This window comes from Bacillus sp. F56 (genome assembly GCF_001748205.1).
GTDB lineage: Bacteria > Bacillota > Bacilli > Bacillales > Bacillaceae > Bacillus > Bacillus stercoris.
This window is the reverse complement of the sequence record NZ_BDFC01000009.1, coordinates 288356-330303: the sequence shown is the minus strand read 5'-3', so window position 1 is coordinate 330303 and position 41948 is coordinate 288356. Positions and strand designations below refer to the sequence as shown.

Annotated in this window: 38 protein-coding genes, 2 tRNA genes, 1 rRNA gene and 1 pseudogene (1 of these 42 cut by a window edge); 30 read left to right on the top strand and 12 right to left on the bottom strand. The window is 42.5% G+C overall.

Annotated features, from left to right (window positions below):
- The first annotated feature begins 76 nt into the window (after positions 1–76).
- The 8 genes from rrf (at position 77) to tsaD (ending at position 4195) form a co-directional block, all read left to right on the top strand.
- Positions 77–192: ribosomal RNA gene (gene rrf, locus BFW96_RS16985) — 5S ribosomal RNA — on the top strand.
- A gap of 21 nt (positions 193–213) precedes the next feature.
- A tRNA-Met gene (locus tag BFW96_RS16980) sits at positions 214–290 on the top strand.
- A gap of 11 nt (positions 291–301) precedes the next feature.
- Positions 302–378 (top strand) — tRNA-Asp (locus BFW96_RS16975).
- A 180-nt stretch (positions 379–558) separates the two neighbouring features.
- Positions 559–1536: a thiamine-phosphate kinase gene (gene thiL, locus BFW96_RS16970; protein WP_069840095.1), complete on the top strand. Its 978-nt coding sequence runs from the start codon at positions 559–561 to the stop codon at positions 1534–1536.
- 14 nt (positions 1537–1550) lie between these two features.
- Positions 1551–2027: a tRNA (adenosine(37)-N6)-threonylcarbamoyltransferase complex ATPase subunit type 1 TsaE gene (gene tsaE, locus BFW96_RS16965; protein WP_014663005.1), complete on the top strand. Its 477-nt coding sequence runs from the start codon at positions 1551–1553 to the stop codon at positions 2025–2027.
- Positions 2008–2697, top strand: coding sequence for a tRNA (adenosine(37)-N6)-threonylcarbamoyltransferase complex dimerization subunit type 1 TsaB (gene tsaB / locus BFW96_RS16960; RefSeq protein WP_069840094.1), 690 nt, complete (start codon positions 2008–2010; stop codon positions 2695–2697). The genes tsaE and tsaB overlap by 20 nt, the downstream gene beginning before the upstream one ends.
- Positions 2698–2706: 9 nt before the next feature.
- Positions 2707–3162 carry a ribosomal protein S18-alanine N-acetyltransferase gene (gene rimI, locus BFW96_RS16955; protein ID WP_003243019.1) on the top strand — a complete coding sequence of 152 codons (456 nt, stop codon included), beginning with the start codon at positions 2707–2709 and terminating at the stop codon, positions 3160–3162.
- On the top strand, positions 3155–4195 hold the full coding sequence (gene tsaD, locus BFW96_RS16950; RefSeq protein ID WP_069840093.1) for a tRNA (adenosine(37)-N6)-threonylcarbamoyltransferase complex transferase subunit TsaD: 1041 nt from the start codon (positions 3155–3157) through the stop codon (positions 4193–4195). The genes rimI and tsaD overlap by 8 nt, the downstream gene beginning before the upstream one ends.
- 225 nt (positions 4196–4420) lie before the next feature.
- On the opposite strand, the gene BFW96_RS16945 is transcribed toward tsaD, so the two are convergent.
- Positions 4421–6349 (bottom strand): ABC-F family ATP-binding cassette domain-containing protein, encoded by a 1929-nt coding sequence (locus BFW96_RS16945; protein WP_069840092.1) that lies wholly within the window; start codon positions 6347–6349, stop codon positions 4421–4423.
- Positions 6350–6474: 125 nt separating this feature from the next.
- Here BFW96_RS16945 and moaC point away from each other — a divergent pair, with 125 nt between their 5' ends.
- The 4 genes from moaC to tatC are packed head-to-tail and all read left to right on the top strand — an operon-like array spanning position 6475 to position 8591.
- Positions 6475–6987 (top strand): cyclic pyranopterin monophosphate synthase MoaC, encoded by a 513-nt coding sequence (moaC, locus tag BFW96_RS16940; RefSeq protein ID WP_003243499.1) that lies wholly within the window; start codon positions 6475–6477, stop codon positions 6985–6987.
- Positions 6984–7631, top strand: a complete 648-nt coding sequence (locus BFW96_RS16935; protein WP_003234073.1) for a redox-sensing transcriptional repressor Rex — start codon at positions 6984–6986, stop codon at positions 7629–7631. Before moaC ends, BFW96_RS16935 begins: the two co-directional genes overlap by 4 nt.
- Positions 7632–7652: 21 nt before the next feature.
- A complete protein-coding gene (gene tatAY / locus BFW96_RS16930) occupies positions 7653–7826 on the top strand; it encodes a sec-independent protein translocase protein TatAY (RefSeq protein WP_003234072.1) in 174 nt (57 codons plus the stop codon).
- Between the two features lie 6 nt (positions 7827–7832).
- Positions 7833–8591, top strand: a complete 759-nt coding sequence (gene tatC, locus BFW96_RS16925; protein WP_083252915.1) for a twin-arginine translocase subunit TatC — start codon at positions 7833–7835, stop codon at positions 8589–8591.
- A gap of 45 nt (positions 8592–8636) precedes the next feature.
- Here the strand turns inward: tatC and BFW96_RS16920 are convergent, their stop codons facing one another.
- Together BFW96_RS16920 and BFW96_RS16915 are read right to left on the bottom strand one after the other, a co-directional pair.
- Complete coding sequence (locus BFW96_RS16920) at positions 8637–8828, bottom strand: YdiK family protein (RefSeq protein WP_003225680.1); 192 nt, start codon at positions 8826–8828, stop codon at positions 8637–8639.
- Complete coding sequence (locus BFW96_RS16915; protein WP_014663011.1) at positions 8825–9559, bottom strand: CPBP family intramembrane glutamic endopeptidase; 735 nt, start codon at positions 9557–9559, stop codon at positions 8825–8827. Before BFW96_RS16915 ends, BFW96_RS16920 begins: the two co-directional genes overlap by 4 nt.
- Before the next feature lie 238 nt (positions 9560–9797).
- On the opposite strand from BFW96_RS16915, the gene groES reads away from it, so the two are divergent.
- The 4 genes from groES to BFW96_RS16890 all read left to right on the top strand — a co-directional run bounded on the left by groES (position 9798) and on the right by BFW96_RS16890 (position 16374).
- Positions 9798–10082 carry a co-chaperone GroES gene (gene groES, locus BFW96_RS16910; RefSeq protein WP_003155970.1) on the top strand — a complete coding sequence of 95 codons (285 nt, stop codon included), beginning with the start codon at positions 9798–9800 and terminating at the stop codon, positions 10080–10082.
- 44 nt (positions 10083–10126) lie between these two features.
- The gene (gene groL, locus BFW96_RS16905) at positions 10127–11761 is read left to right on the top strand and encodes a chaperonin GroEL (RefSeq protein ID WP_069840090.1); all 1635 of its coding nucleotides are present in this window, start codon (positions 10127–10129) and stop codon (positions 11759–11761) included.
- A gap of 276 nt (positions 11762–12037) precedes the next feature.
- On the top strand, positions 12038–14353 hold the full coding sequence (locus BFW96_RS16900) for a glycoside hydrolase domain-containing protein (protein WP_069840089.1): 2316 nt from the start codon (positions 12038–12040) through the stop codon (positions 14351–14353).
- A 1631-nt stretch (positions 14354–15984) separates the two neighbouring features.
- Positions 15985–16374 carry a hypothetical protein gene (locus BFW96_RS16890; protein WP_040083983.1) on the top strand — a complete coding sequence of 130 codons (390 nt, stop codon included), beginning with the start codon at positions 15985–15987 and terminating at the stop codon, positions 16372–16374.
- A 197-nt stretch (positions 16375–16571) separates the two neighbouring features.
- Here BFW96_RS16890 and BFW96_RS16885 read toward each other — a convergent pair whose 3' ends face one another.
- The gene (locus BFW96_RS16885) at positions 16572–19049 is read right to left on the bottom strand and encodes a tetratricopeptide repeat protein (protein WP_069840088.1); all 2478 of its coding nucleotides are present in this window, start codon (positions 19047–19049) and stop codon (positions 16572–16574) included.
- A 201-nt stretch (positions 19050–19250) separates the two neighbouring features.
- Here BFW96_RS16885 and gutB point away from each other — a divergent pair, with 201 nt between their 5' ends.
- From gutB to BFW96_RS16850, 7 genes are all read left to right on the top strand, one after another.
- A complete protein-coding gene (gene gutB, locus BFW96_RS16880; protein WP_069840103.1) occupies positions 19251–20312 on the top strand; it encodes a sorbitol dehydrogenase in 1062 nt (353 codons plus the stop codon).
- Between the two features lie 73 nt (positions 20313–20385).
- On the top strand, positions 20386–21777 hold the full coding sequence (locus tag BFW96_RS16875) for an MFS transporter (protein ID WP_069840087.1): 1392 nt from the start codon (positions 20386–20388) through the stop codon (positions 21775–21777).
- Between the two features lie 94 nt (positions 21778–21871).
- Positions 21872–22834 carry a carbohydrate kinase family protein gene (locus BFW96_RS16870; RefSeq protein ID WP_069840086.1) on the top strand — a complete coding sequence of 321 codons (963 nt, stop codon included), beginning with the start codon at positions 21872–21874 and terminating at the stop codon, positions 22832–22834.
- A 194-nt stretch (positions 22835–23028) separates the two neighbouring features.
- The gene (locus BFW96_RS16865; protein ID WP_069840085.1) at positions 23029–23712 is read left to right on the top strand and encodes a PspA/IM30 family protein; all 684 of its coding nucleotides are present in this window, start codon (positions 23029–23031) and stop codon (positions 23710–23712) included.
- A gap of 65 nt (positions 23713–23777) precedes the next feature.
- Entirely contained in the window at positions 23778–24803 is a 1026-nt protein-coding gene (locus BFW96_RS16860) for a TFIIB-type zinc ribbon-containing protein (RefSeq protein WP_069840084.1), read from the top strand.
- The gene (locus BFW96_RS16855; RefSeq protein ID WP_069840083.1) at positions 24803–25570 is read left to right on the top strand and encodes a TPM domain-containing protein; all 768 of its coding nucleotides are present in this window, start codon (positions 24803–24805) and stop codon (positions 25568–25570) included. Before BFW96_RS16860 ends, BFW96_RS16855 begins: the two co-directional genes overlap by 1 nt.
- Before the next feature lie 30 nt (positions 25571–25600).
- Positions 25601–26572, top strand: coding sequence for an SPFH domain-containing protein (locus BFW96_RS16850; protein ID WP_069840082.1), 972 nt, complete (start codon positions 25601–25603; stop codon positions 26570–26572).
- A 46-nt stretch (positions 26573–26618) separates the two neighbouring features.
- Here the strand turns inward: BFW96_RS16850 and BFW96_RS16845 are convergent, their stop codons facing one another.
- A complete protein-coding gene (locus BFW96_RS16845) occupies positions 26619–27644 on the bottom strand; it encodes a potassium channel family protein (RefSeq protein WP_069840081.1) in 1026 nt (341 codons plus the stop codon).
- 579 nt (positions 27645–28223) lie between these two features.
- On the opposite strand from BFW96_RS16845, the gene iolT reads away from it, so the two are divergent.
- A complete protein-coding gene (gene iolT, locus BFW96_RS16840; RefSeq protein ID WP_069840080.1) occupies positions 28224–29645 on the top strand; it encodes a myo-inositol transporter IolT in 1422 nt (473 codons plus the stop codon).
- 47 nt (positions 29646–29692) lie between these two features.
- Here the strand turns inward: iolT and bdhA are convergent, their stop codons facing one another.
- Entirely contained in the window at positions 29693–30733 is a 1041-nt protein-coding gene (gene bdhA / locus BFW96_RS16835) for a (R,R)-butanediol dehydrogenase (RefSeq protein WP_069149081.1), read from the bottom strand.
- Between the two features lie 437 nt (positions 30734–31170).
- On the opposite strand from bdhA, the gene walM reads away from it, so the two are divergent.
- Both walM and BFW96_RS16825 read left to right on the top strand, forming a co-directional pair.
- Positions 31171–31542 (top strand): cell wall metabolism protein WalM, encoded by a 372-nt coding sequence (gene walM, locus BFW96_RS16830; RefSeq protein WP_004397746.1) that lies wholly within the window; start codon positions 31171–31173, stop codon positions 31540–31542.
- A 65-nt stretch (positions 31543–31607) separates the two neighbouring features.
- A complete protein-coding gene (locus tag BFW96_RS16825; RefSeq protein WP_069840079.1) occupies positions 31608–32654 on the top strand; it encodes a YncE family protein in 1047 nt (348 codons plus the stop codon).
- 32 nt (positions 32655–32686) lie between these two features.
- Here BFW96_RS16825 and BFW96_RS16820 read toward each other — a convergent pair whose 3' ends face one another.
- From BFW96_RS16820 to gabP, 6 genes and pseudogenes are all read right to left on the bottom strand, one after another.
- Positions 32687–32845: a hypothetical protein gene (locus BFW96_RS16820; RefSeq protein ID WP_040083974.1), complete on the bottom strand. Its 159-nt coding sequence runs from the start codon at positions 32843–32845 to the stop codon at positions 32687–32689.
- A 184-nt stretch (positions 32846–33029) separates the two neighbouring features.
- Positions 33030–33239 (bottom strand): cold-shock protein, encoded by a 210-nt coding sequence (locus BFW96_RS16815; RefSeq protein ID WP_003234008.1) that lies wholly within the window; start codon positions 33237–33239, stop codon positions 33030–33032.
- An 82-nt stretch (positions 33240–33321) separates the two neighbouring features.
- The gene (locus tag BFW96_RS16810) at positions 33322–34137 is read right to left on the bottom strand and encodes an alpha/beta fold hydrolase (protein WP_069840078.1); all 816 of its coding nucleotides are present in this window, start codon (positions 34135–34137) and stop codon (positions 33322–33324) included.
- A gap of 43 nt (positions 34138–34180) precedes the next feature.
- Positions 34181–34438 (bottom strand): annotated as a pseudogene (locus BFW96_RS21285) (DUF4003 family protein); the annotation flags it as partial.
- 161 nt (positions 34439–34599) lie between these two features.
- Positions 34600–36141 carry an outer spore coat copper-dependent laccase CotA gene (cotA, locus tag BFW96_RS16800; protein ID WP_069840076.1) on the bottom strand — a complete coding sequence of 514 codons (1542 nt, stop codon included), beginning with the start codon at positions 36139–36141 and terminating at the stop codon, positions 34600–34602.
- Between the two features lie 151 nt (positions 36142–36292).
- The gene (gene gabP, locus BFW96_RS16795) at positions 36293–37702 is read right to left on the bottom strand and encodes a GABA permease (protein ID WP_069840075.1); all 1410 of its coding nucleotides are present in this window, start codon (positions 37700–37702) and stop codon (positions 36293–36295) included.
- Positions 37703–38100: 398 nt separating this feature from the next.
- On the opposite strand from gabP, the gene mneS reads away from it, so the two are divergent.
- The 4 genes from mneS to BFW96_RS16770 all read left to right on the top strand — a co-directional run.
- A complete protein-coding gene (gene mneS, locus BFW96_RS16785; RefSeq protein WP_069840074.1) occupies positions 38101–38973 on the top strand; it encodes a manganese transporter MneS in 873 nt (290 codons plus the stop codon).
- Between the two features lie 151 nt (positions 38974–39124).
- Positions 39125–40087 carry an AAA family ATPase gene (locus tag BFW96_RS16780; protein WP_040083971.1) on the top strand — a complete coding sequence of 321 codons (963 nt, stop codon included), beginning with the start codon at positions 39125–39127 and terminating at the stop codon, positions 40085–40087.
- The gene (locus BFW96_RS16775; RefSeq protein WP_069840073.1) at positions 40087–41283 is read left to right on the top strand and encodes a DUF58 domain-containing protein; all 1197 of its coding nucleotides are present in this window, start codon (positions 40087–40089) and stop codon (positions 41281–41283) included. The genes BFW96_RS16780 and BFW96_RS16775 overlap by 1 nt, the downstream gene beginning before the upstream one ends.
- Before the next feature lie 21 nt (positions 41284–41304).
- A protein-coding gene (locus BFW96_RS16770; RefSeq protein ID WP_069840072.1) for a transglutaminase TgpA family protein crosses the window boundary here: on the top strand, positions 41305–41948 show its 5' end (the start). It continues 1570 nt past the right edge of the window; 644 of the gene's 2214 nt are visible here — the first part of the coding sequence; it begins with the start codon at positions 41305–41307; its stop codon lies beyond the right edge, outside the window.

Here is a 41948-nt window from a genome sequence, read left to right as displayed (position 1 = left end):
AAAAAGTAAGGAAACTCCGCTAAGGGCTCTCACATCCTGTGAGAAACGCCCAGTACCTTCATCCTGAAGGCATTTGTTTGGTGGCGATAGCGAAGAGGTCACACCCGTTCCCATACCGAACACGGAAGTTAAGCTCTTCAGCGCCGATGGTAGTCGGGGGTTTCCCCCTGTGAGAGTAGGACGCCGCCAAGCTTTTATCTTAAATTATATCATCGCGGGGTGGAGCAGTTCGGTAGCTCGTCGGGCTCATAACCCGAAGGTCGCAGGTTCAAATCCTGCCCCCGCAACCAAATTTTAAAATGGTCCGGTAGTTCAGTTGGTTAGAATGCCTGCCTGTCACGCAGGAGGTCGCGGGTTCGAGTCCCGTCCGGACCGCCATTAATGTAAACGAAACGATCATGTTTTCGTTTTTTTTGTGTTTTCTTTTACTGTATTTTCTGCTTGGTGTCTTAGCCAAGCTTTCTTTATATCGGCAACTTCTTGGATATTCTAGCAAAATTCGATAAACTAGGGAGAGCACATATAGGCATAACTAGGGTTGAAAGGAGGTTTTGCTTTATGGATGAATTTGATTTGATACATAGCATTACTCCACGGACCATTCACCATTCTTCCGTTGATGTAGGAATTGGTGATGATGCAGCGCTCTACACTGCGAAACACGGCGTTCAGGAAATTGTTTGTGTTGATACTATGGTAGAAGACGTGCACTTCAAATTACACTATTCCTCACCTGAAGATATCGGGTATAAGGCGTTAGCCGTTAATATAAGTGATATTGCCGCGATGGGCGGCATTCCTAAATATTATTTGGTATCAATTGCGGTACCTTCAAAATGGACTAAAGCTGAAATCAAGGCGATGTATGAAGGAATGAATGAACTGGGGAAACTATATCATATGGATCTGATTGGCGGTGATACAGTCTCTATCTCTGACAAATTAGTCGTAACTGTCACTGTGATCGGTGAAGTAGAAAAGGGAAGGGCCTGTTTACGCAGCTTGGCTAGACCGAATGATATAGTGTTTGTAACGGGTGAAATCGGTTCTTCTGCAGCAGGACTTTCTTTATTGCTGGAAGAGACTAATCTTCAAAACTCATCTGTGGAAACGGATTACTTTATCCACAGGCATAAACGGCCTCAGTCAAGAGTAAGTGTCGGCAGATTGTGCTCAAGTATGAATCGGGCGGCTTTAAATGATATTAGTGACGGATTGGCTAGTGAACTGAACGAGATTGCAGAAGCCAGCTGTGTTTCAATTGAAATTGATGAAAGCATGCTTCCAATTCATTCTGATTTGCCTAAGCTTCATCGTAATTGGAAAGAATGGGCTTTGTTTGGCGGTGAGGATTTTGAACTGACAGGGACGGTTTCAAATGACGAGTGGGAAGTGTTGAAGCAAAAGTGTGAAACGCATCAACTGCCCATTACAAAGATTGGCCATGTCAGAGAAAAAACAGAATCCAACGTGATCCTAAAAACTGATAACGGATTAAGGATCTTAGAGAAAAAAGGATATAATCATTTTAAATAAGACAGGTGACTCGTGTGAAGCAATTAAAGTGGAGAACCGTAAATCCTGAAGAAACAAAAGCAATTGCCAAGCTGGCTGCATCGTTTGCTAAACCGGGAGACGTCCTGACATTAGAGGGCGATTTAGGTGCAGGTAAAACGACTTTTACGAAAGGTTTTGCGGAAGGGCTGGGAATTACACGTGTTGTAAACAGTCCGACTTTTACAATTATAAAAGAATATAACGATGGCTCGCTTCCTCTTTATCATATGGATGTATATAGAATGGAGGATGAAAGTGAAGATTTGGGACTCGATGAATATTTTCACGGACAAGGTGTCTGTCTCGTTGAATGGGCCCATTTAATTGAAGAACAGCTGCCGCAGGAGCGTCTGCAAATTGTCATCAAAAGAGCTGGTGACAGTGAGCGGGAAATCACCTTTACTGCTGTCGGGAATCGGTATGAAATGCTTTGTGAGGAGATAAGTAGACATGACAATATTAGCAATTGATACATCAAATTATACATTGGGCATTGCGCTGCTTCGAGGAGACACCGTTATAGCAGAATACATTACATACTTGAAAAAGAACCATTCTGTAAGAGCGATGCCTGCTGTTCATTCATTGCTGAGTGATTGTGATATGGCACCGCAGGACCTTTCTAAAATTGTCGTTGCAAAAGGCCCTGGTTCATACACAGGAGTAAGAATAGGTGTGACGCTGGCCAAAACACTTGCTTGGTCTTTAGACATTCCAATTACTGCTGTATCAAGTCTTGAGACACTTGCGGCAAATGGCCGGCATTTTGACGGTTTGATTTGCCCAATCTTTGATGCTAGACGGGGACAGGTGTACACAGGTCTGTATGAGTACAAAAATGGGCTTTTAGAGCAAGTTGTTCCAGATCAAAATGTGATGCTGGCAGATTGGCTGGAGATGCTAAAAGAAAAGGACCGTCCTGTTTTGTTTTTAGGTCACGACACTTCTATTCACAAGCAGATGATCGAGGATGTGCTTGGAACAAAAGGGTTCATTGGAACTGCCGCCCAGCATAACCCGCGTCCTTCAGAATTGGCATTTCTCGGGAAGGAAAAGGAAGCAGCTGATGTTCATAGGCTTGTCCCTGATTACTTGCGGCTGGCAGAAGCTGAAGCGAAATGGATTGAAAGTCAAAAGTAGGGTGATAGGATGAAAACAAAAGCAGCGGTCAGAAATATGCGGCTTGAGGATATAGATCACGTATACGAAATCGAAGCATCCTCCTTTACGTCTCCTTGGACGAAGGATTCGTTTTATCATGAGCTGCTGGAAAACCCGTATGCTCATTATCTCGTGATTGAAAAGGACGGCCATCTAGCTGGGTATTGCGGGATTTGGATTGTGATGGACGATGCCCAAATTACAAATATAGCGATAAAACCAGAGTATCGCGGCCAGTCTTTAGGAGAAACGCTTTTTCGCTCAGCTGTTGAACTGTGCAAAGAAAAAGACGCAAGACGGCTTTCGCTTGAAGTGAGGGTTTCGAATCATCCTGCTCAAGGCTTATATAAGAAATTCGGGATGCAGCCCGGCGGAATAAGAAAGAACTATTATACTGATAACGGGGAAGATGCGTTAATTATGTGGGTGACGATAAATGAGTGAGCAAAAAGACATGTACGTATTAGGAATTGAAACAAGCTGTGACGAGACTGCGGCAGCTATTGTGAAAAATGGAAAAGAGATCATTTCAAACGTAGTAGCCTCTCAAATTGAAAGTCATAAGCGTTTTGGAGGCGTCGTTCCGGAAATAGCTTCAAGACATCATGTTGAACAAATCACTTTGGTTATAGAAGAGGCATTTCGCAAAGCTGGCATGACGTATAGGGATATTGATGCGATTGCAGTCACGGAAGGTCCGGGACTGGTGGGAGCGCTTCTTATTGGAGTGAATGCCGCTAAAGCATTGAGCTTTGCACATAACATTCCGTTAGTAGGCGTTCATCATATAGCCGGTCATATATACGCGAACCGTCTTGTAGAAGACATCGTGTTCCCGGCACTGGCATTGGTCGTTTCTGGAGGCCATACAGAACTGGTTTATATGAAGGAACATGGATCATTTGAAGTCATTGGGGAAACCCTTGATGATGCGGCAGGAGAAGCTTACGATAAAGTGGCGCGGACGATGGGTCTGCCATATCCAGGTGGACCGCAAATTGACAAGCTAGCTGAAAAAGGGAATGACAATATTCCGCTTCCTCGCGCATGGCTTGAAGAAGGCTCTTATAACTTCAGCTTTAGCGGATTGAAGTCTGCGGTGATCAATACGCTTCATAATGCGTCTCAAAAAGGGCAAGAGATTGCTCCGGAAGATTTGTCTGCCAGCTTCCAAAATAGTGTGATCGATGTCTTGGTGACCAAAACGGCACGCGCGGCAAAGGAATATGATGTCAAACAGGTTCTTTTAGCCGGCGGAGTAGCTGCAAATAGAGGTCTCAGAGCTGCATTAGAAAAGGAATTTGCCCAGCACGAAGGGGTTTCGCTTGTCATTCCTCCGTTAGCGTTATGCACAGATAATGCTGCGATGATTGCTGCCGCTGGCACAATTGCTTTTGAAAAGGGTATTCGCGGTGCATACGATATGAATGGGCAGCCTGGCCTTGAATTGACTTCTTATCAAAGTCTCACGAGATAATAGCGTGAGACTTTTTATTCGTTATTAACAGATAATTCACAATTTATCCACATATCTGTGAGCAATTATAGAGATATAGATGGATAAAGGGCTGAAGTTACTGTTAATCAAGTGGATAAATTCAGAATATTTTGTGGATAATGTGTATAAAGCGCTTACTTCACTTGTTTATAAGGTTATTTTCTGTGGATAAAAAGCACCTCTAAAAAGAGGTGCTTGACTTTTTTAATCTTCTTCTGTGGATAGTTCTTCCCATTCGGACAAAAGGGATTCCAGCTCCTGATTGAGTTTCTCATTGTCTGCATGGATAGCTTGTACTTTTTCATGATCCTGATAGACTTCAGGATCACATAGCAATTCATCATTGCGGCTGATGTTTTCTTCAATGCTCTGAACAGTGGCTTCAATTTCTTCAATTCGACGAAGTCGTTGGCGCTCTTTCTTTTTCCATTCTTTTTCTTCCTCGTAGGAACGTTTGGAGTCAGACTTCACTGTAGCTGGCGTTGTTTCAGTTTCCTCTTGCTGATTCATTTTCTCCAATTCAAGCTGCTCTGTTTTCTTCTCTGTATAATAATCGTAATCTCCCAGATACTCCTCTATATGGCTTGAAGAAAGCTCCAGCACTCTTGTGGCGATTCTGTTAATAAAATATCTGTCATGTGAGACAAATAACAGTGTACCTGGATAATCAATCAGCGCGTTTTCGAGAACTTCTTTGCTGTCTAAGTCCAGATGGTTTGTCGGTTCATCAAGGATGAGAAAGTTGGCTTTTTGAAGCATCAGCTTAGCTAGAGCCAATCTTGCTTTTTCGCCCCCGCTCAGTGAATGGACGGGTTTCAGCACGTCATCTCCGGAGAATAAGAAATTTCCGAGACACGTTCGGATTTCTTTTTCTGGGAGCCCGGGGTACTCGTCCCACAGCTCATCAAGGACACGTTTAGAGGAAGTCAGTTCAGCCTGTTCCTGATCATAATAGCCGACACTGACATTTGAGCCGAATGAGATCGTTCCTTGATCTGGTTTTAGGGTGTCTATTAATGTTTTCAGCAATGTCGATTTACCAATTCCGTTAGGGCCGACAAGCGCGGCGCTTTCTCCTCTTGTCAGCATGAATGACACTTCTGTTAAAAGCGGCGGCTGGTTTTCATAGCTGATTGTGAGATCCTGAACACGGAGGACTTCATTTCCGCTCTGTTTTGTAATATCAAAATGAAAGTTTGCGGATTTTTCATCGCCAAGCGGTTTTGACATGACTTCCATTCGATCAAGCTGCTTTCTGCGGCTTTGCGCCCTTTTGGTGGTAGAGGCTCTCGCCAGATTTCGGTCTACGAAGTCTTGCAGCTTTGCGATTTCGTCCTGCTGCTTTTCATACAGTCTAAGATCCTTTTCATACTGCGCGGCTTTTTGGTCGAGATAAGCGCTGTAGTTGCCGTGATACTTTTTGCTTTCGGCTCTTGATACCTCGTATACCTGGTTTACCACTTTGTCCAAAAAGTAGCGGTCATGCGAAACGATGAGAATGGCGCCTGAATAGCCTTGTAAATAATGCTCAAGCCAGGTAAGCGTATCAATATCCAGATGGTTTGTCGGCTCATCGAGAATGAGTAAATCAGGCTGTGTTAACAGAAGCTTACCTAAAGCCAGTCTTGTTTTTTGGCCTCCGCTGAGGCTTTGAACCTGTGTAGAATCGTCAAAATGACTGAAGCCGAGGCCATGCAGCACAGATCTGACATCCGCTTCATATTGATAGCCGCCTTTATCTTTGAATTCCTGCTGAAGGCGGTCGTAGGTTTTCATGATGCTTTCTAATTCACCCGGGTCAGCTGCCGCCATTTTTTCTTCTATAGCCCGCATTTCCTTTTCCATTGCTTTTAAGTGGTCAAAAACAGTCAGCAGCTCTTCTTTTATGGTAAGCTTAGAATCCAAGCCAGTATGCTGGGCGAGATATCCCATTGTAATATCTTTCGGTTTAATAATTTCGCCCTTTTCATACGAAAGCTGGCCTGCGATAATTTTAAGGAGCGTAGATTTTCCGGCGCCATTTCTTCCTACAATGGCGATGCGATCACGATTTCTGACTTCCAGCTTTATATTGTTTAAAATAGTATCAGCACCAAACGATTTGGACAGCTGATTAACTTGTAAGATCATCATATTATTTCACCTCTGTTATAATAAGTTAAGTGTAGCTTATGAACCAGAAGTCAGCAAACAATACATTGGCCATATAAGACATAGAGAAGAAAATAGTGTATGATCTGTTTAAGGAGCGTTTTAATATGAATGGATTTTCTCATTTTAATGAACAGGGCAGAGCCCAGATGGTGGATATCAGCGAAAAATCTTCGACTGTCCGTACTGCGGCGGCTGTTTCAAGCGTACACATGAAGAATGAGGTGTACGAGAAAATACAGAGTCACGATATCGGCAAAGGAGATGTACTGGCTGTCGCACAGGTGGCAGGCATAATGGCCGCAAAGCAAACGTCGAATATCATTCCAATGTGCCATCCGCTTTCATTGAGCGGGGTAGATATATCGTTTGACTGGAAAATAAAAGAAGCAGAAGTTATACTTCATATAAAAGCACAGGTCAAAACGAAAGGGAGTACAGGTGTGGAAATGGAAGCGCTCACTTCTGCATCTGTGTGCGCTCTTACCGTTTACGATATGTGCAAGGCCCTTGATAAGGGAATGGTCATCGGCCCTACTTTCTTGCTTGAGAAGACAGGCGGGAAAAACGGTGACTTTAAAAGAGAACTATCCGAGTATAATTTGGAGGACCAAAAATGAATAAGGATCAATCAAAAATTCCGCAGGCGACGGCGAAACGGCTGCCGCTTTACTATCGCTTTTTAAAGAATCTGCATGCGTCAGGAAAACAGCGTGTATCATCCGCTGAACTCAGTGATGCCGTAAAGGTTGATTCTGCCACGATTCGGAGGGATTTTTCCTATTTTGGAGCTCTTGGCAAAAAAGGATACGGATATAATGTGGATTATTTGCTGTCTTTTTTCCGAAAAACGCTTGATCAGGATGAGATGACTGATGTCATTTTGATTGGTGTCGGGAACTTGGGAACGGCATTTCTTCACTATAATTTCACAAAAAATAATAACACAAAAATTTCTATGGCTTTTGATATAAATGAGAGTAAAATAGGAACTGAGGTAGGCGGCGTGCCCGTCTATAACCTTGATGACCTTGAACAACACGTAAAAGATGAATCAGTTGCCATTCTTACAGTGCCAGCAGTTGCCGCTCAATCCATTACAGACAGATTGGTTGCGTTAGGAATCAAGGGAATCCTTAATTTTACGCCGGCCCGTTTGAATGTGCCGGAACACATTCGAATTCATCATATAGATTTAGCAGTTGAGCTTCAGTCACTGGTTTATTTCTTGAAGCATTATTCAGTTTTAGAGGAAATCGAATAGAGGGAAAGGAGGAGCCCAAATATGCCGATCGGTCCTGGAAGCCTTGCTGTTATCGCAATCGTTGCTCTGATTATCTTCGGTCCCAAAAAGCTGCCTGAATTGGGCAAAGCAGCCGGAGACACACTTCGTGAATTCAAAAACGCTACTAAAGGATTAACAAGTGATGAAGAGGAAAAAAAGAAAGAAGATCAGTAAGTTAGGATGACACGAATGAAAGTGAATCAAATGTCGCTGCTGGAGCATATTGCTGAGCTTCGAAAACGGTTGCTGATTGTAGCGCTGGCGTTTGTCGTTTTCTTTATTGCTGGATTTTTTTTAGCGAAGCCGATTATTGTGTATCTGCAAGAAACAGATGAAGCGAAGCAGCTTACGCTTAACGCGTTTAACCTGACAGACCCGCTATATGTGTTTATGCAGTTTGCGTTTATCATCGGCATCGTTCTGACCTCGCCGGTTATTCTTTATCAGCTTTGGGCTTTTGTGAGCCCGGGCCTCTATGAGAAAGAGCGCAAAGTAACGCTCAGCTACATTCCGATCTCTATTTTGCTGTTTTTAGCGGGCTTATCTTTTTCATATTATATTTTATTTCCTTTTGTTGTTGATTTTATGAAGCGGATCTCTCAGGACTTGAATGTCAATCAGGTGATCGGAATTAATGAATATTTTCATTTTCTTCTGCAGCTGACGATTCCGTTTGGACTGCTGTTCCAAATGCCGGTCATCCTCATGTTTTTGACCAGGCTCGGAATTGTGACACCGATGTTCTTAGCGAAAATCAGAAAGTATGCGTATTTTACGCTCTTGGTGATCGCTGCCCTGATTACACCGCCTGAGCTTTTATCTCATATGATGGTGACTGTTCCGCTCTTGATTTTGTATGAAATCAGTATTTTAATATCGAAGGCTTCCTATCGGAAAGCGCAAAAAAGCAGTGCTGCCGATCAGGACATTTCTTCGTAGCTAACATAAAAAATCCATTTCTCGGAGAAGAGAAATGGATTTTCTTTATTTCTGGTTCTTTTTGATTTTAAATGAAAAGGCGAACATCTTAAAAGAAATGCTGATGTTGTAAGCGGCGAACACCATCAGCAGGATGGAGTAAAATGACCACATGCTGCCTGGCGAGCTTGCGGCAAGATAAGTAAAGATGCACCCTACGGCAAAGTAGATCATTCCCCAAACTACCGGGTTTCTCATAAAAATAATCCTCCAATAATCAGTTGCATTTGTGTACTCTGCTGTTCAAGGTATTTCTGAACAGGCTCAAGCTGCATGATGACAACGAATGTATTCATCATTAAATGGGCGAAAATCGGCACCCATATCCGTTTTGTTCTCGCATATAAAAAGGCAAAGGTAAAGCCCATTGCTGTATATAGAAGAAGATGCTTCAAATCGGCGTGAACAATACCGAAAATAACCGAGCTAATCAGTCCGGCGAAGAAGAAATTCGTTTTTTCGTACAGCGCCCCGAAAATGATTTTTCTGAAGATGATTTCTTCCAATATAGGCCCGATGATTGAAGAAACGATAATCATGAGTGGGACTGCCTGAATGACATCCAGAATCGCTTGTGTATTTTCTGATTCTCTTCCGATGCCAAATACATAGTATTCAATAGAGCCTGCAATTCCTTGAGAGAAAAGGGCAATGAAAAAACCGGCAATCGCCCAAAGGATAGAAAGTCCGATTGAGTCCTTCTGTCCGTTTCGCAGCGTTTCTTTCGGAACGGTTCTCAAAATGAGCAGAACAATAACGAGACAGGCGATAAAGCTGATGACGGACCATAATCCTTGTGCATGCAGCATATTTTCATCTGTAGGCTGTCCTCCGGCATAACCGAATTTAAATAACAAGGGAATCGCGATTAATGCGGAAAACTGCATGATGATATATGTCAAAATAATAAACCAATACTGTTTTCTCAAATGGTATGTACTCCTTTGTTAAGTGGGTTTCGTTCATCTACAGCTATTGTAACATAATCGGTACGGGGGTGAAAAAGCTAACGGAAAAGCGAGCGGAAAAGAATGATGTAAGCGTGAAAAATTTTTTATCTTATCACTTGAAATTGGAAGGGAGATTCTTTATTATAAGAATTGTGTTAGCACTCTTTAGTGCTGAGTGCTAAAATTACATATTCATACTATTGAGGAGGTTATTACATTGTTAAAGCCATTAGGTGATCGCGTTGTCATTGAACTCGTAGAATCTGAAGAAAAAACTGCCAGCGGAATTGTGTTGCCGGATTCTGCAAAAGAAAAACCGCAAGAAGGCAAAATCGTGGCAGCTGGTTCAGGTCGCGTGTTAGAAAGCGGAGAGCGCGTTGCTTTAGAAGTAAAAGAGGGCGACCGCATTATCTTCTCAAAATACGCAGGTACTGAAGTGAAATACGAAGGTACTGAATACTTAATCTTACGTGAAAGCGACATTTTAGCTGTTATCGGCTAATTCTTAAATAAAAACATTTAAAAATTCGAGGAGGTCTTGTAAACATGGCAAAAGATATTAAGTTTAGTGAAGAAGCTCGCCGCGCAATGCTTCGCGGTGTCGATGCACTTGCTGATGCTGTAAAAGTAACTTTAGGACCAAAAGGACGCAACGTGGTTCTAGAGAAAAAATTCGGTTCTCCGTTAATCACAAATGACGGTGTAACAATCGCTAAAGAAATCGAACTCGAAGACGCGTTTGAAAACATGGGTGCGAAGCTTGTTGCTGAAGTAGCCAGCAAAACAAACGACGTTGCCGGTGACGGTACAACAACTGCGACAGTTCTTGCGCAAGCAATGATCCGTGAAGGCCTTAAAAACGTAACAGCAGGCGCTAACCCTGTAGGCGTGCGTAAAGGTATGGAACAAGCTGTAGCGGTTGCGATCGAAAACTTAAAAGAAATTTCTAAGCCAATCGAAGGCAAAGAGTCTATCGCTCAGGTTGCTGCGATCTCTGCTGCTGATGAGGAAGTCGGAAGCCTTATCGCTGAAGCAATGGAGCGCGTAGGAAACGACGGCGTTATCACAATCGAAGAGTCTAAAGGCTTCACAACTGAGCTTGAAGTTGTTGAAGGTATGCAATTCGACCGCGGATATGCGTCACCTTACATGGTAACTGACTCTGATAAGATGGAAGCGGTTCTTGACAATCCTTACATCTTAATCACAGACAAAAAAATCACAAACATTCAAGAAATCCTTCCTGTGCTTGAGCAGGTTGTTCAGCAAGGCAAACCATTGCTTCTGATCGCAGAAGACGTTGAAGGCGAAGCACTTGCAACACTTGTTGTGAACAAACTTCGCGGCACATTCAACGCAGTTGCTGTTAAAGCTCCTGGCTTTGGTGACCGCCGTAAAGCAATGCTTGAAGACATCGCTGTCCTTACTGGCGGAGAAGTCATCACAGAAGATCTTGGCCTTGACCTGAAATCTACTCAAATCGCTCAATTGGGACGCGCTTCTAAAGTTGTCGTTACTAAAGAAAACACAACAATCGTTGAAGGCGCTGGCGAAACAGACAAAATTTCTGCCCGCGTGACTCAAATCCGCGCTCAAGTGGAAGAAACAACTTCTGAATTCGACAGAGAAAAATTACAAGAGCGTCTTGCTAAACTTGCTGGCGGCGTAGCTGTCATCAAAGTCGGCGCTGCGACTGAAACTGAGCTGAAAGAGCGTAAACTTCGCATCGAAGACGCCCTGAACTCAACTCGCGCAGCTGTTGAAGAAGGCATCGTATCCGGTGGTGGTACAGCACTTGTAAACGTATATAACAAAGTCGCTGCAGTTGAAGCTGAAGGCGATGCTCAAACAGGTATCAACATCGTGCTTCGCGCGCTTGAAGAGCCAATCCGTCAAATCGCACACAACGCTGGTCTTGAAGGATCTGTCATCGTTGAACGCCTCAAAAACGAAGAAATCGGCGTAGGCTTCAACGCTGCAACTGGCGAATGGGTAAACATGATCGACAAAGGTATCGTTGACCCAACAAAAGTGACACGTTCTGCACTGCAAAACGCTGCGTCTGTAGCGGCTATGTTGTTAACAACTGAAGCCGTTGTCGCTGACAAGCCAGAAGAAAACGCTGGCGGCGCAGGAATGCCTGATATGGGCGGCATGGGCGGTATGGGCGGAATGATGTAATCAAACGGCGAAAACCTTTGATATACCAAGGGTTTGACCGTTTTTCATCACCCGTGCAGCTGAAAAAATAACAAAAAGATAACATTCATTGAGGATGCTTCCAAAAGTCTACTGGACTTTAGAAGAAGCATCCTTTTTCATTTATAAGTATTTTAATGCATAAAAAGCCTATTGATGAAGTTTGCCATATTATGATGAAACCCTTCTCAACTGAGAAGGGTTTTCTTGTCATACGCCTGCCACCTAGACATGAATACTATAAAAGAGGTGACTATAATGGATGAAATGATTCAGAAAGTACAACTATGGGTAAATGCTGCTTACTCTGGAAAGCCTGGCTTCGTTCCAGCCCCTGAAAATGGGAAAACTGGTTGGTCCACGATGTATGCTTTAACTAGGGCTTTGCAAATTGAACTTGGAATCTCTACACCTGCTGATAATTTTGGACCAGGAACTGAAGTAGCGTACAAATCATGGGGAGAAATGGAAATTGGGCGTATTCCTACTGATGACAAAGGAAAAAGAATTGTACTAATTCTTCAAGGAGCAATGTATTGTAAAGGTTACAATCCAACTGGATTTACAGGAACTTTTGGAGAAGGGACTAAAGCTGCAGTAATTAAAATGCAAACTGATGCGGGACTGCCTATTCGTGACGGGAAAGTTTATTCCTATATATTTAAAGCATTTTTAACTATGGATGCTTATGTGCTCACATCTGGTGGTAATTCTAGAATTAGAGAGATGCAAAGAGATCTTAATTCAAAATATTACAAAACATCTGGAGTCCAACCATGTGATGGTTACTACCAAAGAGGGACTAATAAAGCTTTAATTTACGGTATTCAAACAGAAGAGGGAATTGCTCCCTCTCTACAAACGGGATCAATAGGGCCTTCTACGACCAACCTTTTACCAACTCTGAGCATAGGAAGTACTAATGCAAACTTTGTTAAGCTCCTTCAATATGCATTATATGTAAATGATTTCAATCCAGGAGAATTCAATGGACAGTACAGTACACTATTAAAAAATGCAGTTGCTGAATTCCAAAAATTTGTTAAGTTGCCAGCTGATGGAGTTACAGGAAAACAAACTTGGCTTTCTTTGTTGCAGAGTAAAGGAGATCCTAATCGTAAAGGAAAAGCTTGTGATTGTATAACAGAAGTTACGTCTGCTAGAGCTAAAGCTTTAAAAAATGCAGGCTATGAAACTATTGGTCGTTATCTTGTAGATATTCCAGGAGGATTGGAGAAAAAAATAAAACCTGGCGAATTAAAAACTATTTTTAATGCTGGTTTAACTGTTTTTCCTATATATCAAACTTATGGGAATAATTCAAGACATTTCAGTGAGGCTCAAGGAAAAAGAGATGCTCAAGATGCTTTTACAGCTGCCAAAAATTATGGATTTAAAAATGGAACAACAATATATTTTGCCGTGGATTTTGACGCTTTAGGAGATGATATAACTAACAAAATTCTTCCACACTTTAAGGGCATTAATGAACAAATGAAATATCTGGGGAATCGTTATAAAGTTGGAATATATGGTGCCCGGAATGTTTGCAGTCAAGTATCGCAGAAAGGCTGGGCAACAACCAGTTTTGTAAGTGATATGTCCACGGGATTTAGTGCAAATTTAGGCTATCCATTGCCAAAAAATTGGGCATTCGATCAAATTTCAACTATTAGTGTTGGTTCAGGAGACAGTAAAATTGAAATAGACAATAATATTAAGTCGGGACTTGATAACGGGGCTTCAGGTCTTGATTTCTCAACTGATCTCAATCAAGAGCTATACAAGCAATTATATGAAATTCAACTTTTAGGCCTTCAATATACAAACAATGATATCAATGAAGCGAATAAGCTTACAACCAACTATTATCGTCGCAAAAGATATGAATCATTAATATGGACATTAACTTCTGGACAATTTGATAAAGGGTTTGAGGAATATGTTATTAGTGCTGTAGGAGAAAATAGTTTTGTCTATGCAACTGATCCCGTTTCAAAAACTGAAGTTATTGATTTTCCTCATCTTATGGCTACATTATCTGCTCTATTGTATGCGAATCTTCCGTTAGTTGGAACTACACAGCAAGATTTAGCAGGGTGGGGTGGTGATTTATTTACTGTGGCTGCAGATGTATATAAAAATAGAGATAAGTATAGTGGCGACAATGAAACAAGAACATATAAAGCTGCTTACGACTTGATCGGTACAAAAACATCGGCTGGCAACTTTGATAATTCGGATTTCCTTGGAGATATCGATGCTATTAACATCGCACAGATCTTATTAAATAATAAAACTAAGCCAATTTTAAATGCAGTTCAAGAGTATTATAATAGTCTTGTTTTCTCAAGATATAAGCTATTTTATAAAAATAAATTTAATAGTAATGAAAATAATTTGAGACTAAATGCGAGTAATATTATGATTGGAGATAATCCTGATATTACAGCGGCAAGGGTAGCCCTAAGGGGTTCAATGCAAATGGAAGTCCCTTATTATACGGAAGAAGAGGGAGAAATTATTGCAAATGCTTTTGCTGATAAAATACTAGACCTTGTAGCAAGTGAATAGATAATTTAGAGTGGAGTACCATACATTTCGAAAAATATGGTACTCTATATTTTAAGATCTTAAGAATATACAACAAATTATAAGTTCAATTTTCTTTTTGATTTAATGGAAGGAAAGAAAGGGGAAGACATGAGGAAATATTTAGGGATAGTGTCACTTATCATGCTGTTATTCACATTGTGTTTTCTACCCTATATCCATTGGGCGCTTGGAATTCTAGGGATAGTTTTGGGGGGGATTATAGCATTTAAAGCACCTAAAGGGATTGCTAAGTATCTTTCTATTTTTATCCTAGCACTCTGTATTCTTTTACTCTTATTATTGATCGTAGCAGGCCTTTTGATGGCGGGTTTAGTCGGGAAGTAACGATTATGTATAACCATACTACATTTGGTCAAAACTAAAATTTAAGAAGTATGCTATAAAAGATTACTAAAAGTAAGACTAAGCTTTCAAAAATTCAAAAGCCCTTTTATTTCTCAATGGAATATCCATTTTGAAAATAGTAGACTTCAAAGGCCGGTTTCTTTTTTACAAGAAATTCTTTTCGGCATAAGCAGAATTTGATTTGCCTAAGCGAATCGTACAAAGAGGTTCACTGTTTTAAAAAATTGATTAATACATAAATCTTTTTCATCATAAATAAGTTAAACCCTAATATGGTGAAATGAAGGAATCTGCTGATTTCATTAAATGATATTCACGGATATCTTCATGGTATCCGTTTAGATAGACAGTTCTAAAGATAAATTTATTATAATAGGGCGTAACAGATGGTTTCTTGGATTGAATATCAACGATAAAATATTCTGCATCACTCACTATAAACTGGAAGAAATGCACTAGCTTTATGAAAATACAACCAACTTACAAATTCTCCTCACATCCGCCTACTAGAATGTAAAGAAGATTACTCACATTCCCTAAACAAGCAGAGCTAGGTATATGGGAGCTCTTTTCTGTTTCTAAAAGCTGAATATAATAATTAAAGGAATCTTAATAAAACAAAAAGGCTTGTGGAGAAATTGTTCTATACAAGTTGGGTTTACTAAAGATGGGATTTTATTGTTTTAAGTTCCATTTAATTGAATGACTCTAGATATATCGAAAGTATGGCTGTTGATTTCCTCCGAATGCTAAGAGACATTTATGCATGATATTTTGATACGTTCCGGGAATTCTTCGCAACTATTTTTTAACAGGTATTTGCAATTTTATTTTGAAAGCAGGTATAAATATATTATTACAACTCAGAAAACACTCTATATTAGGTTCATGTAATATAAGAACTTATAAATTTTAATTTTGACTTGGGGAGAAATGAGAGAAAATTAAAATTTTTTTAAAATTGTATTTGTCTAGCACTTTGTAATCTTTTATTCGTGTATATGGTTTTATTAGACACCTTGGCAGAGGTTTTATAGATGATACTTCAAATTTTAAGCTTCATTTCAAATAGATTAAAACAAGAAATTTTTCAAAAGAATCTTAATTTGCATTAATATTATTAAATTTCTATCATACTTATTCATTTTTCAGAAGGAATATATGGAAAAATCCCTATTTTTTAGGCAAATATGTTATTATAATTGAGGATTTAAAATATTAAAAAGAAAAGAGGAATTCTAAAGATGAAAAAGTTAGTAATGACCATGTTTACAGCAGTACTTTTGGGAGTTGCCATTTTCGCAGGCGGGTCAGAAGCATTAGCTATGGATTCGAAAGGTACAATCAAATTTAAAACAGATGCTAATACATATACGAAAAGAGCTACTTCCATTGTGGTTACGGGTACTTTGGCTAGGGATTTAGATAATGGCTTTTCAGTAATTCTATTAAATAACAAAGGTAAAGTAATTGCCAGAAAAGATATTTTGCATAGTATTGGTTCACGTAATTTTCGTGTGAGTTTTTCAACGAAAAATCTTCCTGCAGGTAAGTATGATGTGCAAGTTGGACAGGATTGGGGAGGAAGATATTGGTCAGGTGAACTAAAACATTATATTACAGTACAGCATTAATACGGCTGTATAAGTATTAACCTCTTGTTGTTAAAAGTTTAACTTTAGAAATTTGTCATTCTGTGAGATATTAATTTTTAAATAAAGGTATCTTAATCAATTTACTGTACTGATAAAGATACCTTTTTATCTTTAAAAACAACAAGGTCATGAGTGTTTTTCAAAGCTCGTACCGCTAGCCGCAATGTAGTTGTCTTTTAAATGAGAATATCCATTTGCTCCACCTCACTCCGAATCCCAATCCCAGGCTCCCAAGAATCAATCAAACGAATCGCTCTCTGATTAGATTCCATCGCTTTCGTTTTCTCTCCTTTATGGTTCAACAGCTGCGCCATCCCGTAAAAATAATAGATCAACTCAACCTGATTGGCGTTATGTTTGTCATAGAGCATTTGCTCAAAGGCTTCTTCCGCTTTTTCAAATTGACCACATTTCACGTAAGCGACACCCAGATTGAAATAGGCTTCTATCGTTTTTTCGCCGCCGTACGTGGAGCTGATTTCATTTGCGGCTTCGTATAATTGAATGGCTTCTTCCTCATGACCTCTCGCAAAGCTTAGGTCTCCGCGAACCAGCAGAACCCTATGTTGAATTGTAGGGGAAATTGGTTGATCTTCAATTTCGCTTAAAATGGTCTCTGCTTTTTTCTGTTGCCCGGCTTTTAAAAACAGCCTTGCTTTGAGTGCGTGTCCCCAAACTTTTAGATCATGGGCATCTTGAGCGTCTGATTGTTCAAGAATCTTCAGCCCGGCTTCTATTTGCTGAAGCGCTCCGTCTAAATCATTGACTTCCATCAGTGCCCAGCCTGCTGTGTCGATTCGGAAGAACGCTTCTCGTGTGTGTTTGCCTAATTGATGGGCGGCGTCGGCGGCTTTGCATCCGTATTCGATACGTAAGGGCAGGTTGATTCTGCTTAGAAAATGGCTGACGCGGGTGATGAGTTCGATTAGGATTTCTTTTTGATCGGTTTCGCTTGCCCATTTGATGACCTTTAAGATGTTTGGCCATTCTTGTTTCATTTGGTCTAAGTTCCGTCCCAGCAGGTAGCTCCAATAGATAGAGTTGGGCTGTTCACGCTTTAAATGGGTTTCGGCATAATCAATATAATAGTGCGCCCAGCGATTGCGGGCTTCTTTTTCATATTCGTGCTGTTCGGATAAGTGCTGTTCTCCGTAGGCGACAACGGTTTGGTGCGCTAAGTATTGCGTCCTGCCTTGGTTTCGTTCCGGCTGAATCAGCGCATTTGACCGCATTTGTTCAATCGCGTAATGAAAACGGCGGGCGTCTAATCCGGCTGCTGCTGCCAGGCTTTTTTCATCAGGCGGCTTGCTGAAAAAGCAAAGCGTCTGCCATAGCTTTCGCGTATCTTCATTGCATCTATCCCAGGTGCGGCCGAAGAGGAACTCAAACAATTCCAGCAGTGAGTAGCCCGCTTTTCCAAGTTCATGAATCAGCTGCTGAGCGGGTATGTCATCATCTGACATATAGGCGATGCTGAGTGCCATGGCTTTCGGGTTTCCGGCAGTCGCTGAAATGAATTCGTTTTTCAGGCCAGCCGATAGCTGTAACAGCTGCTCCAGCTTTTCCCGTTTATGTGGGAGGTTGCATGTTTGTAAGCATCGGTGCACTTCTTGCTGAAAAAAATCCAAGGCATCTGTTTGGTCAAGGCCGCTCAGCTGAATAGCTGTCATTTCTCCGAAGCTTTCCCGATAGGTTTGTTTTACGTTTTCCCGTGCAGTGAGGAGAACTTTTACGCCTTGCGGAAGGCTTGTGATAAATTCGTGAATGTCACGTTCTGCAGTATCAATGCTGTCAACGATCAGGAGGATCGGTTTTTCTCTAGTGTAATTGGCTAACGCATTGCGGACGACAAACCGTTTTTCATTGATTGATTTATCGATTTGTTCTGTGCGCCCGAGCTGATAGGCGATCGTATTTAAAAAATCGCTAAAGCTCAATCCTTTCCAATCAGCGCTGACCCAAATGATGCTGTTGAATGAGGGCCAATCTGAAGTATCGTCGACACAGGAATAGGCGGCTTCAAGAGCGACTGTGGTTTTACCCATACCGGCCCAGCCGGTGATTAAACAGACTGGTGACGGAGAAAGCATCCATTGCCGTATCGCTTCCATATCAAAGCTGCGTCCGATAAAGTGTCCTGACCAGCGTGACGGTAGGTTATGCGTGATAGGCTGCTCTGTAAGCGCATTCGTTTCTTGGTTAGGTCTGTCATGAAAAAGCCGCTTTACTGCTTTTTCTATATCGTCATCATGGGGAGCTCCGAATGACCCGTCCTTTCGCAGTATTTTCGCTTTTTTCATACAAGACGCTGCCCATACAGGCAATGCGGGTTTGATGACTGGGATGGTGGTGGTTTCCAACAGGTTGGTCAACCACTCGATATCGAAGTCGGTCTTTTCGAGAATGATCCAGATCATTCCGAACAGTTTTCCGTCCTCAATTCTCCCGGGAATGTAGTTTACCCCCATCTGTCCGATCCAGCTTTTGATCGTGTTTGGGGAGACTCCCAGCTGGAGTGCGATTTTATCTATGTAAGACTGTCCTGTTTTTTCGTTCTTTTTCCTTCTGACTTTATAATCAGGATGAAGTTTTAGCGTTTTGACGCCAGGTGCCAGCAGTTGTGCAAATTGTTTTCGGTTTTCAAGTTCAGCCATAAGCCTGCACCTCCTATTAGTACTATTTTATCAATTCAGCGTTTTTTGTATATGAAAAAATAAAAGTACAGTGCCGCTGTCCTTTTATACAGCAGAAAAGGCTGTTGAACGTCTTGAAAAGCAGATAAAATGGGGGCAGTAACAGAGAAAACAAAAATGTATGCACTTACATTTTATTTTCTGAAGAAAGGAATTTGCCAAATGACTCACACAGTACCTCAGAACATGAAAGCGGCTGTTATGCATAGCACAAGAGAAATCAAAATCGAAACAGTGCCTGTGCCTGACATCAATCAGGATGAAGTGTTGATTAAGGTGATGGCTGTCGGAATTTGCGGATCAGATCTGCATTACTATACAAATGGCCGAATCGGCAACTATGTAGTGGAAAAACCATTTATCCTAGGCCATGAATGTGCAGGCGAAATTGCCGCTGTCGGATCATCCGTCGATCAATTCAAGGTGGGAGACCGCGTCGCTGTAGAGCCGGGTGTTACGTGCGGACGCTGTGAGGCGTGCAAGGAAGGGCGCTATAATCTTTGCCCGGATGTACAGTTTTTGGCTACACCGCCGGTGGACGGCGCGTTTGTCCAATATATCAAAATGCGGCAGGACTTTGTTTTCTCTATCCCAGACTCACTTTCTTATGAAGATGCTGCTTTGATCGAGCCGTTTTCTGTCGGCATTCATGCGGCGGCAAGAACGAAGCTTCAGCCCGGATCAACAATTGCGATTATGGGGATGGGCCCTGTTGGGTTAATGGCCGTTGCCGCAGCTAAAGCATTTGGGGCAGGCAGAATTATCGTCACTGACTTAGAGCCGCTGCGGTTAGAGGCTGCGAAAAAAATGGGAGCGACTCATGTCATTAATATCCGTGAACAGGATGCGCTTGAAGAGATTAAGACGATCACGAATGAAAAAGGCGTTGATGTTGCTTGGGAAACAGCGGGGAATCCAGCGGCACTGCAAACTGCACTGGCTTCTGTGCGCCGGGGCGGAAAATTGGCGATTGTCGGTTTGCCTTCACAAAACGAGATTCCGCTCAATGTGCCGTTTATTGCGGATAACGAGATTGATATTTACGGGATCTTCCGTTATGCCAATACGTATCCGAAGGGAATCGAATTTCTCGCTTCCGGCATTGTGGACACGAAGCATCTTATAACGGACCAATATTCACTGGAGCAGACACAAGAGGCGATGGAGCGGGCGCTTCAATTTAAGAATGAATGTTTAAAAGTGATGGTGTATCCAAATCGCTGAGTGAACAGGGAGGATCTTTGTATTCTCCCTCTTGTGTACTGGAAATGAAAACGGATTCTTGGGGTGGGAAATGATGATTGAAACGGAAAAAGTAACGGCAATGAAAGTGAAGCACCAGTCAAAATCCAGCACCGGACTGTCCTGGTTTGAACGAATCGGCTATGGATTCGGCGATATGTCGTATAATATTATCTTTCAGTTTGTAAACGCATACTTATTATTTTATTATACAGACGTCGGCGGCATTCAGCCTGCGGTGATCGCAACTTTGTTTCTTGTTGTGCGTGTGCTGGATGCTATTTTTGACCCGATCATGGGATTGATTTTAGATAAAACGAATACAAGGTGGGGAAAAGCAAGGCCATATTTGCTGTGGGTGGCATTTCCTTTTGCGCTATTCACATTCTTATGTTTCACGACGCCTCATTTCGGTGAGACCGGGAATATGGTATATGCGTACGTCACCTATATTCTGCTTGGGATGTCCTTTAGTATGCAAACAATCCCGGTGAACAGCCTAACGGGGCGGATGACGAATTCTGTGGAGGAACGGACGGTTCTGACCACAACCCGGATGATTTTGGTGTATATCGGAATTCTTTTATCCATTTCCTGTGCGACACCGCTTGCAACTGCTATCGGAGGAGAGGATCAGGCGTTTGGATTTCAAATGACTGCGCTCATCTACGCGGCGGTCAGCATTGTTTTGAATCTATTCAGTTTCTTTACTGTACGGGAGCGGATTCAGCCTAAAAAGAGAAACAAACAAGGGATCAAAAAGACATTATCGGTTTTATTCCGAAACAAACCTTTGATTATGCTAATTTCATCATTTTTAGCTTTTGCGATCGGGTTTAATATTAAGCTCAGCACGATGGTGTATTATTTTACGTATAACGTAAACCATAAAGAATTTGTGTTTATGGGAACCGTTTTATTTTTCGGAGCAGCGCTGATCAGCAATTTGTTTATTCCTTTCTTTTCTGAGAAGTGGGGAAGAAAACAAGTCATGATTATCACGGCGGCTCTATCGCTTATTTCTTATGCCGGCCTGCATTTTACGCCGTATTCTTCCATTACACTCATTTTCATTTGGCTTTTTGCATCGGGATTTTTCACAACGCCTTTAAATACGCTTGCTTGGGGAATGGTTGCGGATTGTGTCGATTATGCGGAATGGAAAACCGGAATTCGCGCGGATGGTGTGGTGATTTCGAGTATGAGCTTTATTAATAAGCTGGGTGTGGCGTTAGCCGGATCATTTTCGGCCATTTATTTAGGAATCGCCGGGTATGTGGCGAATGCAGACCAGACAGTTGCGTCATTGAATGCGATTAAAAACATGAATGCTTTGATTCCGGGATTTTTCATTTTGCTTTCTATTATTCTCATCGCCTTCTATCCTTTAACGGAAAAAAGATATAAACACATCATCTCTGAGCTGGAGCAAAGGTCTGCGAAATAAATATATGTAAAATTTTCAATATTCAATGTTGTATTTATAGCAGAAAGTAATATACTGAGACTATAATCTAGACTTTATAAATGAGTGTGATAATATGCGTAGTCAATCTGTTGTTTGTATTGGAGAATTGTTAATTGATTTCTTTTGTACCGATGTTGACGTTGATTTAATGGACGGGCGCCAATTCTTGAAAAGTGCCGGCGGTGCACCGGCGAATGTGTCAGCAGCGATTGCCAAGCTGGGCGGAGACGCCGCTTTCAGCGGAAAAGTAGGCAAGGATCCATTTGGGTATTTTCTGAAGCGCACATTGGACGCTGTACATGTCGATACCTCTATGCTGGTGATGGATGAGAAAGCGCCTACAACGCTTGCTTTTGTTTCATTAAAACAAAATGGAGAACGTGACTTTGTTTTTAATAGAGGCGCGGACGCTTTGTTTACGCTGGAGGATATTGACCAGGAAAAAGTAAACGAAGCGAAAATCCTTCATTTCGGCTCTGCAACGGCGCTGTTATCAGATCCATTTTGCTCAGCTTATTTACGGCTGATGTCGATTGCGAAGGATAATGGACAGTTTATCTCGTTTGACCCTAACTATCGTGAAGATTTATGGAAGGGAAGAGTCTCAGAATTTGTAAGTGTCGTGAAAAAAGCGATCGCTGTAAGTGATTTTGTGAAAGTCAGTGACGAGGAGCTTGAGATTATCAGTGGTGTGAAGGATCAGGAAAAGGGAGTTGCGATCCTTCATGAGATCGGAGCCAAGATTGTCGCTGTGACCCTTGGGAAAAGCGGTACGCTTCTTTCCAATGGAAAAGACCGTGAAATCATTCCAAGCATTCCGGTGACATCAATCGACTCAACAGGAGCGGGAGATGCTTTTGTCGGTGCGGCTTTATATCAATTGGCAAACACGGGCCATATTCAATCTGTAGAAGCAGATTTTGCGAAGCTGCGTGAGATTGTGGCGTTTGCCAATAAGGTCGGAGCTCTTGTGTGCACTAAAATTGGAGCGATTGATGCACTGCCAAGCATGGATGAGATTGAAGTTTCTTTGTAATCATTAAAGGTGTTTCTTGAAAGTCTTTGGACTTTTGGGGGCACCTTTTTTTATTGCTTACATTTTTGTTTCAGGTAAAAAGTTGTATATTTTCCGTTTGAAATGTCATTTTTTATTAAAAAAGTGAAACTTTTAACGATAATAAATAGTATATGTAACAAGGGTTACCGAATAGCTTTAGGAGGAGCGATATAATGAGTATAATTGGAAGATTTAAAGATATTATGTCAGCGAATATCAATGCTTTATTGGACAAGGCTGAAAATCCGGAGAAAATGGTAGATCAATATTTAAGAAACATGAATAGCGATTTGGCTAAGGTTAAGGCAGAAACAGCAGCTGTTATGGCTGAGGAGCAGAGAGCAAAAAGAGAATATCACGAGTGCCAGGCGGATATGGAAAAGATGGAAAGCTATGCAATGAAGGCGCTGCAAGCCGGGAATGAGGGCGATGCGAGAAAGTTCCTTGAAAGAAAAACATCTTTGGAATCAAAGCTTTCTGAGCTACAGACGGCGAATCAAATTGCTGCAACCAATGCCGCACAGATGAGAAAGATGCATGACAAACTGGTATCTGACATTGGAGAGCTGGAAGCACGCAAAAATATGATCAAGGCGAAGTGGGCAGTAGCGAAAACGCAAGAAAGAATGAACAAACTGGGCGCTTCTGTTTCGAGTACAAGCCAATCAATGTCTGCATTCGGCCGAATGGAGGACAAAGTAAATAAGGCGCTTGATCAGGCCAATGCAATGGCTGAACTGAACAGCGCTCCACAGGATGATATGGCTGATCTGACTGCAAAGTATGACACTGGCGGTACAAGCCAGGTTGATGATGAGCTTGCTGCGTTAAAAGCGAAAATGATGCTCGATAAATAATACATAGGATGCCGCAGCTTTCGGCTGAGGCGCCATTTTATCATAAGATGTGAGAGGGAACAGTAATGATAATATCTTATAAGTGTCCGAACTGCGGCAGTGATATGCCATTTGACAGTGAAACCGGCTCGTTATCCTGCGGCAGCTGCGGAAGACAGGACAATATTGAAAGCCTTCCGAAAGAAAACATTGCGGCGCGGTTTTCTGAAGACGAGGCAAAAGAATATCAATGTGAAAACTGCGGCGCCGTTTTGATCACGGAAGCTGAAACGACAGCAACGACGTGCAGCTTCTGCGGGGGTGCTGCAATACTTGCCGATCGTTTATCAGGACATTTGGCACCGGCGAAAGTCATCCCATTTACAATCAGCAAGCAAGAAGCCGAACAGGCATTTCGAAAGTGGTGCAAAAAAGGGCTTCTGACACCAAGAGGTTTCATGTCTGCTGATCGAATTAAAAGCATCACCGGCATGTATATTCCGTTTTGGATGTTTGATTTAAATAGTGAAGTACAGGTGAGAGCAAACTGTACCAGAGTCCACCAGTATGAAGAAGGGGATTATATATGCACAGAAACAGAGCATTTTGAAGCGTTTCGTGATATCAATCTCGATTATTTGAAAATTCCTGTTGATGCCTCAGAAAAAATGAATGATGAGTTAATGGATAAGTTGGAGCCATATTCATACGATCAGCTGAAGGACTTTCAAACGGCATATTTGGCCGGCTATATTGCGGAAAAGTACAATTATACCGATGAGGAGCTTTTTCCAAGGGCAAAAGAGAAAATAAGCAGTTATATAGATTCATACATCCATTCTACTTTTTCCGGATATACGTCAGTCAATGTGAGGGACAAACATATTCACACGAAAAATGTGAACAGCTTTTACGTTTTGCTTCCCGTTTGGATGGTCAGTTACGATTATGAAAGAGCGGAGCATATCTTTGCGATGAACGGGCAAACAGGTAAGGTCGTCGGAAAGCCGCCGATCAGTTCAGGAAAAGTAGCGGCATGGTTTAGCGGAATAGCAGGCGGGACATTTCTTGCATTGAAGCTCGTTTCATTAATGATGGGAGGCGGATTTTGATGCGGGGATTTTTAGGGAAAGCGATCTTTGTTGTGCTGGCTGTCTTCATCATGATGCCTTTACTGGGGATCGAAGCGGCAAGCGCTTCTGAATCACAGCAGCATGTATATGACCATGCCCATCTATTATCAAAAACAGAAATCGAAAAACTTGAATCTCTCTCGGCAGAGCTGAGTGCAAAGAGAGACACTGATTTCATTATTATTACGACTAAAAGCACAAATGGTGAAGATATTGCCGATTATGCCGGCGATTTTTATGATCGTTACGGAAAAGGCAGTACAGCTATTTTAACGATTGATATGGCGGATAGAGAAGTATTCATCTCGGGCTACCAAAAAGCTGAAAAGTATTTGGACAACAGCAGGCTAAACAGCATCAGAAATACGATTTCATCTGATTTATCCAATGAAAATTATTTCAAAGCTTTTGAGACATATATTCAGCTTTCCTATAAAGATATGGGCATAAAACCGGGAATAAACCCCGACAACATATTCTTCACATGGTGGTTTCAGCTGATTGTTGCCATCGCAGTCGGGGGAATTGCGGTTTCAATTATGCTTTATCAGGCGGGCGGCAAAGTAACGGTTAATGGGAATACATATATGGATCAGCGTACGTCTGATGTGATTGATCAATACGACACTTATATCAGAACGACTGTAACAAGAGAAAGAAAACCATCAAATGATAAAGACAGCGGCAGCGATGGCGGTGTTACGAAAGGCGGCACGTCATACAGTGGAAGCCGGGGCAGTTTCTAGTAGTAGAAAATAGAGAAAGGAAGAGGTAACATGTCGTTTTTCAGAAACCAATTAGCAAATGTAATAGAGTGGGAAGAATTTAGAGATGATATGATTTTTTATAAATGGAACAATCGTGAAATCAAAAAAGGGAGCCGTTTGATCATTCGTCCCGGACAGGATGCTGTCTTTTTGAACAATGGGCGGGTTGAAGGGGTTTTTCAAGATGATGGCGATTATGATATTGAATCAGAAATTATTCCATTCCTTTCAACGTTAAAGGGGTTTAAGTTTGGTTTTAACAGCGGCATGCGTGCCGAGGTGCTGTTTGTCAATACGAAAGAATTTACCGTAAGATGGGGAACAAAACAGGCGATAAATATTCCGGCAGCGGGAATGCCAGGCGGGATGCCGATTCGCGCAAACGGCACATTTAATTTTAAAGTGCAGGACTATATCAGCCTGATTGATAAAATCGCTGGCGTGAAGGATCAATATTATGTAGAGGATATTAAAACCCGTATCACTTCTATTCTGGACCAGCTTCTCATGAAGTGGATCACAAGAGAAGGGAAAGATATGTTTAATCTTCAAGCAAACGCTTTTGATATTGCGAAGGGAATTCAAGAGGACTTAGATATGCAATTAATAAGTGACGGGATGACGGTCACTGGTTTTCAAATCATGAGCTTTAATTATCCTCAAGAGGTTCAGGATATGATAACAAAGAACGCTTCCTACGGTATGGTTGGGGATGTGAACAGATACCAGCAAATATCGATGACGGATGGAATGGCATCCGGAAAGATGAGCGGAGGCGGAGCGGCTTCGGATATGGCAGGAATGATGATGGGAATGAATATGGCCAATCAGATGATGAATCAAATGAATCAGAGTCAGCAGGCACAGTCATCAGGCCCACAGTCAACTGGCAGCGGAAGCAAACCGAATTTCTGTCCAAACTGCGGAACAAAAACGGGCGAAGCCAATTTTTGTCCGAATTGCGGCCAGAAGCTTGTATAAGAATCATACAGTGAAAAGTCCCGAGTGATCAGCACTCGGGACTTTTTTATTTAGGAGAATATGCGTTATCTATTGCTTGCTCCTGAACAGGCCATTTTCGAGCACCCGCCTGGACAATTCCCAGCAGCAATTGACGACGTTCCTTTATTGAATTGACGGCAATTTGAAATGTTTGCTTAGATAAAGCCGGTATGCCTGATTGGTGAAGCTTTGAGATGTCTGGTTCCGGCGGCGCTTGTTCTGCAGGATGGATATAGGCAGTATGAACGGTATCCAGGTAGTTTTTGATACTTGAGCGCGCTTCTTTAATGTGAAGCTGATTTGGCTGATATTGTTCAGGAATACCATATTTGAAAATGGTTAAAGCCTCATCCAATACAGCAACAGCTATAATGGAGGATTCCTGATGCTGCGTGCTGTGGTAAAAATGAAGGATGGGGAAGGCGTTATGCTGAGCGGTCAGCTTTCCCAGCTCTGATGAGGCGGCGACAAGAAGAAAATCAATGTCGTGAAAGTCTTTGCCATTCCATGCATTATGGACGATTTCTGTTCCGTCATGCCCTAGACTTAATACACTTTGGGCAAAGGAACGCTTTTGATTCACCGCACTCAAGACGGAAATCAAATACGTGACGGAAAAAGTGATGGTAAGCAGTCCTTGAGCTGTTTCAATAACCGTGACAAGCTTCCATAGGCCTCCGTTTGGTGCGAGATCGCCATTTCCTAAAGTAAACATGACATAGCCGGAAAAATAAATTCGGTCTGACCAGGAAGCCGGTTCTTTCGATTGAACTTCCACAAGTGAATGAGGGTCGCTCGAGAAAATCAGCACCCATCCGCTCCAAAATAGACTGATCCATATCACTAACGTCAGGCATAACAGCAGTGGACCTGCCGTACTCAGAACCTTTGCGTGGTCTCCGCTGATTTTGCGGCAGCCTTTCCACAGCCAAGCAGACAGGCATCTTGTGATCGGGCCTGCGCCGCTCTCTAACCATAACGTGGTCCATAAAAAATCAATCATCCCCGCTGTCAATAATAAAAGGCCTGCAATGATATAACCCTCATTCATTTTGGTTGCCTCCCTTAAGCCAGCCTTCTTTTATTTTCTTTTCTATTTCCTTTTATCTTGAGTCTGAAACAATTGACCGAATGTTTGATTTTAGATGAAGTTAACCAACAATTACTCATTTATCGATATGAACAGAAAATCACAGGGATTTTGACTTAATTCACATATTCTTATGAAGAAAAACGTTCATTTTCCCCTTGAATTAGTGATTTTCCTTTTGTTGAATAAATAATTTTCAGAAATTTATATTGACTGAAAACGTTTTTATAATTATGATAATACCAGATATAACAAAAATGTCACTATCATATTACTACAATAGGACTATAAAGTGACTATAAGATAACAAAATAGAAAGGTTATGCTCAAGGAAATACTCATTGTTTTTTTAGCTAAAAATGAAATCGCTTCCAAGGAGGCTGGAATGCTAATAAGAAGGGAAGGTTATAAGGTTATTGCAAAAAACATAAAGAACTTTTTTCTGAAGCCTGATGACGAAATGTGAGGAAGGCAGCAGCCCTGGAATAAGTTTTTTGAAATACGCATTGATCGATTTTGAAAAAAACTGGGGGAAACAGTATGAATAAACAAGGCAATCAAATGTCATTTTTACGCACGATTATTTTAGTCTCTACTTTCGGCGGGCTTCTTTTTGGCTATGATACCGGTGTGCTCAATGGAGCTTTGCCGTATATGGGAGAGCCGGATCAGCTTAATCTCAATGCCTTCACAGAGGGCCTTGTCACCAGTTCACTTCTTTTTGGAGCCGCGCTGGGTGCTGTGTTTGGCGGCAGGATGTCTGATTTTAACGGCCGCCGCAAAAATATTTTATTCCTGGCTGTTATATTTTTTATTTCGACGATCGGGTGTACGTTTGCTCCGAATGTTACGGTCATGATCATTTCCCGTTTTGTGCTTGGTATTGCGGTAGGGGGTGCATCAGTAACGGTGCCTGCCTATTTAGCAGAGATGTCTCCTGTGGAAAGCAGGGGACGGATGGTGACGCAGAACGAATTGATGATTGTATCAGGACAGCTTTTGGCCTTTGTTTTTAATGCAATCCTTGGAACAACAATGGGAGACAACTCCCATGTGTGGAGGTTCATGCTGGTCATTGCGTCGCTTCCAGCCGTGTTCCTGTTTTTCGGGATGATCAGAATGCCCGAGAGTCCCCGCTGGCTTGTATCGAAAGGGAGAAAAGAAGATGCTTTGCGTGTATTGAAAAAAATCAGGGATGAAAAGCGGGCAGCAGCTGAGCTGCAAGAAATTGAATTCGCTTTCAAAAAAGAAGATCAGCTTGAAAAAGCAACGTTTAAAGATCTTTCAGTCCCATGGGTGCGCCGTATTGTGTTTATTGGATTAGGGATTGCGATTGTACAGCAAATTACAGGTGTTAATTCGATTATGTATTATGGGACTGAAATTCTAAGAAATTCTGGTTTCCAAACGGAAGCCGCTTTAATCGGAAACATTGCGAATGGCGTGATTTCAGTATTGGCAACATTCGTCGGAATCTGGCTGCTGGGAAGAGTGGGGCGCCGGCCGATGCTGATGACGGGCTTGATCGGTACGACAACAGCATTATTGCTGATCGGGATATTTTCACTTGTACTTCAAGGATCACCGGCACTTCCGTATGTGGTTCTGTCACTAACAGTTACATTCCTTGCTTTTCAGCAGGGGGCCATTTCACCAGTGACGTGGCTGATGCTTTCTGAGATTTTCCCACTTCGCCTTCGCGGACTGGGAATGGGTGTCACGGTATTCTGTCTGTGGATGGTGAATTTTGCAGTCAGTTTCACTTTCCCGATATTGCTGGCCGCGATTGGGCTGTCCACAACGTTCTTTATCTTCGTTGGATTAGGCATTTGCTCTGTCCTGTTTGTGAAGAAGTTTTTACCGGAAACGAAAGGACTTTCGCTTGAGCAGCTGGAGGAAAGCTTCCGTGCTTATGATCACGGCGGGGCCAAGACAGATTCTGGCGCTGAAGTGATTGGATAAAATAAAAAAAGAATCCGCATACGAGCGCGGATTCTTTTTTATGCTGATTAGTTAGGTCTGACAAGGATTTTGACTTGGCTTTTCTCTTTAATAAGAGCCCCGAAGCCTTCCTCAATCAAATCATCTAGCACGATTTTTTTCGTTACAAGTTTGTCGGCTGAGAAATAGCCTTCTTTCATTAATGACAATACAGCCGGGAAGATGTCGCGGTATCCGATAATTCCTTTTACTGTACGTTCCTTGATGACGATATCGTTCGGATGGATTTCAGCACCTTTTTCCCAAATGCTGACGATGACGGTTTCACCGGCAATTGTAGTGGACTGGATGGCTTGTCGCAACACCACTGGAACACCAGTGACTTCAAATGCTACGTCAACTCCGCCTCCTGTACGTTCTGCAATCTCAGCGACTACATCGTCTGTTTTAGACGGATCAACGATGATCGCGCCAAGCTCCTCAGCCTTTTGCTGGCGTTCAGGTGAAAGCTCAACAGCGTAAATATCAGTTGCACCGGCAGCCTTCAGCGCTTCAATCACAAGAAGTCCGATCGGGCCGCAGCCGAATACAGCCGCTTTGTCGCCGGCTTTGAGTTTGCTTGAGCGGACAGCATATAGAGCGACTGCTGAAGGTTCAACGAGCGCACCTTGTTCGTATGATAATTCCTCAGGGAGTTTGAATAAAAGCTCTTCATCTACAGAGACGTATTCAGAGAAACCGCCGCCTCCGCCGGCTAAGCCGAGGAATCCCATTTGTTCATCAAGGTTGTAAGCGCCCTGGTGGCCGTGTGTAGCAAAAATCGGTTCTACTACGACGCGGTCTCCAACTTTATAATTTTCAACGCCTTCTCCGACTTCGACAACTTCACCGGAGAATTCATGCCCCATTGTGACAGGTGCTGTTTCATTTGTTAATGGGTGCGGTTTGTCAACCGGAATAAAGATCGGGCCGCCGAGATATTCGTGTAAATCACTCCCGCAGATGCCGCACCATTTGACTTTGATCTTTACTTTTCCCGGCTCCGTTTTTGGCTCTTCAATATGTTCAATACGGATATCCTTTTGGTTATGCCATCTTGCTGCCTTCATGGATTACCACTCCTATAACTTTTGATGTGAGTAATTCCGCACCGGTCAATATGAACTGTTCACAAAATCGCCATTTTTAAAACCAAAAAAGAAATGAAATTTTTATATAATATAATCTACGTTTTTTTGAAAAAAGAAACTTTGAAGAAGAAAGAGTCTCGCACACTCTTTTTTCTTTATATGAGAGTATCAATCGTTTACATAGCTATGAATTTGGTTTGAACAATACGGTAATGGTTCGTTCATATTGAATGCGACAACTACTCTATTAATAATTATAACGCTAATACCGCTATTATAATAGGATAATCTTCCATGGTTTATTTTAGCAGAGGTAACTTTTTTGACTTTGTAACATTACTGTAAGGATATTGAAATAAAAAATAGCTGGTTGATCGTGTATAATCTTCCTAGATGTTAACAAACAGGGGGACGAAATGTTGAAGAAAGTCATTTTAGCCGCTTTTATCTTAGTAGGAAGTACTTTGGGAGCTTTGAGTTTTTCATCAGATGCCAGTGCGAAACATGTGAACGGAAATATTACTTGGTATAATGGAGTCGGGAAAAAAGGCTCTTCAGGTAAGAAACTTGGACATTGGGATTGTGCGACCAAGATCGGATTTGATGTTCCTAGAAACGGAACAAAAATCAGAGCTTATGCAAAAGCGAAGCCTAAAAAGGTGATTACGGTTTATAAAAATGATGTTGGCAGAATGCCTAATGCGGTGCTTGATGTAAGTCCTAAAGCGTTTAAAGCGCTTGGATATCCATTAAGCAAAGGTAAGGTAGCGGGGCATTACAGCTATTAATTTACATATATAATCTGTAAAGCAAGAAGTCACATTCTTGCTTTTTCTATTGGTGGAGATAAAAGATGAAAAAAAGTATCATATTATTGTTAGCAGTGATAATAGCGGCAGCTGCCGCGGGGGTTGCGTTTTATGTTGCAAAGGATAAAGGCCATCAGAAGGCTGCTGATGTGACAGTCAATACCGAAAGCGGTGATGAGCTGCTGGTTTCCATTACAGATACGGATCTGCTGACAAAGTATTATGAAAATGACAAGGTGATCCATGAGGAAAAGCTGACCAGCTATCCGGCATTTACCTTGGATCAAAAACAGCAGGTGCTCTATTATACGGGCAATAATGATCAGAATGAAATGAGGCTTTTTAGGCTGGATCTAAAGTCTAATAAAAAGACGATGCTTTATAAAGGCGCGGAGAGTGCGGACAGTTTGTTTTTATCAAAGGACCGTTCAACCATCTATTTCCGTTTAGGAAAAGCGGACGAAAGCAATTTCCGGATCGCCGCTTTTGATCTGAAAACGAAGAAGTACAAAAACATTTATCCTGCCGCTAATGATCAGGATGACACCGTCAGCAGCTTCTTTTATAACCCAAAAAACGATTCATTTGCATTGCTTCATTATTCTGTAGAAGAAGACTACAAGAAAACAGATGAAGCAAACGAAAAGGGCATCGACCCTGAACCAACAACGATTCATTTTGCGGAAGGCCGCCAAAATGAATTTAATGAGCTTAAAAGCCTAAACCAATTTATCAGCGATATTGCTGTTTCTGATGATGATAAACGTATTTTATTTACATCATATACGCAGAGAGGGACGGAGCAAACCGCTGCTATTCAGATGCTTAATGCGAATACGAAAAAGTATGAAAACATCATCTCAAATCAAAAATCATTTAAGCTGTTAATTGACGCACAGCCTCAGTTCTCTAAGGATGGAAAGAATATTTATTTTCTTGCCGAAGCCAAGGGGGCTAAAAAGCTGAAGGACGAAACAGGGCGTGAAGCTAAGGTGCGGACGATTTATTCCTATAACCTTGAAAATAAGACCTTCAAAAAAGTATGGGAAAATCCGAACGGCATCATTAATAGCTTTTCTGTGATCAACTAATAAAAACCACTCGGCTTAGGCTGAGTGGTTTTTTAATGGACAAGGTGCCGGGCTAATGATCCGAGCCATTTTAAAAAATGGATTAGTGGTATCGACAAAAACAGAAGTTCAACATAAGAGTTCATTGCAAGGTTCAGCTTTTTGAACGCAGCTCTTTTTTGCAGGTCTTTTTGCTGCTGGTTTGAGATCACGTTATCACTCCTTTTGTATCCATATTATACCATTAAAACAAACAAAAAAGCCCTAAACGTTTACAGTTTTGGGCTTCTTTCCTTTTGGCCTCTTGCCATGAGAGGCTTTATTCTGAAATATAGAATTTTGTCTCCGTTCGAGGTTTGTTTGCTTGCAGGAGACTGCGTTTGTTATAGGGAAGAACTAGCTTGTTTTCGTTTGACTGTTGTTTTGGAGATTCACTAATGAACGGATGCCGTCGACCATTTTACTTCCGCACAAAGGGCACAATGGCGTATCACTGCTGGCGAAGTTCTTTCTGGTCCAGCCGTTACAGTCTTCTTTTGTGCATTCCCAAGTACTCACATCTTCTTTTGGCAGCGGTTCTTGATTACGTTTGTTATAGTAAGACATAAAGTCACTTCTTCCCTCATGTATTTTACTGCACATTTCTTATTGTCTCATACTTTTCCCTAATCTCCTAATTCCTTTTTCTTTATGACTTTCCAGTCAGCCCATCTAAAAAGGAGAGGAGTGTGCTGTTAAAAGCGCCGGGCTCTTCTAAAAACGGGCAATGGCTGCTTTTAGAAAAGGTGACGAGTGTCGAGTTTGGAATGTGGCTGTGCAAGTGTTCCCCAGCCGCGGTAGAGAAAAATTTCCGGTCTTCCCCGAAGCACAGCAATGTCGGCACACTAATGTTTTGAAGAGTGTCGCGGTAATCAGCAGCCGTTTGGTTAAATAAAATCGTGCTTGAAATGGCGGCAGGCTGTTTGAGGATTTCTGCCAGCATCCATTCTGTTTCTGTTTCGGCAGGCGGCTCTGCGAACATATTCTGGATGAAGCTTTCGTAGAATGGCAGCGGGTCAGCCTGAATGGCGTGCATCGCTGTTTTTAAACCGTCAAAATCAAACGGGCCGTGTTCCCAGCCCTCCCATTGATAGTCGGAAGCAGATTGATCAATGATGACAGCAGCTTGTATGTTATCATTCCCAAATTGATGGAGATAATCCCATACGACAAAGGCCCCCATTGACCAGCCGGCAAGAACGACATGATCAAGCTCCATTGCGTTTAGAAATTCCCTTACGTCACGGGCGTATTGGGAAATGGTGTGTCCATGAAGCACTTTGTCAGATTCGCCGTGTCCTCTAAGATCAAGACGAATACATTGATAATTGGCAGAAAGCGCCGAAAATTGTTTGTGGAAAAATTGTCCGCTCATCAGCACCCCATGTATAAACAGGATCGGTGTCCCGCTCCCATGTGTTTCATAGTAAAGGCGTGTCTGATCTTCTAATGTGATGTATGGCATATTTCTCCTCCCTTAGTTTCCGTCATGAGTATGACTGGCTGCTGTTGCGCTTGAATGGCTGTTTCACCATTTCATTGTATACATCAATGAAAGTATGACATGTTTGTTTTGCCTCATGCTGAAAATGAATGGCCAGAATAGAAGCAATAGTAAAGCAGTGGTGTGAATTGAGTGTTGTGAAGCTGCCGATGTTTGATTTAATATCGCTGCTCAAATCATAAAAGCGCTGAAAATCAAACTCTCTTTTATTCACAATATATGCAGAGGAAATGAGTATTAATATCTGATCGTGTGAAACTTTTCATTTTCATTTTGATTTTCATTCAGCATAAATGGAAATGTTTTGTGTAGATGGTGTTCAGAAAAAAAGCAGCTCCTTTTGCAGTTTTTACGTAATACGATAAATTGAGGCAAAGGTTTCATAAAGAAAAAAACTTGCCTGCTAGAGGCAAGTTTGTCGGGTTATTTGTTGGGATCAGTTATATCCATCGGTCTCATCATGTCATAGTCCTCATGCTCAAGAATATGGCAGTGCCATACGTATCGTCCGCTGTACGGCCCGAATGTCGCCGCGATTCTCAGGACTTCACCCGCATGCGCTTGAATGGTGTCTTTCCATCCCTTTTCACTTGGCGGCGGCGGGATAGCCGGACCCGTATAGGACAATTCCCCGCTTTCTTGATAACGGGCGATATCAAACGGACGCCGGTCTAATACACGGAAGGAGACCAGATGCAGGTGAATCGGATGTGTTCCGCGTGTCGGGTTGATAATGGACCATATTTCAGTTGTGCCGGCTTTTGGTGCTTCTGTGACAGGATCGTGCCAGCGTTTGTTATTAAGCAGAAGGACAGGTCTGCCGTATTCGTCCTGGGTTCCTGCCAGTTTTAGTGTTCTGATGTTTTGTATTCTTTCATGCTGTACGGAAGGGTATGAGGCGAGGTACTTCGGCTTTCTGCTTTCGTCTTGTTGCGCTAATGGTTTTGTGACTCTGAATTGCATGATATTCGCATCTGTTTCAGGATTGACGTCACCGCCGCAGCCCGCGCTGTTTGCCAAAATGATCGATTCTCCTTCATACGCTGTGAAGTCAATGATGATATCGTAACGTTCAGCAGGCGCAAGACTGAAAGAATTCAATTTAACAGATCGCGGCAGGAGTCCTCCATCTGAACCGACCTGAATAAACTCTCCGCCATTATCGAGTGACAGATTATAGGTTCTTGTATTGGAGGCGTTGATGACGCGGAATCGGTATTTCCTCGGCTCGACTTCCAAGTATGGCCATACCTTCCCGTTGACGAGTATGGTTTCTCCGCAAAAAGCCGGAACGATTGAAGGATTAGGCAGTGACGGAGAAGGGTTTTCCGGTCCGCTCGGATAAAACAAAGAACCGTCCTCATTGATCGTGCGGTCTGTGATAAGAAGCGGCACATCGTATTCGCCTGAAGGCAGTTTTAAGCGTTTTTCCTTTGGATCATGAATGATATAAGCGCCGACAAGTCCGGCATAGACATTTAGCCTGGTGAGCGCCATGGCGTGATCGTGATACCACAATATAGCCCCGCGCTGCTGATTAGGATAATGATAAACCTCTCTTTTGAAATAAGGTCCTGTTTGTTCAAAGTCTTTGGAAAACCAAGCCTCCGGATACCCGTCGCTGTCATCTGGCGTGACGCCGCCATGTAAATGAACAACAGTCTTTACTTCGGGTTCTTCATGCTGGCTGTCACTGTGATGAATGGTGTGATCAACCGGAAGGAAATGCGTGGAAGGAAGATTATTCATCCATTTCACATATACATTTTCATTTCTTTTAACCTCAATGGTAGGGCCCGGAAATAAGCCGTTGTAGCCCCACAGGCGGGTCGGAGGGAGATCACGGTGAAGCTGATGAGTGCATTCCTCCATGGTGACTTCGTAGTATGTTTTTTCTTTTGATTGCTGCACTGGCTTTAGTGTATCTGGGATTGGGAGAGCATCCACAAATTTTTCAAGTGTCATTTTCATCTGTCCTTATTTAAATTTTCCAAATTGGTATTATAGTTAATGACAATAAGGACGTGATGGTTACAAAAAATCTTCGTGCTGAAGACTGCCTAATGAAGAAAATAACAAAATCCTAAACGGCAGGCCGTTTAGGATTTGATCAGCGTTAAGGCAGGATATCGGGCTGCTGCTGTGTGACTGGCTTTGCAGCTACTTTCTCGCCCACCTTGCGTTTTCTGAACACAAGGTAAGAAGCCAGAACGATTCCCGTGATGACACCTGTCAGCAGAAGCTCATCTCGCATGGAATCAATAAACGCCATGGACACTAAAATTCCGCAGATGGCGATGATGGTCAAGTAAGTGAGGAAAGGGAAAAACCACATTTTGATTTTCAAAGCTTCCGGGTTTGTTTTTTCGAGTTTTTTCCGCATTCTCAGCTGGGAAACAGCGATGACAAGGTAGACGAGTAAAGCGATTGCGCCTGATGAGTTGACTAAAAATAGAAAGACAGTATCCGGTGAGAAATAGTTCATTACGACCGCGATATAAGAGAAAAATGTTCCGGCTACAATAGCTTGTACAGGAACGCCTTTTTTGCTCAATTTCATAAAACGGCGCGGTGCCTCGTTTCTTTCTGCAAGTGAATATAGCATTCTGGATGTGGTGTACAAACCTGAATTCAGGCAAGAGAGTACGGCTGTGAGGACGATAAAGTTCATGATCTGTGCGGCTGCCGGCACTCCTATATGCTCAAGTACAGCGACGAAAGGGCTTTCTAAAATATTTGCTGAATTCCATGGCAAGAGCGCCACGACTACGGCGATAGAGCCCACGTAAAAGACGATGATGCGCCATACAACGGATCTGGTTGCTTTTGTCACAGATTCGATCGGGTTGGATGTTTCTCCTGCTGCAATGGCAACGATTTCAGTTCCCATAAAAGAGAAGATGACAACGACAATGCCGAGCAGTACAGTGCTGATGCCTTCCGGGAAAAACCCGCCTTTGCCTGTAATATTCGAAAAACCGACTGGCTCACTGCCCGGTGCAAAGCCAAAAATAAAGGCAAAACCAACGATTAGAAAAGCAATGATGGTCACAACTTTAATGAGGGAGAACCAATACTCAAACTCACCGAAAGACTTAACGGAGTAGACGTTTGTCAGGGTGAGCACAATCGTCAAAATCAAACTTGTCAGCCAGAGCGGAATATCATGGAACCAGTATTGAATAATGCCAGCACCGGCAATGGCTTCGATCGCGATAACGATCACCCAGAAAAACCAGTACAGCCAGCCGATTGTAAATCCTGCCCACGGTCCGATGGCGTCGTGAGCGTATTGAGAAAACGATCCGCTCGTCGGGTTTACGGCAGACATCTCACCGAGCATTCTCATAATAAAAATCACCAATAATCCGGCCAACGCGTAAGAAACAATCGCACCGGGACCGGTCGAGTGAATCACTGAACCGCTGCCTACAAATAGCCCGGCACCGATGACGCCGGCGATCGAAATCATTGTCATATGGCGCGTCTTTAATTCTTTTTTTAATCCTGGTTGAGACTGGTTCATAAGTTACCTCCTTTAAGAATGAAATCATTACTGAATATTATGATAATTGAAACTCTATCATAAATATACAGTTTGTCGAAAATTCATGTGAGAAAATATAACGTTTTATTTCAAATTTGTAGTGATTTGTTTGCGCTTTCATAAAATATAGGAATGAATATTTCGTTTATAATTCACTTTTGCAAGTTTGTTTGATATTTCCAATTCTAAGGATCGCTAATGTGTAGATTTTCATTAGGTTTAAAGGGCTTTTTAGAGTCACAATAAATTGGATTAGAGAAAAAGTGTTCCATCATCACTATTTTTCTGTGGCAGGTGAATCATGTTTCTGTAGACCCACTGCGGTTCAGCTTTGTATGATAATCATAGGAAAACGTGAGCGGAGAGGAGGTTTTTGTATGGAGAGGTATGATGAATTGAAAAAAGGCGAATCCGGGGCGCTGGTCAGTATTGCTGCGTATCTTGTCCTTTCCGCGATTAAACTGATCATCGGTTATTTTTTTCACTCGGAAGCACTTACGGCAGACGGGTTAAATAACACAACGGACATTATTGCTTCTGTTGCTGTTCTGATCGGCCTGCGCATCTCTCAAAAACCTCCTGACGAAGATCATCCATACGGCCACTTTCGGGCGGAAACGATTGCATCGCTTATCGCATCCTTTATTATGATGGTTGTCGGTTTGCAAGTGCTGTTCAATGCCGGAGAATCTATTTTTTCTGCTAAGCAAGAGACGCCGGATATGATCGCGGCTTGGACGGCAGCAGGCGGGGCAGCACTGATGCTGGTCGTTTACCAGTACAATAAAAGGCTGGCCAAGAAGGTAAAGAGCCAGGCGCTCCTTGCTGCGGCTGCTGATAATAAATCAGATGCGTTCGTCAGTATCGGCACGTTTATCGGCATTGTGGCTGCTCAATTCCATCTGGCTTGGATCGATACGGTCACTGCGTTTGTGATAGGTCTTCTCATTTGCAAGACCGCATGGGATATTTTTAAAGAGTCATCTCACTCTTTGACAGATGGATTCGATACAAAGGACATTTCAGCTTATAAACAGACGATTGAAAAAATCTCCGGTGTGAGCCGTTTAAAAGACATAAAAGCAAGATACTTGGGCAGTACGGTTCATGTTGATGTAGTGGTTGAGGTATCGGCAGATTTAAATATTACGGAAAGCCACGATATAGCCAATGAAATTGAGCGGAGGATGAAGGAGGAGCATGCGATTGACTATTCACATGTTCATATGGAGCCTTTGGAACAAAAATAATGGAGCTTCCTGTCATAGGAAGCTTTTTTGCGTGATTTCTTCTGCTTGGGTTGGAAACAATTTGCTAGAATCGTTTTTTTATACAAATCTCTTTTTGTGGTAAAGTTAGGTTACGATATGATGAATTTTGTAGATAAATAGGAGGAAAAGAATGGCATATCAAGAGGACCTGCATCCTTTGCTGGGGAAAGCAGTTGAACATATTAATAGAGTAATGGTTGGAAAACGAGACATCGCCATACTCAGCTTAGCAGCCCTTCTTGCCAAAGGGCATGTGCTGCTTGAGGATGTACCCGGAGTCGGAAAAACGATGATGGTCCGCGCGCTGGCGAAGTCAATCAGCGCCGATTTCAAAAGAATCCAATTCACTCCGGATTTGCTGCCATCTGATGTAACAGGGGTATCTATCTATAATGCAAAAACGATGGAATTTGAATATCGTCCCGGTCCGATTATGGGAAATATCGTGCTGGCCGATGAAATCAATCGTACCTCTCCGAAGACACAGTCGGCTTTGCTTGAAGCGATGGAAGAGGGAAGCGTAACGGTAGATGGCCATACGATGCCGCTTGCCGCTCCGTTTTTTGTGATGGCAACGCAAAACCCGGTCGAATATGAAGGGACCTATCCTTTGCCGGAAGCCCAGCTTGACCGTTTTTTATTCAAACTTCGGATGGGGTATCCGTCCTTTAATGAAGAGCTTGATGTCTTATCTCTTCAGGAAAAAAGCCATCCGATTGAGACGCTTGAGCCGGTTATTACTAGAGAAGATTTCATCCGTTTGCAGCGGGAAGTGCAAAATGTCCGTGCCGATGACAGTATTAAAGAATATATCGTTGAAATCGTGCAGAAAACGAGACAGCATCCCTCTGTTCAATTAGGTGTCAGTCCGCGCGGCTCAATCGCTCTCATGAAAGCGGCACAGGCCTACGCGCTGCTGCATCATCGCGACTATGTCATCCCGGATGATATTCAATATTTAGCTCCTTTCACGCTGCCGCACCGGATGATGCTTCATCCTGAGGCAAAATTTGAAGGGATTCAGGCAGAAGCGATCGTAGGGGAGATCATGTCAGCTGTGAAGGTGCCGGTTCAAAGGTCGTCGGTCCGCTGATGAATAAGAATTGGCAATGGCTTGTATATGGTTGGAAGCTGATAATATTAACTTTATTGACGGCTGCTGTTTTTTCTTATGCGATGTTTCAGGGCGGCTTTGTCAGCTGGTTTTTGTTTTACGCGTTTTTCCCTTTTGTCTTGTATGCCGGGCTGCTGGCATTGTATCCGCTCCGCTCATTTCAGGCTTCACGGCAGATGGATAAAACACAATTGCATGCGGGGGACAGGCTGGGCGTGACGATTACGCTGAGACGGAAGCTGCCGTTTCCCCTGATGTATATGGTGATTGAAGATTGCCTGCCAGAAGGAATTGAGTCCTTGAAGCGAGACGAAGCTGCGGCCAAACGGCTCGTTTTTCCTTGGTTTAAACGGAGTATGACGATGTCGTATGAATTAGCTCGGGTACCGCGCGGAGAGCATCACCTTCATGCTGTCAGGGTGCGAACCGGAGATGTTCTTGGATTGATTGAAAAAACAGCATTTTTTGAGCTGGGAGATATCCTGTTTGTTTATCCATCCTTTCAGCGTTTTTCCTATCAGGTGAATGAGAGGCATCAGGAAGACGGTGTAAGCGGTTCTTCTCCTATTCATCAGCACCATTCCTCAGTCGCAGCAAGTGTGCGGAATTATCAGCCGGGAGACCGGTTTGCTGCATTAGATTGGAAGACTTCTGCACGGCGGAGCCAGCTGATGACGAAGGAATTTGAACCTTCCCGAAGCAAAAATCTGTTTCTTCTGATGGACCGTTTTCCCTCTGAAGCATTCGAAGAGGTCGTTTCAGCGACTGCTTCGATCCTTTATTCTGTTTTAAAAAACGGAGCGGGCGCAGGATTGGCTTCCGTCGGAAAGGAAAAAAACATTTTCCCTATTCAGGAAGGGGATGAGCATTTTAAGCACATGCTTCGGCATTTAGCAGTGGTTCATTGTAATGCGGCTGACCCGATAAGCCGATATGTACGGGAGGAGCTGGGAAAGCCATCTGTTCGCCAAGCCGATCAAGTGGTCGTCACAGGACAGGTAACGGAAGATCTGCTGCACCTCGCAGAAATCGGAGGCGGCCGGGTTACGGTGATACTGGCAAAAGAGAAAGATGCTGAGCTTTCTCAAGCTGAAAATATCGTGATTGAACGCATGATGAAACGCCAAATCAGAGTTCAGGTCATGAGGGGCGGACGAGTTTCGCGTGTTGTTTAGAAAGAGAGGTGACGGGTTCACATGCCGCACGATGATCAGAAGGGAAGCCGTTTGAGCTTGCTGTTATTTTATTTTCTGGCTTTTTTATTGCTGTGGGAGTGGCTCAGACCGCTCAACAGTTTTACTGAAACGAAACATACGGGCTTTTTTATTGTCTTTATCGGCTTGACGTTTTTGCTGACTTTTTTCCGGATGAGGTGGTTTGTCACCGTTCCTTTTTGTATCTTATTTACATTGCTCTCGATACACATCCTGTTTTATCAAGGATCTATATTCGACTTGAGCTGGGTCAGCTCTTTTTTGCAGGATATCTATCTGAATATCACGCTGATTCAATCAGGGCAATGGAATGACATGATTCCTTCTTTTCGGACCCTGCTGTTTTTTGTGCTGCTGTGGCTGCTGGTCTATCTCCTGCATTATTGGGTGATTTACCAGAGAAGAATTTTGTTTTTCTTTATGATGACAGTAGCGTATATTACGATTCTTGATACCTTTACGCCATATGATGCCACTTTTGCCGTCATCCGTATCGTGCTGATCGGCTTCTTTATGCTGGGCCTTTTATACTTAGAACGCATTAAGCTGATGGAAAGAATCACACTGCCAAAAACATCTGTCCTAAAATGGTTTCTTCCTTTATCTGTATTGGTTTTGGCTGCAGT

What these genes read in the sequence shown, in the direction of transcription:
- tatAY (WP_003234072.1), top strand. Translation starts at nt 7,653, where the DNA reads ATGCCGATCGGTCCTGGAAGCCTTGCTGTTATCGCAATCGTTGCTCTG.
- BFW96_RS16920 (WP_003225680.1), bottom strand. Translation starts at nt 8,828, where the DNA reads ATGAGAAACCCGGTAGTTTGGGGAATGATCTACTTTGCCGTAGGGTGC.
- BFW96_RS16870 (WP_069840086.1), top strand. Translation starts at nt 21,872, where the DNA reads ATGCGTAGTCAATCTGTTGTTTGTATTGGAGAATTGTTAATTGATTTC.
- BFW96_RS16900 (WP_069840089.1), top strand. Translation starts at nt 12,038, where the DNA reads ATGGATGAAATGATTCAGAAAGTACAACTATGGGTAAATGCTGCTTAC.
- iolT (WP_069840080.1), top strand. Translation starts at nt 28,224, where the DNA reads ATGAATAAACAAGGCAATCAAATGTCATTTTTACGCACGATTATTTTA.
- BFW96_RS16780 (WP_040083971.1), top strand. Translation starts at nt 39,125, where the DNA reads ATGGCATATCAAGAGGACCTGCATCCTTTGCTGGGGAAAGCAGTTGAA.
- BFW96_RS16815 (WP_003234008.1), bottom strand. Translation starts at nt 33,239, where the DNA reads ATGTCTTACTATAACAAACGTAATCAAGAACCGCTGCCAAAAGAAGAT.
- BFW96_RS16875 (WP_069840087.1), top strand. Translation starts at nt 20,386, where the DNA reads ATGATTGAAACGGAAAAAGTAACGGCAATGAAAGTGAAGCACCAGTCA.
- BFW96_RS16850 (WP_069840082.1), top strand. Translation starts at nt 25,601, where the DNA reads ATGTCGTTTTTCAGAAACCAATTAGCAAATGTAATAGAGTGGGAAGAA.
- BFW96_RS16855 (WP_069840083.1), top strand. Translation starts at nt 24,803, where the DNA reads ATGCGGGGATTTTTAGGGAAAGCGATCTTTGTTGTGCTGGCTGTCTTC.
- gabP (WP_069840075.1), bottom strand. Translation starts at nt 37,702, where the DNA reads ATGAACCAGTCTCAACCAGGATTAAAAAAAGAATTAAAGACGCGCCAT.
- BFW96_RS16890 (WP_040083983.1), top strand. Translation starts at nt 15,985, where the DNA reads ATGAAAAAGTTAGTAATGACCATGTTTACAGCAGTACTTTTGGGAGTT.
- gutB (WP_069840103.1), top strand. Translation starts at nt 19,251, where the DNA reads ATGACTCACACAGTACCTCAGAACATGAAAGCGGCTGTTATGCATAGC.
- BFW96_RS16935 (WP_003234073.1), top strand. Translation starts at nt 6,984, where the DNA reads ATGAATAAGGATCAATCAAAAATTCCGCAGGCGACGGCGAAACGGCTG.
- cotA (WP_069840076.1), bottom strand. Translation starts at nt 36,141, where the DNA reads ATGACACTTGAAAAATTTGTGGATGCTCTCCCAATCCCAGATACACTA.
- BFW96_RS16810 (WP_069840078.1), bottom strand. Translation starts at nt 34,137, where the DNA reads ATGCCATACATCACATTAGAAGATCAGACACGCCTTTACTATGAAACA.
- tsaD (WP_069840093.1), top strand. Translation starts at nt 3,155, where the DNA reads ATGAGTGAGCAAAAAGACATGTACGTATTAGGAATTGAAACAAGCTGT.
- bdhA (WP_069149081.1), bottom strand. Translation starts at nt 30,733, where the DNA reads ATGAAGGCAGCAAGATGGCATAACCAAAAGGATATCCGTATTGAACAT.
- moaC (WP_003243499.1), top strand. Translation starts at nt 6,475, where the DNA reads ATGAATGGATTTTCTCATTTTAATGAACAGGGCAGAGCCCAGATGGTG.
- BFW96_RS16885 (WP_069840088.1), bottom strand. Translation starts at nt 19,049, where the DNA reads ATGGCTGAACTTGAAAACCGAAAACAATTTGCACAACTGCTGGCACCT.
- walM (WP_004397746.1), top strand. Translation starts at nt 31,171, where the DNA reads ATGTTGAAGAAAGTCATTTTAGCCGCTTTTATCTTAGTAGGAAGTACT.
- mneS (WP_069840074.1), top strand. Translation starts at nt 38,101, where the DNA reads ATGGAGAGGTATGATGAATTGAAAAAAGGCGAATCCGGGGCGCTGGTC.
- thiL (WP_069840095.1), top strand. Translation starts at nt 559, where the DNA reads ATGGATGAATTTGATTTGATACATAGCATTACTCCACGGACCATTCAC.
- BFW96_RS16845 (WP_069840081.1), bottom strand. Translation starts at nt 27,644, where the DNA reads ATGAATGAGGGTTATATCATTGCAGGCCTTTTATTATTGACAGCGGGG.
- BFW96_RS16825 (WP_069840079.1), top strand. Translation starts at nt 31,608, where the DNA reads ATGAAAAAAAGTATCATATTATTGTTAGCAGTGATAATAGCGGCAGCT.
- rimI (WP_003243019.1), top strand. Translation starts at nt 2,707, where the DNA reads ATGAAAACAAAAGCAGCGGTCAGAAATATGCGGCTTGAGGATATAGAT.
- tatC (WP_083252915.1), top strand. Translation starts at nt 7,833, where the DNA reads ATGACACGAATGAAAGTGAATCAAATGTCGCTGCTGGAGCATATTGCT.
- groL (WP_069840090.1), top strand. Translation starts at nt 10,127, where the DNA reads ATGGCAAAAGATATTAAGTTTAGTGAAGAAGCTCGCCGCGCAATGCTT.
- BFW96_RS16865 (WP_069840085.1), top strand. Translation starts at nt 23,029, where the DNA reads ATGAGTATAATTGGAAGATTTAAAGATATTATGTCAGCGAATATCAAT.
- tsaB (WP_069840094.1), top strand. Translation starts at nt 2,008, where the DNA reads ATGACAATATTAGCAATTGATACATCAAATTATACATTGGGCATTGCG.
- BFW96_RS16945 (WP_069840092.1), bottom strand. Translation starts at nt 6,349, where the DNA reads ATGATGATCTTACAAGTTAATCAGCTGTCCAAATCGTTTGGTGCTGAT.
- BFW96_RS16775 (WP_069840073.1), top strand. Translation starts at nt 40,087, where the DNA reads ATGAATAAGAATTGGCAATGGCTTGTATATGGTTGGAAGCTGATAATA.
- BFW96_RS16860 (WP_069840084.1), top strand. Translation starts at nt 23,778, where the DNA reads ATGATAATATCTTATAAGTGTCCGAACTGCGGCAGTGATATGCCATTT.